Source organism: Pseudomonas sp. BJa3 (assembly GCF_026343815.1).
GTDB lineage: Bacteria > Pseudomonadota > Gammaproteobacteria > Pseudomonadales > Pseudomonadaceae > Aquipseudomonas > Aquipseudomonas soli.
Genome location: NZ_JAOXMC010000017.1, coordinates 1 through 57,671 on the forward strand (window position 1 = coordinate 1; position 57,671 = coordinate 57,671).

At 63.6% G+C, this 57,671-nt stretch carries 47 protein-coding genes; 24 read left to right on the forward strand and 23 right to left on the reverse strand.

All coding sequences use genetic code 11. The features are described 5' to 3' along the window. Nucleotides 1-308: 308 nt before the first annotated feature. Both rhtA and OH705_RS20310 read left to right on the forward strand, forming a co-directional pair. Nucleotides 309-1,196, forward strand: a complete 888-nt coding sequence (rhtA, locus tag OH705_RS20305; RefSeq protein ID WP_267302844.1) for a threonine/homoserine exporter RhtA — start codon at nt 309-311, stop codon at nt 1,194-1,196. A 186-nt stretch (nt 1,197-1,382) separates the two neighbouring features. Further along, nucleotides 1,383-1,664 carry a hypothetical protein gene (locus OH705_RS20310; RefSeq protein WP_023631461.1) on the forward strand — a complete coding sequence of 94 codons (282 nt, stop codon included), beginning with the start codon at nt 1,383-1,385 and terminating at the stop codon, nt 1,662-1,664. Nucleotides 1,665-1,704: 40 nt separating this feature from the next. Here OH705_RS20310 and OH705_RS20315 read toward each other — a convergent pair whose 3' ends face one another. Next, complete coding sequence (locus OH705_RS20315) at nt 1,705-3,507, reverse strand: aminopeptidase P family protein (RefSeq protein ID WP_094012100.1); 1,803 nt, start codon at nt 3,505-3,507, stop codon at nt 1,705-1,707. Between the two features lie 195 nt (nt 3,508-3,702). Between OH705_RS20315 and OH705_RS20320 the strand changes: the two genes are divergently transcribed. Together OH705_RS20320 and OH705_RS20325 are read left to right on the forward strand one after the other, a co-directional pair. Further along, nucleotides 3,703-4,815: a DUF3182 family protein gene (locus OH705_RS20320; protein WP_416383586.1), complete on the forward strand. Its 1,113-nt coding sequence runs from the start codon at nt 3,703-3,705 to the stop codon at nt 4,813-4,815. Then, a complete protein-coding gene (locus OH705_RS20325; RefSeq protein ID WP_267302845.1) occupies nt 4,799-5,569 on the forward strand; it encodes an alpha/beta hydrolase family protein in 771 nt (256 codons plus the stop codon). The genes OH705_RS20320 and OH705_RS20325 overlap by 17 nt, the downstream gene beginning before the upstream one ends. On the opposite strand, the gene OH705_RS20330 is transcribed toward OH705_RS20325, so the two are convergent. After that, nucleotides 5,548-5,928 (reverse strand): antibiotic biosynthesis monooxygenase, encoded by a 381-nt coding sequence (locus tag OH705_RS20330; RefSeq protein ID WP_023631465.1) that lies wholly within the window; start codon nt 5,926-5,928, stop codon nt 5,548-5,550. The two genes, OH705_RS20325 and OH705_RS20330, sit on opposite strands and share 22 nt — an antisense overlap. An 87-nt stretch (nt 5,929-6,015) precedes the next feature. Between OH705_RS20330 and soxR the strand changes: the two genes are divergently transcribed. Beyond that, on the forward strand, nt 6,016-6,471 hold the full coding sequence (soxR, locus tag OH705_RS20335) for a redox-sensitive transcriptional activator SoxR (RefSeq protein WP_046854849.1): 456 nt from the start codon (nt 6,016-6,018) through the stop codon (nt 6,469-6,471). Between the two features lie 3 nt (nt 6,472-6,474). Here the strand turns inward: soxR and OH705_RS20340 are convergent, their stop codons facing one another. Beyond that, nucleotides 6,475-7,038, reverse strand: a complete 564-nt coding sequence (locus tag OH705_RS20340; RefSeq protein ID WP_046854848.1) for a helix-turn-helix domain-containing protein — start codon at nt 7,036-7,038, stop codon at nt 6,475-6,477. A gap of 84 nt (nt 7,039-7,122) precedes the next feature. Here OH705_RS20340 and OH705_RS20345 point away from each other — a divergent pair, with 84 nt between their 5' ends. The 7 genes from OH705_RS20345 to OH705_RS20375 all read left to right on the forward strand — a co-directional run bounded on the left by OH705_RS20345 (nt 7,123) and on the right by OH705_RS20375 (nt 14,448). Continuing rightward, nucleotides 7,123-8,067, forward strand: coding sequence for a DMT family transporter (locus tag OH705_RS20345; protein ID WP_038706465.1), 945 nt, complete (start codon nt 7,123-7,125; stop codon nt 8,065-8,067). Between the two features lie 332 nt (nt 8,068-8,399). Beyond that, entirely contained in the window at nt 8,400-11,306 is a 2,907-nt protein-coding gene (locus OH705_RS20350) for a monovalent cation/H+ antiporter subunit A (RefSeq protein WP_267302846.1), read from the forward strand. Further along, entirely contained in the window at nt 11,306-11,650 is a 345-nt protein-coding gene (locus OH705_RS20355; protein ID WP_023632557.1) for a Na+/H+ antiporter subunit C, read from the forward strand. The genes OH705_RS20350 and OH705_RS20355 overlap by 1 nt, the downstream gene beginning before the upstream one ends. Then, entirely contained in the window at nt 11,647-13,326 is a 1,680-nt protein-coding gene (locus tag OH705_RS20360) for a monovalent cation/H+ antiporter subunit D (RefSeq protein WP_038706467.1), read from the forward strand. The genes OH705_RS20355 and OH705_RS20360 overlap by 4 nt, the downstream gene beginning before the upstream one ends. Continuing rightward, complete coding sequence (locus tag OH705_RS20365) at nt 13,323-13,811, forward strand: Na+/H+ antiporter subunit E (protein WP_094012095.1); 489 nt, start codon at nt 13,323-13,325, stop codon at nt 13,809-13,811. Before OH705_RS20360 ends, OH705_RS20365 begins: the two co-directional genes overlap by 4 nt. Beyond that, complete coding sequence (locus OH705_RS20370; protein WP_023632581.1) at nt 13,808-14,086, forward strand: K+/H+ antiporter subunit F; 279 nt, start codon at nt 13,808-13,810, stop codon at nt 14,084-14,086. The genes OH705_RS20365 and OH705_RS20370 overlap by 4 nt, the downstream gene beginning before the upstream one ends. After that, complete coding sequence (locus OH705_RS20375; RefSeq protein WP_023632580.1) at nt 14,083-14,448, forward strand: Na+/H+ antiporter subunit G; 366 nt, start codon at nt 14,083-14,085, stop codon at nt 14,446-14,448. The genes OH705_RS20370 and OH705_RS20375 overlap by 4 nt, the downstream gene beginning before the upstream one ends. A 3-nt stretch (nt 14,449-14,451) precedes the next feature. Here the strand turns inward: OH705_RS20375 and OH705_RS20380 are convergent, their stop codons facing one another. Both OH705_RS20380 and OH705_RS20385 read right to left on the reverse strand, forming a co-directional pair. Further along, the gene (locus tag OH705_RS20380; RefSeq protein ID WP_094012094.1) at nt 14,452-14,661 is read right to left on the reverse strand and encodes a hypothetical protein; all 210 of its coding nucleotides are present in this window, start codon (nt 14,659-14,661) and stop codon (nt 14,452-14,454) included. Further along, nucleotides 14,658-15,128, reverse strand: a complete 471-nt coding sequence (locus tag OH705_RS20385; RefSeq protein WP_038706469.1) for a hypothetical protein — start codon at nt 15,126-15,128, stop codon at nt 14,658-14,660. The genes OH705_RS20380 and OH705_RS20385 overlap by 4 nt, the downstream gene beginning before the upstream one ends. Nucleotides 15,129-15,338: 210 nt before the next feature. On the opposite strand from OH705_RS20385, the gene OH705_RS20390 reads away from it, so the two are divergent. After that, nucleotides 15,339-15,626 (forward strand): hypothetical protein, encoded by a 288-nt coding sequence (locus OH705_RS20390; protein WP_123902486.1) that lies wholly within the window; start codon nt 15,339-15,341, stop codon nt 15,624-15,626. A 5-nt stretch (nt 15,627-15,631) separates the two neighbouring features. On the opposite strand, the gene OH705_RS20395 is transcribed toward OH705_RS20390, so the two are convergent. From OH705_RS20395 to OH705_RS20405, 3 genes are all read right to left on the reverse strand, one after another. Next, the gene (locus tag OH705_RS20395) at nt 15,632-15,826 is read right to left on the reverse strand and encodes a hypothetical protein (RefSeq protein WP_094012104.1); all 195 of its coding nucleotides are present in this window, start codon (nt 15,824-15,826) and stop codon (nt 15,632-15,634) included. A 115-nt stretch (nt 15,827-15,941) separates the two neighbouring features. Next, on the reverse strand, nt 15,942-17,537 hold the full coding sequence (locus OH705_RS20400) for a methyl-accepting chemotaxis protein (protein ID WP_267302847.1): 1,596 nt from the start codon (nt 17,535-17,537) through the stop codon (nt 15,942-15,944). 161 nt (nt 17,538-17,698) lie between these two features. After that, nucleotides 17,699-18,103 carry a TraR/DksA family transcriptional regulator gene (locus OH705_RS20405; RefSeq protein WP_023629711.1) on the reverse strand — a complete coding sequence of 135 codons (405 nt, stop codon included), beginning with the start codon at nt 18,101-18,103 and terminating at the stop codon, nt 17,699-17,701. A gap of 356 nt (nt 18,104-18,459) precedes the next feature. Between OH705_RS20405 and OH705_RS20410 the strand changes: the two genes are divergently transcribed. Further along, nucleotides 18,460-23,007: a hypothetical protein gene (locus OH705_RS20410; RefSeq protein ID WP_267302848.1), complete on the forward strand. Its 4,548-nt coding sequence runs from the start codon at nt 18,460-18,462 to the stop codon at nt 23,005-23,007. A gap of 29 nt (nt 23,008-23,036) precedes the next feature. On the opposite strand, the gene OH705_RS20415 is transcribed toward OH705_RS20410, so the two are convergent. The 10 genes from OH705_RS20415 to OH705_RS20460 all read right to left on the reverse strand — a co-directional run bounded on the left by OH705_RS20415 (nt 23,037) and on the right by OH705_RS20460 (nt 39,931). Beyond that, on the reverse strand, nt 23,037-23,810 hold the full coding sequence (locus OH705_RS20415) for an enoyl-CoA hydratase (protein ID WP_038706471.1): 774 nt from the start codon (nt 23,808-23,810) through the stop codon (nt 23,037-23,039). A 13-nt stretch (nt 23,811-23,823) separates the two neighbouring features. Beyond that, nucleotides 23,824-24,951 (reverse strand): acyl-CoA dehydrogenase, encoded by a 1,128-nt coding sequence (locus OH705_RS20420; protein WP_267302849.1) that lies wholly within the window; start codon nt 24,949-24,951, stop codon nt 23,824-23,826. An 8-nt stretch (nt 24,952-24,959) separates the two neighbouring features. Then, nucleotides 24,960-26,153, reverse strand: coding sequence for an acetyl-CoA C-acyltransferase (locus OH705_RS20425; RefSeq protein WP_038706473.1), 1,194 nt, complete (start codon nt 26,151-26,153; stop codon nt 24,960-24,962). Nucleotides 26,154-26,164: 11 nt separating this feature from the next. Further along, complete coding sequence (locus tag OH705_RS20430) at nt 26,165-26,932, reverse strand: SDR family NAD(P)-dependent oxidoreductase (protein WP_023629454.1); 768 nt, start codon at nt 26,930-26,932, stop codon at nt 26,165-26,167. Between the two features lie 14 nt (nt 26,933-26,946). Beyond that, nucleotides 26,947-28,593, reverse strand: coding sequence for an AMP-binding protein (locus OH705_RS20435; protein ID WP_023629453.1), 1,647 nt, complete (start codon nt 28,591-28,593; stop codon nt 26,947-26,949). A gap of 123 nt (nt 28,594-28,716) precedes the next feature. Continuing rightward, nucleotides 28,717-33,168, reverse strand: a complete 4,452-nt coding sequence (locus OH705_RS20440; protein ID WP_267302850.1) for an NEL-type E3 ubiquitin ligase domain-containing protein — start codon at nt 33,166-33,168, stop codon at nt 28,717-28,719. Nucleotides 33,169-33,420: 252 nt separating this feature from the next. Beyond that, complete coding sequence (locus tag OH705_RS20445; RefSeq protein ID WP_267302851.1) at nt 33,421-34,248, reverse strand: NEL-type E3 ubiquitin ligase domain-containing protein; 828 nt, start codon at nt 34,246-34,248, stop codon at nt 33,421-33,423. Next, nucleotides 34,249-37,887 (reverse strand): dermonecrotic toxin domain-containing protein, encoded by a 3,639-nt coding sequence (locus OH705_RS20450; protein ID WP_267302852.1) that lies wholly within the window; start codon nt 37,885-37,887, stop codon nt 34,249-34,251. A 66-nt stretch (nt 37,888-37,953) separates the two neighbouring features. Continuing rightward, nucleotides 37,954-38,976: an AraC family transcriptional regulator gene (locus OH705_RS20455; protein ID WP_094012087.1), complete on the reverse strand. Its 1,023-nt coding sequence runs from the start codon at nt 38,974-38,976 to the stop codon at nt 37,954-37,956. A 97-nt stretch (nt 38,977-39,073) separates the two neighbouring features. Next, a complete protein-coding gene (locus OH705_RS20460; protein ID WP_023629449.1) occupies nt 39,074-39,931 on the reverse strand; it encodes a LysR substrate-binding domain-containing protein in 858 nt (285 codons plus the stop codon). Between the two features lie 112 nt (nt 39,932-40,043). On the opposite strand from OH705_RS20460, the gene OH705_RS20465 reads away from it, so the two are divergent. Beyond that, a complete protein-coding gene (locus OH705_RS20465) occupies nt 40,044-41,150 on the forward strand; it encodes a 2-aminoethylphosphonate--pyruvate transaminase (RefSeq protein ID WP_023629448.1) in 1,107 nt (368 codons plus the stop codon). 34 nt (nt 41,151-41,184) lie between these two features. Beyond that, nucleotides 41,185-42,012 (forward strand): phosphonoacetaldehyde hydrolase, encoded by an 828-nt coding sequence (gene phnX / locus OH705_RS20470; protein WP_023629447.1) that lies wholly within the window; start codon nt 41,185-41,187, stop codon nt 42,010-42,012. A gap of 70 nt (nt 42,013-42,082) precedes the next feature. On the opposite strand, the gene OH705_RS20475 is transcribed toward phnX, so the two are convergent. After that, on the reverse strand, nt 42,083-42,643 hold the full coding sequence (locus tag OH705_RS20475) for an NADPH-dependent FMN reductase (RefSeq protein ID WP_023629446.1): 561 nt from the start codon (nt 42,641-42,643) through the stop codon (nt 42,083-42,085). A gap of 158 nt (nt 42,644-42,801) precedes the next feature. Here OH705_RS20475 and OH705_RS20480 point away from each other — a divergent pair, with 158 nt between their 5' ends. Beyond that, entirely contained in the window at nt 42,802-43,020 is a 219-nt protein-coding gene (locus OH705_RS20480; RefSeq protein WP_038706474.1) for a hypothetical protein, read from the forward strand. Here the strand turns inward: OH705_RS20480 and OH705_RS20485 are convergent. The 4 genes from OH705_RS20485 to OH705_RS20500 form a co-directional block, all read right to left on the reverse strand. Next, a complete protein-coding gene (locus OH705_RS20485) occupies nt 43,004-45,247 on the reverse strand; it encodes an Orn/Lys/Arg decarboxylase N-terminal domain-containing protein (RefSeq protein WP_104445110.1) in 2,244 nt (747 codons plus the stop codon). The two genes, OH705_RS20480 and OH705_RS20485, sit on opposite strands and share 17 nt — an antisense overlap. Nucleotides 45,248-45,389: 142 nt before the next feature. Then, nucleotides 45,390-46,145 carry a DNA polymerase III subunit epsilon gene (dnaQ, locus tag OH705_RS20490; RefSeq protein ID WP_023629444.1) on the reverse strand — a complete coding sequence of 252 codons (756 nt, stop codon included), beginning with the start codon at nt 46,143-46,145 and terminating at the stop codon, nt 45,390-45,392. Nucleotides 46,146-46,310: 165 nt separating this feature from the next. Further along, nucleotides 46,311-46,757: a ribonuclease HI gene (rnhA, locus tag OH705_RS20495; RefSeq protein WP_267302853.1), complete on the reverse strand. Its 447-nt coding sequence runs from the start codon at nt 46,755-46,757 to the stop codon at nt 46,311-46,313. Between the two features lie 13 nt (nt 46,758-46,770). After that, a complete protein-coding gene (locus OH705_RS20500; protein WP_038706475.1) occupies nt 46,771-47,544 on the reverse strand; it encodes a methyltransferase domain-containing protein in 774 nt (257 codons plus the stop codon). A gap of 84 nt (nt 47,545-47,628) precedes the next feature. Here OH705_RS20500 and gloB point away from each other — a divergent pair, with 84 nt between their 5' ends. The 7 genes from gloB to OH705_RS20535 all read left to right on the forward strand — a co-directional run bounded on the left by gloB (nt 47,629) and on the right by OH705_RS20535 (nt 57,487). Then, entirely contained in the window at nt 47,629-48,408 is a 780-nt protein-coding gene (gene gloB, locus OH705_RS20505) for a hydroxyacylglutathione hydrolase (RefSeq protein WP_267302854.1), read from the forward strand. A 100-nt stretch (nt 48,409-48,508) separates the two neighbouring features. Beyond that, nucleotides 48,509-49,939: a lytic transglycosylase domain-containing protein gene (locus tag OH705_RS20510; RefSeq protein ID WP_038706477.1), complete on the forward strand. Its 1,431-nt coding sequence runs from the start codon at nt 48,509-48,511 to the stop codon at nt 49,937-49,939. Nucleotides 49,940-50,174: 235 nt separating this feature from the next. Then, the gene (locus OH705_RS20515; RefSeq protein ID WP_094012103.1) at nt 50,175-51,950 is read left to right on the forward strand and encodes an extracellular solute-binding protein; all 1,776 of its coding nucleotides are present in this window, start codon (nt 50,175-50,177) and stop codon (nt 51,948-51,950) included. Further along, nucleotides 51,947-53,779 carry an extracellular solute-binding protein gene (locus OH705_RS20520; protein WP_267302855.1) on the forward strand — a complete coding sequence of 611 codons (1,833 nt, stop codon included), beginning with the start codon at nt 51,947-51,949 and terminating at the stop codon, nt 53,777-53,779. The genes OH705_RS20515 and OH705_RS20520 overlap by 4 nt, the downstream gene beginning before the upstream one ends. A 1-nt stretch (nt 53,780) precedes the next feature. Next, on the forward strand, nt 53,781-54,854 hold the full coding sequence (locus tag OH705_RS20525; protein ID WP_038706480.1) for a microcin C ABC transporter permease YejB: 1,074 nt from the start codon (nt 53,781-53,783) through the stop codon (nt 54,852-54,854). Nucleotide 54,855: 1 nt separating this feature from the next. Beyond that, nucleotides 54,856-55,875, forward strand: a complete 1,020-nt coding sequence (locus OH705_RS20530) for an ABC transporter permease (RefSeq protein ID WP_023630279.1) — start codon at nt 54,856-54,858, stop codon at nt 55,873-55,875. A gap of 1 nt (nt 55,876) precedes the next feature. Further along, nucleotides 55,877-57,487 carry an ABC transporter ATP-binding protein gene (locus tag OH705_RS20535; protein WP_267302856.1) on the forward strand — a complete coding sequence of 537 codons (1,611 nt, stop codon included), beginning with the start codon at nt 55,877-55,879 and terminating at the stop codon, nt 57,485-57,487. The last annotated feature ends 184 nt before the right edge of the window (nt 57,488-57,671 follow it).

The window sequence follows — 57,671 nt, forward strand, 5'->3', positions numbered from 1 at the left end:
GGCGAATCATACAGCGTTACAACCTGCTGTCAACTGCCTTTTTCACCGCTGCCGATCTGGTGATCGAAGCACCTCCGATACTACCTGAAACACTCAACTTATTGATTAACAAGAGGTTTTGCGTTTCGACTACGTCGGAAGTGGGGCGCATTATAAGGGGATCTGGAAGCCCGTCAACCTTTTATTTCAGGAATATGAAAAGAACCGTGTCAGGGCTATCAGATGCTATTCGCATCCCGACCTTGCCAATACACATCCCGCTGCGCACTATATTGCGCACCCTTGCGCTTACAACAACGGAACCCAACATGAATTCCCCCCAACGCAGCCTGGCCACCACGCTGTTCCCCATCGGCTTGCTGCTGATCGCCATGGCTTCCATCCAGTCCGGAGCCTCGCTGGCCAAGAGCATGTTCCCAGTTGTTGGCGCCCAAGGCACCACAGCGCTGCGCCTCATCTTCGCCAGTATCATCATGCTGCTTATATTGAGGCCCTGGCGCGCGCGCCTGGACGCCAGCACCCTGCGCAGCGTGATCATCTACGGCATGGCCCTGGGCGGCATGAACTTCCTCTTCTATATGTCCCTGCGTAGCGTGCCTCTCGGTATCGCTGTGGCGCTCGAATTCACCGGACCACTCGCGGTGGCGCTGTGGGCCTCGCGCCGAGCGCTGGATTTCCTGTGGATCGCCCTGGCAGTCGCCGGGCTGTTGCTGCTGATCCCCGTAGGCCAGACCGGCGCCAGCCTCGACCCGATCGGCGCCGCCTACGCCCTGGGCGCCGGTGTGTGCTGGGCGCTGTATATCCTCTATGGGCAGAAAGCCGGTGCCGAGAACGGCATCCAGACTGCCGCCCTGGGCGTAGTGATCGCCGCGCTGTTCGTCGCCCCCATCGGTATCGCCCATGCCGGCGCCGCATTGCTCACCCCTGCCCTGCTGCCGGTTGCCCTGGGCGTGGCGATCTTGTCCACCGCGCTACCCTACAGCCTGGAAATGGTCGCCCTGACCCGCATGCCCGCACGCACCTTCGGCACACTGATGAGCATCGAACCGGCCTTTGGCGCATTGTCCGGGCTGCTGTTCCTGGGCGAGCAACTCACACTCTGGCAATGGCTGGCCATTCTCGCCATCATCACCGCCTCGGTGGGCGCTACCCTTTCCATGAATCGGGACGCGGCGCCACCCGTGGCTGCCGATTGACTTGAGAAATATATTCATTTAGGCATCCAGCAGCCTTGTACCACCCGGCGTGGCTGATTAAGCTGTCACCAGATCATAATCTTGACGCTATCTTCTGAGCGGCACATGGACGCCAGAGACCATCAGGGAAGAGGCAAAGCGCAAACTTCAGGCCCATTAATGTAGTCGGGCCGTATAAGGACAGGAATGAAACGTATTTTGCTCATCCTGGGCATCCTAGCCATCGCTGGATGTGCCGCGACAGCCAATACCGAGGTGAAACGAGGGAAAAAAGGCCTGCATATCAATTGCTCGGGACTCTCCTCGTCGTGGGAGAGGTGCTACAGCAAGGCCGCCAGCTCCTGCAGCAGCAAGGGCTATAAGGTCATCGCCCGCTCCGGTGACACCGACGAAGAGCCTGGCGATTACGTATTCGGCATAAACCCTGCCGGCTACACCAGCCGCAGCATGATCGTGATTTGCAAGTAACAGATGCATGAAGGGCAGCCAATGGCTGCCCTTTTCACATTCAGAGAGGTGCGGTCCGCCGTTCCAGCCAGGCCAGCGCTTCACCTTCCAGCAAAGGAGCAAGCCGCTCCCGTACTGTCTGGTGATAGCCATTCAACCAGGCGATATCCTCGCTGCCCAGCGCCTCGACCAACAGGCAGCGCGTGTCGATCGGGCACAGGGTCAAGGTTTCGAACGCCAGGAACTCGCCAAACTCGCTGGTGCCGACCTCGCGATTGACCACCAGGTTCTCGATACGCACCCCCCACTGCCCCGGCCGGTAGGTCCCAGGCTCGATCGAGCTGATCATCCCCGGCTGCATGGCTGTCTGCGGCGTGGCGGCCGCCTGGTAGGCGATCACCTGCGGGCCTTCGTGCACATTCATGAAGTAGCCGACACCGTGGCCGGTGCCATGCCCGTAATCGACCTGGTCGGCCCAGATCGGCGCGCGGGCGATGGCATCGAGCAGCGGCGAGAGGATCCCACGCGGGAACCTGGCCCTGGACAGCGCGATCATACCCTTGAGCACCCGCGAGCAATCCGCCTTCTGTTCGCGGCTCGGTTCACCAATCGGCACCATTCGCGTGATATCGGTTGTCCCGCCCAGGTACTGGCCACCCGAATCGATCAACAGCAAGCCATTGCCCTCGATCACGGCATGTGACTGCTCGGTGGCGCGGTAGTGCGGCATGGCGCCATTGCCGTTGTAGGCCGCGATGGTGGAAAAACTCAGCGACACGAAACCCGGACGGCGGGCACGGGCCGCGCTGAGCTGATCGTCGATGGTCAGCTCGGTAATGCGTTGCGTCCCCAGGTTCGTTTCAAGCCAGGCGAAGAACTCGCACAGCGCCGCGCCGTCCTGCTCCATGGCCTGACGGATATGGGCGAGATCCCCTTCACCCTTGCGCGACTTGCTCAAGGTCGTCGGATTGATGCCCTCGACCAGCCGCACCTGCTCATGCAGGTTATCCAGCAGCCCACGGGTGACCCGTGCCGGATCCACCAGCAGGCTGGCCGTGGCCGGAATCGCCGACAACGCGTCGCCGACCGCTTCATAGTCACGAACCTCGATACCATCGGCCGCCAACACTTGGCGCAGGTGCCCATCAACCTTGTCACGCCCGACGAACAGGTACGCCTTGTCCTGGCTGAGCAACGCGAAAGAGACGAACACGGGGTTGTAGGAAACGTCGCTGCCACGCAGATTGAACAGCCAGGCGATATCGTCGAGCGTGGCAATAAAATGCCAGTCGGCGCCTTTTTCCTGCAGGGTGCCCCGCAGCTCGGCAAGCTTTTGCGCACGATTGACGGTCGCATGGGGCGGCAGGTGCTGGTAGACCGGATTGCCCGGCAGCGATGGCCGGTCGCTCCAGACCTCGGTCAGCAGATCGAGATCCGTACGCAGCTTTGCGCCCCGCGCTTGCAGACGCTCGCTTAACTGGCGGGCAGCGGCCACTGCCATGACCGCACCATCCACAGCCACGGTACCGTCGACCTCCGCCCCCAACCACTCCAACGCGCCTGGCTGCCCAGGCCGCAGCTTCATCAGTTCGATGCCACTGCCGGCCAGCTCCTTGTTCGCTTGCTCCCAATAGCGACTGTCAGCCCAGAGCCCAGCAAAATCCGCCGTGACCACCAGCGTACCCACCGACCCCTCGAAACCGGACAACCATTGCCGCCCCTGCCAATAGCCAGGCAGGTACTCGGACAGATGCGGGTCGGCCGAGGGCACCAGCAGGGCAGCAACGCCCTCCCGGGCCATGGCCTCGCGCACGCGGGCAAGGCGCGCCGGTACGGATTCGTGAAGCGGGGACTGACTGTTCATGCGCACTCCTGCGGATAGGTGTCGACGGGTCCAGGCCATCGATAATGAAACAGCTGGCGGGCGCCCGCAATCACCACGACCGTAACAAGGCATGCAGTGCCCCAAGTGTCCTGCCGACCGTCGATCCTTGCTCCTGAACTAAACAGCCTGCGCGCCTTCCCACCTCTTACACCCCCTGCGAACGCGAGGCTGGCCATGCCCCACTCCCGCGAACCGAAAAGCGCTGTCGTACTGCTCGATACCCGCGAGCACACACCCGAACACGAGCGGGCGACCCAACTGAGGATCGCCGAGTACCTGGCACGCCTGTTGGGCATCGAGCGCGTCGAGCCAACGCCTCTACCCGACGCCGAAGCATGCTGTTACTACGTGCCGAGCGAAACCCTGGTCGATCCGGCGCGTCAGACGATGCTCGGCATCCAGGACGAGAACGACCTTTTCGGCGGAGCCGTCAGTCATCCGCACCTCGCTACCAAGGCTATCTCCCACCCGGTGCCTGCCGACGCCAGCTTCCCGCCCGGCTGGACCGATGCATTTGCACGGCAAGCCTGCGATGCCCTGCTCCGTGGCTATACGGTGTTTTGCAAAGACGACGCCCGCCGGGCGGCCGAGCTGCTGCTGCGCGAGGGGCCGGTACGCATCAAGCCGGTGCTGGCCTGCGCCGGTCGGGGCCAGCAGGTCATCACCGACGCCCAGGCCCTGGAACCGTTGCTGGTGGGCATGGACGAACAGATGTTGGCACTGTGGGGGCTGGTCCTGGAAGAAGACCTCGACGAGGTCGAGACTTTCAGCGTCGGCCAGGTCCGCGTGGCAGGGCTGACCCTCAGCTACCACGGCATCCAGCACCTGACCCGCGACCACGCTGGCACCGAGGTGTACGGCGGCTCCGATCTGGTGCTCGTGCGTGGCGACTACCAGAAATTGCTGCAATTGCCGCTTGCGGATCACCTGCGCCTGGCCATCACCCAGGCCATGGCCTACGAACAGGCCGCCGAACGTTACTTCCCCGGTTTTATCGCTTCACGCCGAAACTATGACATCGCCCGCGGCCGTGATAGCCACGGCCACCTGCGCAGTGGCGTGCTCGAACAATCCTGGCGCCTGGGTGGCGCCAGCCCGGCCGAGGTTCTGGCACTGACGGCCTTCGCCGAGGATCCGGCGCTGCAGCGGTTATGCGCATCGACCCACGAGGTGTTCGGCCGGGCGCGACTGCCCGCCGACGCCACACTGTTCTTTCAGGGGCACGACAGTGAACTTGGACAACTCAGCAAATATGCACGGATACGCGACCATGACCATCGAGAGTGAGATCGTGGAACTGCACGTCGAAGGGGAAAGCATCGCCGGCACGCTGGTCAGCCCCGGCAGCCGCATGCCAGGGGTTCTTTTCGTCCATGGCTGGGGCGGCAGCCAACAGCGCGACCTGGCCCGCGCCCGGCAGATAACCGGGTTGGGCTGCGTGTGCATGACCTTCGACCTGCGCGGCCACGAAAAGACCGAGAGCCAGCGCCTGACCGTCACCCGCGAACAGAACCTGGCCGACCTGCTCGCCGCCTACGACCGGCTGGCGAGTCACCCGTCAGTCGATCCCGGCGCCATTGCCGTGATCGGCAGCAGCTACGGCGGCTACCTGGCTACCCTGCTCACCCCGCTGCGCCCCGTGAAGTGGCTGGCGTTGAGGGTGCCGGCCCTTTACTGGGACGATGAATGGGACGCGCCCAAGCAAGCACTGGATCGCCAGCGCCTGAACGCCTACCGCCTGCGCCCCCTCGGACCGGCCGACAACCGCGCCCTGGCAGCCTGCGCCGAGTTTGCCGGCGATGTGCTGCTAGTGGAGTCCGAACAGGATGACTACGTTCCCCACAGCACGCTGATGAGCTACCGCTCGGCGTTCGTCAGCGCCCATTCGATGACCCATCGCCTGGTCGATGGTGCCGACCATGCGTTGTCCAGCGAGGAAAGCCAGAAGGCCTACAGCGCGATGCTCACGGCCTGGATCAGCGAGATGGTCATCGGCGCGCGCCTGGACCGCTATCCGCACTATGCGCCCTGGTACGCCTGAGTACTGCCCAGCTGGCAATGCAGGCCACCATCGGTGCCGCGCACAAGACTACGCAAGGTCTGGTAGGCGGCGAAATTCACCCCGCGCGCCTGGTGTTCGCCCAGCAGGTCGAGGAACGGTTCCTCGATGAAGCTTCCCGCGGCTGCCGCCCATGCCTGGCGTGATTGCCAGCGCAGGAGCTGGAGCACCCGGCGACCGTCGTCACTGACCTGGATGCTGACGCTCAGCAAGCCGTCGCAGCGTTGCGCCAGGTGTTCGCTGCGCACCACCAGCGCCTCGGCCAGGGCATCCTGGCGCAGTGGTGGGACGTCGTACTCGATCATCTGGGTGAACCACAGGGAATGGGTGTTGGCCGCCATGTTGCTTCTCCTCGTTTGGGCTCTTGCAGCAGATGATCGTGGAGGGTAAAACCTCTAGCTAACTCAAGGTCAAGGATTTTATTGCCGATGAAGCCCCCTTCCTCCCAGGAACGCCTGCTCAGCGTCGGCCAGCTGGCCGCCCGTAGCGGCGTGGCCGTGACCGCCCTGCACTTCTACGAGACCAAGGGCCTGATCCACAGCACCCGCAATGCCGGCAACCAGCGGCGTTATCCGCGGGCCGTGCTGCGCCGGGTGGCGGTAATCAAGATGGCCCAGCGCCTGGGCATTCCCCTGGCCGACATCGCCGGCGCCCTGGATACCCTGCCCTGTGACCACACGCCCACCGCCGACGACTGGCAGCGCCTCTCGGCGCGCTGGCGCGACGACCTGAGCCGGCGTATCGACGAGTTGGTGATGTTGCGCGACCAGCTCGATGGCTGCATCGGCTGTGGCTGCATGTCGTTGAAGGAGTGCCCGCTGCGCAACCACCACGACCGGCTGGCCGATGAAGGGCCTGGCCCTCACCCACCCAGCCAGGATTGAGCCTCAGATCACCACATTGCGCACGAAACGCACCGCCTCCTCGCCATCATTGCGATAGGCGTAGCGGCAATCGCTGGGGAAGACGAAGAACTCGCCCTTGCCCAACTGCTGCTCGCCGCCTTCGATGACCAGCGTCAGGCGGCCTTCGGTCACATAGATCTGTTCGCTCCAGCCGGCGGCGTCTGCCTCGCTGGCGTAGCACTCGCCAGGGGCGAGGGTCCACTCCCACAGCTCGACCTCGCGCCGGGCCGGGCTGCTGCCCAGCAGCACGGCCCGGCTGGCAGGGTGCACGCCGGCCCAGGCCAACTCATCAATACGGCTGGGGTCGCGGCGGTCGGGAGCCTGGATCAGGGTGCTGAACGCTACCCCGAGCGCTTCGGCGATCAGGTCCAGTGTGGTAAGGCTGACATTCTTCTCGCCGGCCTCGATGGCCACCAGCATGCGCCGGCTGACCCCGGAGCGTTCGGCCAGGGCAGCCTGGCTCAGGCCGGCGTCACCGCGCAGGCGGCGAACATTCTGGCTGACATGCTGCAGCACCGAAGCCCGGTGCTCGGAATCTTTGTGCACTATATTGCTCACTGGTAGGGGGTGCGCAGTATACTGCCCACTTTGCGGCGAATTGTGCGCCGCCCCTTCCGAGTGCGCAAGACCATGAGCCAGGCCTCCCCCAGCAAGCCCGCCGTCACCTTCCGCCTGAGCAAGGCCGAACTGGTGCTGGTGTTCATCACCATGCTCTGGGGCGGTACCTTCCTGATCGTGCACAACGTCATGACCGTCAGTGGCCCGATGTTCTTCGTCGGCCTGCGCTTCGCTGCCGCCGCGCTATTCGTCGGCCTGGTGTCGGCCCGCTCGCTGGCAGGGCTGACCGCCACCGAACTCAAGGCCGGGGTGCTGATCGGCGTGTCGATCATGCTCGGCTACGGCTTGCAGACCATGGGCCTGCAGACCATCAGCAGCAGCCAGTCGGCATTCATCACCGCGCTCTATGTGCCCTTCGTGCCCTTGCTGCAATGGCTGGTGCTGGGCCGCCGCCCGGGCCTGATGCCGAGCCTGGGCATCGGCCTGGCCTTCGCCGGGCTGATGCTGCTGGCCGGCCCCGAGGGCGGCGCGCTGCACTTCAGCGAAGGCGAGCTGGTGACGCTGGTCAGCGCCGTGGCAATCGCCGGCGAGATCATCCTGATCAGCCGCTACGCGGGCAAGGTGGATGTGCGTCGGGTCACCGTGGTGCAGTTGGCCACCGCCTCGGCGCTATCGTTCCTGATGATCGTGCCGACCCAGGAGCCGCTCCCCGACTTCTCCTGGCTGCTGCTGGCCAGCGCGGTGGGCCTGGGCGCCATGAGCGCGGTGATCCAGGTGGCGATGAACTGGGCGCAGAAGTCGGTCTCGCCAACCCGCGCCACGCTGATCTATGCCGGCGAACCGGTGTGGGCAGGCATTGTCGGGCGGATTGCCGGCGAGCGTTTGCCTGGCGTAGCGTTGATCGGCGGGGTGCTGATAGTGCTGGCGGTGGTGGTGAGCGAGCTGAAGATTCGTCGCCAGGATGAGGCCGAGGCGTTGCCGGACGATGACGCGCGTCAGCGCGAGACGGGATTGTAGGGTCTGTATGAAAAGTCTTGAGACGAAGGTCAGGCAAGGCGAAAACAGCCGAGGAAGCGGAGTTTACGGGTTGTAAATGAGCATTCCGAGGCTGTTTTCAACGCAGCATCACCGAGTATCAAGGCTTTTCATACAGAGCCTAGCCCTCCTGCACATCCTCGGGGCTGCAAAGCAGCCCCACGGCTACGCGCTCACCCGCTATGCTTTGTAAAAAACTGTTATAAAAAAACAGCTTGTCACAGCACATTTGTACGATCCTGCAACTGCTTGCGTGTTGGTGATCATCCCCCCGGCACGTATGATCCTTGGCAAACTTCTCAGAACAGAACGCTATGTCATTGATTGTGCTATTGCTTCTGCCCTTCGTGGGCAGTTGCCTGGCGGCTGTCCTGCCGCACAACGCACGCAACGCCGAGTCCATTCTCGCCGGGCTCGTGGCCCTGGTCGGCACCGTCCAGGTGGCGTTGCTGTATCCTCAGGTGGCCGATGGCGGGGTGATTCGCGAGGAATTCCTGTGGCTGCCCAGCCTGGGCCTGAACCTGGTCCTGCGCATGGACGGATTCGCCTGGCTGTTCAGCCTGCTGGTGCTGGGTATCGGCAGCCTGGTGGCGTTGTATGCGCGCTACTACATGTCGCCGCAGGACCCGGTGCCGCGCTTCTTCGCCTTCTTCCTGGCGTTCATGGGCGCCATGCTCGGCCTGGTGATCTCCGGCAACCTGCTCCAGCTGGTGTTCTTCTGGGAGTTGACCAGCCTGTTCTCGTTCCTGCTGATCGGCTACTGGCACCACCGCGCCGACGCCCGCCGCGGTGCCTACATGGCGTTGATGGTCACGGGGGCCGGCGGCTTGTGCCTGCTGGTCGGGGCACTGCTGCTCGGCCATGTGGTCGGCAGCTATGACCTGGACAAGGTCCTGGCTGCCGGCAACATCATCCGCCAGCATGCGCTGTACCCGGTGCTGCTGCCCCTCATCCTGATCGGCGCCCTGACCAAGAGCGCGCAATTCCCCTTCCAGTTCTGGCTGCCCCATGCCATGGCGGCGCCCACACCCGTCTCGGCTTACCTCCACTCGGCAACCATGGTCAAGGCCGGGGTGTTCCTGCTCGCCCGGCTATGGCCTGTGCTGTCAGGCAGCGAGGAGTGGTTCTGGATTGTCGGCGGCGCCGGCGCCGCCACCCTGCTGCTCGGCGCCTTCGCCGCGATGTTCCAGAACGACCTCAAGGGCCTGCTGGCCTATTCGACCATCAGCCACCTCGGCCTGATCACCCTGCTGTTGGGCCTGAACAGTCCGCTGGCAGCTGTCGCCGCGGTGTTCCACATCCTTAACCACGCCACCTTCAAGGCCTCGCTGTTCATGGCCGCGGGGATCATCGACCACGAGAGCGGCACCCGCGACATCCGCCGTCTCAGTGGCCTGTTCCGCCTGGTGCCATTTACCGCCACCCTGGCCATGGTCGCCAGTGCCTCGATGGCAGGGGTGCCGCTGATGAACGGCTTCCTGTCCAAGGAGATGTTCTTCGCCGAGACCGTGTTCATCAGCTCAACCGCCTGGGTCGAAGCGGCCCTGCCGGTGATCGCCACCCTCGCCGGTACCTTCAGCGTGGCCTATGCGCTGCGCTTCACCGTCGACGTGTTCTTCGGCCCTACGGCCGACGACTTGCCGCACACGCCCCACGAGCCACCCCGCTGGATGCGCGCGCCAGTCGAACTGCTGGTACTCACCTGCCTGGTGGTCGGCATTTTCCCGGCACAATCGGTCGGCCCACTGCTGGCCGCCGCCGCGCTGCCGGTCGTAGGCGGCACCCTGCCGGAGTACAGCCTGGCCATCTGGCACGGCTGGAATGCGCCGTTGATCATGAGCCTGATCGCCATGAGCGGCGGCATCGTTCTCTACCTGCTGCTGCGCAAGCAGCTGCAGCGCGGTCGTTTCCCCCACCCGCCGTTGATCGAGCGCTTCAATGGCAAGCGCCTGTTCGAGCATGGCCTGGTCCGCTTGATGCTGCTGGCGCGGCATCTCGAGCGCTTGTTGACCACCCGCCGCCTGCAGACGCAGTTGTTCATGCTGGTGCTGGCAGCCTTCATCGCCGGCCTGACGCCACTGCTGTACAGCGGCCTGAGCTGGGGCGAGCGGCCGAAAATCCCCGGCTCCGGGGTCTTCGTCGCGCTGTGGCTGATCGCCATCGCCTGCGCCATCGGCGCCGCCTACCAGGCCAAGTACCACCGTCTCGCGGCGCTGATCATGGTCGGCGTCTGCGGCCTGATGACCTGCATCACCTTCGTCTGGTTCTCCGCGCCTGACCTGGCCCTGACCCAGCTGGCGGTCGAAGTGGTGACTACCGTGCTGATCCTTCTCGGGCTGCGCTGGCTGCCGCGACGAATCGAAGGTGTCTCGCCACTGCCGGGCAGCCAGGACCGTGCCCGCCTGCGCCGCTTGCGCGACCTGCTGCTGGCGGTGCTGGTCGGCGGCGGCATGGCCCTGCTGTCCTACGCCATGCTCACCCGCCCCACGCCCAACGACATTTCCTCATTCTTCCTCAGCCGCTCCCTGCCAGAGGGCGGGGGCACCAACGTGGTCAACGTGATGCTGGTTGACTTCCGTGGCTTCGACACCCTCGGTGAGGTCACCGTGCTGGTGGCCGTGGCGCTGACCGTGTTCGCCCTGCTGCGCCGTTTCCGCCCGCCCAAGGAGAGCATGCAGCTGCCGGCACAGCAGCGCCAGCTGGCACCGGACGTGGTCACCGACCTGGTCAACCCGCGCCATGCCACAGACACCGCGCTGGGCTTCATGATGGTGCCGGCCGCCCTGGTGCGCCTGCTGCTGCCGATCGCCCTGCTGGTGTCGATGTACCTGTTCATGCGCGGCCACAACCAGCCCGGCGGCGGTTTCGTCGCGGGCCTGGTGATGTCGGTGGCGTTCATCCTGCAGTACATGGTCGCCGGCACTCAGTGGGTCGAGGCGCAGATGAGCCTGCGCCCACTGCGCTGGATGGGCACCGGCCTGCTCTGCGCCACCCTAACCGGTGCCGGGGCGATGCTGCTCGGCTACCCGTTCCTCACCACCCACACCGCCCACCTGCACCTGCCGCTGCTGGGTGACGTGCATGTGGCCACCGCGCTGTTCTTCGACATCGGCGTGTACACAGTGGTGGTCGGCTCGACCCTGCTGATCCTCACCGCGTTGGCCCACCAGTCGGTGCGTGCCTACCGCCCCGCCAAGTCCAGCCAAGCAGGAGCCGCCTGATGGAAGAAGTCATTGCAGTCGCCATCGGTGTGCTCGCCGCCTCGGGGGTCTGGCTGATCCTGCGCCCGCGTACCTATCAGGTGATCATGGGCCTGTGCCTGCTGTCCTACGGCGTCAACCTGTTCATCTTCAGCATGGGCAGCCTGTTCATCGGCAAGGAGCCGATCATCAAGGACGGCGTGCCCCACGACCTGCTGCACTACACCGACCCGCTGCCCCAGGCGCTGGTGCTGACCGCCATCGTCATCAGCTTCGCCATGACCGCGTTGTTCCTTGTAGTGTTGCTGGCTTCCCGTGGGCTGACCGGTACCGACCACGTCGATGGGCGGGAGCGTGACGAATGAGCGGGATGAATCAACTGATCATTGCGCCGATCCTGCTGCCGCTGCTCACCGCGGCGCTGATGCTGCTGATCGGCGAAAAGCACCGCTGGCTGAAGGCGCGCCTGAACCTGCTGTCCACCGGCCTTGGCCTGGGCATCGCCGTCACCCTGCTGATGTGGGTACGCACCCAGGGCCAGGCCGAATCCATCGGCGTGTATCTGCCGGGCAACTGGCCGGCACCGTTCGGCATCGCCCTGGTGGTCGACCACCTGTCGGCGCTGCTGCTGACGCTGACCGGCATCATCGGCCTGAGCGCTCTGCTGTTCGCCCGGGCCCGCTGGGACGGTGCTGGCGCCAGCTTCCACGCGTTGTTCCAGATCCAGCTGATGGGCCTGTACGGCGCCTTCCTCACCGCCGACCTGTTCAACCTGTTCGTGTTCTTCGAGGTGCTGCTGGCGGCCTCCTACGGCCTGCTGCTGCATGGCTCGGGGCGGGCACGGGTCAAGGCCGGGCTGCACTACATCGCCATCAACCTGTTCGCCTCGTCGCTGTTCCTGGTGGGCGCGGCCATGCTTTACGGCGTGACCGGCACCCTGAACATGGCCGATCTGGCACTGAAAGTACCGCTGGTACCTGAAGCCGATCGTGGCCTGCTGCATGCCGGCGCGGCGATCCTGGCCATCGCCTTCCTGGCCAAGGCCGGGGTCTGGCCGTTGAACTTCTGGCTGGTACCGGCCTATTCATCGGCCAGCGCGCCGGTCGCAGCCCTGTTCGCGATCATGACCAAGGTCGGGTTGTACGCCATCCTGCGCCTGTGGACGCTGCTGTTTTCCGGCCAGGCCGGCGCCTCGGCATTTTTCGGTGGTGAGTGGCTGGTCTATGGTGGCCTGGCGACCCTGGCCGTGGCGGCCATGTCGATCCTCGCGGCGCAGCGTCTGGAGCGCCTGGCGGCGCTGAGCATCCTGGTGTCCGCGGGCACGCTGCTGGCCGCCGTCGGTTTCGGCCAGCCGATCCTCACCGGCGCCGCGCTGTTCTACCTGGCCAGTTCCACCTTGGCCCTGTGCGCGCTGTTCCTGCTGGCCGAGCTGGTGGAGCGTTCGCGCTCGGCCAACGAGGCGCCGCTGGAAGATGAAGAAGGCGCAATGCCTTCGCCGCTGGAGTCGCTGCACCCACCCAAAGGCATCAACCTGGACGACGAGCAGCAGGTGGTGATCGGCCAGATCATTCCCTGGACCATGGCCTTCCTCGGCCTTGCCTTCATCGCCTGCGCCCTGCTGATCATCGGCATGCCGCCCCTGTCGGGGTTCATCGGCAAGCTCAACCTGATCAGCGCGTTGTTCAACCCGCAAGGCATGGGCGTCAGCCCAGAGCAGCCGCTGGGCGTCGCGGGCTGGACCCTGGTCACCCTGTTGGTGCTGTCGGGCATGGCCTCGCTGATCGCCTTCGGCCGGGTGGGCATCCAGCGCTTCTGGAAGCCCGAGGAGCGCCCCTCGCCGGTGCTGCGTCGCTATGAATGCGTGCCTATCGTCATTCTCCTGGGCCTGTGCATCTTCCTCAGCCTCAAGGCTGAGCCGCTGCTGCGCTACACCCAGGACACCGCCGCGAGCCTGAGCACGCCGGAGGCCTACGTCAAGGCGGTGATGGCCACCCGGCCACTGCCCGGCCCGACCACCCTCAGCGCGGAGGCGCAGCCATGAGCCGACTGTTCCCTGCGCCGCTGCTGTCCGTCGCACTGTTCGTACTATGGTTGCTGCTCAACCTCTCGGTCAGCCCGGGCAACCTGCTGCTGGGTGCCGTGCTGGGCATCCTTGCGCCAATCCTGATGGCCCCGCTGCGCCCGCAGCACGCCCACGTGCGCCGCCCCTGGGCAATCGCCAAGCTGATTGGCCGGGTAGGCCTCGACGTGATCCATTCCAACCTGCTGGTGGCTCGTGGCGTCCTGCGCGCGGGCAGCACTCCACCGCGCTCGGCGTTCGTGCACATTCCGCTGGATCTGCGCGATGCCCATGGCCTGGCAGCGTTGTCGATGATCACTACGGTGGTGCCCGGCACCGTCTGGTCTGAACTGGCACTGGATCGCAGCGTACTGCTGCTGCACGTGTTCGACCTTGAAGACGAAAAGGCCTTCATCGAACACTTCAAGCACACCTATGAACGTCCGCTGAGGGAGATCTTCGAATGAGCGGCCTGCTTGCTTATGCCGTCCTCGCCAGCCTGTTCATCTTCGCCATCGCCATGGGCCTGGCACTGATCCGGGTGTTCCGCGGGCCGTCCGCCCAAGACCGCGTGCTGGCACTGGACTACCTGTACATCCTGGGCATGCTGATGATGCTGGTACTGGGTATTCGCTACGCCAGTGACACCTACTTCGAGGGCGCGCTGCTGATCGCCCTGTTCGGCTTCGTCGGCTCGTTCGCCCTGGCCAAATTCCTGCTGCGTGGCGAGGTGATCGAATGAACGAAGCTATCGTACTGCCGTTCTGGCTGGAACTGCTGGTATCCACGCTGCTGCTGCTGGGCAGCCTGTTCGCCCTGATCGGCGCCATCGGGCTGGTTCGTCTGAAAGACTTCTTCCAGCGCATGCACCCGCCCGCGCTGGCTTCGACCATCGGGGCGTGGTGCGTGGCGGCGGCCTCGATCCTGTACTTCTCGGTGCTCAAGCAGAGCCCGGTGCTGCATGCGTGGCTGATCCCGATCCTGCTGTCGATCACCGTGCCGGTGACCACGCTGCTTCTGGCCAGGGCCGCGCTGTTTCGCAAACGCACCTCGGGTGAACACGTACCCGAGGAAGTCAGCAGCGGGCGTGACCGCGGCAACTGAGGCTCATGCCTGGCTCAGGCGCTGCAACTCGCGGCGTACCATAGAGGCAAACGGCGGCGGGCTCATCTGGTAGAGCTCGCCTGCGACCCAGGCCAGCCAGGCGCCTTGCAGCACCTCCCGGCGCGCCAGCAGGCGCTCGGCCTCCTCCACCGCACGCGCCTGGTGCTCGCGGTGAAAGTCTGCCCGCGAGCCCGCGCTGGGCTCGCCGCTCATTCACTGGCCTTGAAAGTGGTCAACTCGCCCTTGCGCCATTTGGCGACCTTGCCAGTCACGGCCTTGAGCAACTTGCCCAGGCCTTCCTGCACCTGTTGCTGGGCAGCGAACACCAGCATCACGCCATGCCCGTCGCGGAACACGATACCTTCGCCTTCCGGTACCGAGACGAAGGCGTAGTCGCCCTGGCCATAGACGTTCAGCTTGATCTCGCGAAAACGCAACTCCAGCTTGCCACCTTCGCGGCTGGGCAGCACCGCGGCACGGAAGTGGTCGCCTACTTTCAGTTCCAGGCGCTGCTTGTCATCGACCACCATGGCGTCTTCGGTGTCGATTTCGGCCATGTACAGGCCTTCCGGATTCTGCTCGGTGACATAGATGAAACGCCCGTGGAACAGTTTGACCAGTTGGGCGCGCAAGTCGCCCAAGGCGAACAACGCATGGGTATCCAGTGTACTGACTGCCAATGAAAGGCTCCTCACATCGATTGCAACGGCCACGCCACGGACACCGCAGGCGTCAGGTGGCAGGCACTGTTTAGTCATGGTCCGCAGGACCGTGAAACAAGCATCAAAGCGTCCTCGCGCAACGGCGCAGGCGCAACCAGGAAGTGATTCACCCAGCCACCGCCCGGCGACGCGAAGTAAGCTTCGGCTTGATTCCGCAAAGGAAACGTAATGTCCGACAGCAAAAATGCCGGAAAAGATGCGACAAACAACGCCAGTTCTTTGGCCAGAAAGGAATGCTGGTCTTCAGTCGCGCATTACAGGAGAGCAAATATGCACGAAAACACCGAAACCCGTCGAGAGGCACGTAATATTTCTGATCGGGAAATGCCTCGCTATATCGTCATCCCCGCAGGCAACGCGTTCTACCACATTGCCGAGCGCGATACCGGGCGCGTAAGGGGATTTCGCCAGTGCCACAAACAGGCCTGCGCACTGGCCCGGCATTTCGAGCGCTGAATCTTTCAGGCGGCGCTGCACCGCTGCAACTGGGCCAGCCAGGCAGCCCGGCATTCCAGTGCTTCGGCGCGGCTGGCGAACGCCGTGCCACGGCGCTCGCCATCGACCAACACCACCCAGCATACCCGTTTACCTACGGCCTGCATTGATCGCGGCACACCGGTGCCGATCATGGCGGCTACATCGACTTGGCTATTCACCATTCCCTCCGGAATTTAATTAGCAACCTAACGATGTGCGCATGATACGACCAGCCCTGCCGGGGAAAAAGCGTCGCCTGGTACAGCTGTATTGCAGTAATGGCAACAAATCCGCTCAACCCAGCCCCGGATCTGGCCGGTAGCCCAGGCGCAGCCCACCCCAGTGCCGACCTTGGACGAAGATCGGCACGGACAGGTCGTGCATCAGTTCCCCTGTATCGCGGGTGTAGGTCTGCAACAAGACTCGCTGCTGATGACTGCCACAGCGACTGCCGGTACGATCGTCGAAAATGCGTTTGCTGCGACTGTACGCAGTGTCATGTGCTGGGTCGCCGGTCAAGGGTTGGTTGAAGACGTTATTGTGGGTGGGCACATAACCCTGCTGCGTACACGCGATGGCGTAAACCAGCCCGTCGTGCTGCACCAGCGGCTCCTGGATCTGTGGCAGCACGCTATCGGTGTAAGGGTCGAAGCGCGTAGTGAAGCGCTGTGGCTGCACGCCAGGGATCGGTCGGTAATGGCGATCGAACAGATCGTCCAGGCTGATCCGCCCCTTCTCGACATCTGCCTCGAACTGCTCACTGATCTGCCGAGCACCGGCCTGGGCAAGTTCGAAGACACGCTGGTGGTAGGCATCCAGCCCCACCTCGGCCAGGCGCTCGCTAATGTTCTCGACCTGTCCCTCCATCTGCACGGCCGCCTCGGCCAGGTGTCGAGTCTGCTGGTCACTCACCAACAAATCACCGCGCACCTGGGCCACGGCCTGGAACAGGTTGTCGAGTTGGGCCTGGTTGGTCTGCGTGCCCTGGGCAATCTCGCTGACCTGGCCTTCGACACTGGCCGCCAGCTCGGCGATCTGCGCCAGCTGCCCACCAGTATGCTCGACCTGCTTGACCCCGGCGCCCAGCTCATCGGCCAACCCTCGGATCTGTTCCACCACTTGGGCAGTGCGCGCTTGGATGTCGGCCACCATCTGCCCGACCTCCTCGGTGGCACTGGCGGTGCGCCCAGCCAGGCCACGCACCTCATCGGCGACGACCGCAAAGCCACGACCGTGTTCGCCAGCGCGCGCCGCCTCGATGGCGGCATTGAGCGCCAGCAGATTGGTCTGGCTGGCAATCGCCTGGATCACCAGGGTGACCCGGGCGATATCCTCGCTACGCTGGTGCAGCGCCTCGATCAGCTCGCGGCTGGCACTGGCCCGCTCGCTCAGGTCACGCATGCGTTGTATCGACTCGCCCAGCACGGCGCTGCCCGCGACGCTGCTGTCATGGGCCGCACGTGCGGCGGTCAGGGCCTGCTGGCTGAGCTGGGCGGTGGCCTGCTCGGTGGTGATCATGATCTCGGCGCTGCCGACGATCTCCTGGGCCGCGCCCAGTTGCGACTGTACCCGCGCCGCCAGCTGCTGCACCGAATGGGCCACTGCGGCGGCGGACAGGGCATTGTGGCTGGTGCCGCGCGCGAGCTCTTGCAGCAGGCCATCGTCCTGCGCGGTGGGCGTAACCGCAGGCACTGGCGCACGCCGTCCACGCGGCAGCCACAGCACCAGCAGCGCCAGGGGCACGACCAGGTACAACGCCAACCCGGCATAGGCCATGGCGGCCAGCAGCGCGCACAGGGCAACACCCTGCAACAGGGCAACGCCAGCACCCGTTTGGCAAGGCTCAGGTCGAGGTGTTTCAACGGCTGACAGAGATCCTTCTCGCATCATCTTCGTGGTCCATCCGCGTGTCGTTATTGTGACGTCATTAAACGCCACTATAACGCCATTATCCATGCCTCCAGAGGGGCAAGACGGTCGCAGTTGATGCAGGGCAAGAAAGCAAGAAGGCCCCAGGGATCGCTCCATGGGGCCTTGCGCAAGGCGTTGGATCAGATCTGCCGCTGGTGGCGGTCGAGCTGTTCGTGACGCTCCTGGGCTTCGATGCAGTACTTGGTAGTCGGGCTGATCAACAGGCGCTTCAGGCCAATCGGCTCACCACTGTCGTCGCACCAGCCAAAGCTTTCGTCGGTGATGCGGTCCAAGGCCATCTCCAGTTGCGGCAGCAGGCGCTGGTCGCGGTCGATGGCATTGACCAGCCAGGTGCGCTCTTCCTCGACCGATGCCACGTCAGCGGGATCCGACGGGGTATCCAGGCTTTCGATAGCAGTGCGGCTCAGTTCGATGCGCTCGTGGGTTTCGACTTTCATCGCCTGCAGCAACGCGGTGAAATATGCGAGCTGCTCGGCATTCATGTAGTCATCGGCCGACATGGCCAGCAACTGTTCCTTGGTCATCGATTTCTCTATGAAAAATGTGCATATGGGCGATTCGGGTGCCAGCGACGCGACGGCGTCGACGGCGAAATTCTTCAAGCGCCAACCGGCACTCTTTTTACAGGGGGCGGAAGTCTAAGGTGCCAGGCGGCAGCGGGCAACATAAATGACGGAGGATTTGTCCGAAACAGCCAGGAATCCGCCTACTGGTGCGTTGCCTGCGCTTCACGACGAGGCACAGAAAAATATGTAGTAATAAATATTGGCTGCAACCACCCCCGCTCGCAAGCGTCGCAACGTCAGGAGGTATCGGGTTAATGACCAGAGCCGAGCGCAAACGCGCTTGATACAGCCTCGATCAGATAGGAGGCCTGGCCATGAATGACACAACAACTCGACGCTTTGTCCGCTCCAGCACGCTTCAATGCAAAGTTGCCCGACGCTTCGCCGATCGTCCGGAATTGCTCGATGCTGCGGAGCATATCCTGGCAGCACAATGGCTCCATTATCTGCCAGACGATACCCATGATCCAACGGGGCTCTATCTCGCCAGCCGGCAATCAAGCTCCAACAGCCTGTGGGTTCGCCCCTTGTCGCATGTGCTCACCGAGCGCTATTGCCTGGGCCGGACCCTCAACCTGACGATTGACGAAGATACCCTCACTACGCATGTCGATGCTGATCCCGCCTGGCAGGTGGACATCCCCTTGCATCAAGTGGAATTGCTGATCAATGACACTGCACCGTTTCTGCTCGATGTGTACCAACAATCCTTGGCGACCCATTGGAGCCGCTTCGACACCAGGGGTGAGACCCCGTGGCAATGGTATGCCGAAGACCTTCGCAACCGCTTTCTGGCAGCCATCGACGCCCATCAGAACGCCTGCAGCCTGTCTGATTTCGCCTTGGTCATCGCCAGGCTGGTGCATAGCCAACCTGATTCCGGGTACCGAAATTGGCAGAACACACGTGGCTTGAGCGTCTCGCAGCTTGCCGTGGATTTCTCCGAGGTCGGGATGCTGGACAACGAACTGGCGAGCGCACTGTTGATCGAGCACCACGATGCCGATCCCGAGCGCAAAGTGACCCTTCTCTACAGCCTGACAGGCAAGCTCCTGGCTTTCCCCTCCCGCCAGGACCTGTTGCAGGCCATCGCTCGATACTGGCCCGCAAGATCCCGAACCGCGTGCCGGAAAGTCAGCATCGGCCCGCCCGCGCAAGGCGACTTCGAAAGCATGGCGCTGGGCGTTCTGGAACAGCAACTGCGCATCATCGACAGTCGTGCCGCAAGCTATCGGAGCAAGCTTGACGCCATCAATATGAACCTGGAACTGGACAGGCTCACCTCCATGCTGGACCTGTGCAGCAATACCGAATCCAGAGCGCGTAATACGTTGTCGGCCCAACTGCCCGACTGGCTGCGCGACGCGGGGAGCCAGCCCTTGTTGCGCTACAGCACGCTGCTGTTCGACGTCGCCCAGGCTCTCCATACCTCCAAGGGGCAGTTCTGGCTCGATGGGGTCGACAACGCCGTGGAGTTCGCCAACCGGAAACTTGCCGCACGCTTCGCTGCGGATCACCCGGGCGATCCGCTCGAACCTGAGCAGATCAGGATCATCAACTACCAGGTGATTGCCGCCGCTGCCGGGCTTCCTGGACTTGGCAGCACAGGCGAGGTGACCCCCGTCACCTTCTCTCTCGCCCGACTGGCCATCGCCAATGTCGGCTTGCTCAAACCGGGTCGGGTGGAGCTGCACTCCAATGATGCCGCGCCCTTGCCTGCCTGGCTGACTGAAAGCTACCTGCGCGAAGTGGTCGAAGACCTGGATATCGCCAGCGCCTACCCAGCCATGCTGCGCAGCAAGTTGTTGGATGACAGCGGCCAGCGCGAGTGGCGCCAGCGCCAACTCTTGGCGCAACTCGGCAGCCAACTACCGGCGCTGGCGCAAGAGCTGTATCTACGGGGGAAATTGCCGGACCCGGAGGTCGTCAGTCACATCAGCCAGTTGTTCTGCGACGCTGACGAGAATGATCCGAAGCGCTGGGTGATCAGACCGCTGGGTCTACTCAAGGCACCTGACTCGACAGTGGATCACCCACGCAACACCTGGCTCATAGAGCCCTATTCACCCAACGCCAACAGTTGCCTGCTGTACCGCCCCCTGCACCAGGACAGCCTGCTGCACTTCACCGATCGGCTGGCGCTGTTCGTGGCCATCAGCACCCCTGGCGCTGTGCAGGACGACCTGCTGCACCGTCTTCCGGCCGAGGACCGCAGATTCTATGCCCACGGTGGCTTCCTCGAGCCACATCTGTTCGTACCACTGGATGACACCAGTGCAGTCCCGTTCGGCACGCCCGCGCCGGTGGAACTGACATTCGAAGCACCTTCCAAAGACCTTGGCGCAGATCTCTACCTGGCTTGCGTCAACGAATCGATCCATGAGTTCGAAGAGCATGCCTGGACGAGCGCGCAGACCCGCTGGGCACGCTGGAAAGAGCTGGGAGGACTACTGTTCAACACCTTGCTTCCCCTCGCAGGAGGCGCACTGGGCAAAGTGGCCTGGCTGGCGCAGATGGAAGTGGCACTGGCCGATTTCATCGAAACGGATGCCGGGCAGGATTCCTCAAGATACTGGCAGGCAGGGGTCAACCTGCTGCTCAATATCGTCATGCTGCTGGCTACACATGCTGATACTCGCCTGAGAGAGGAAAATGGTGAGGAACGCTCACTGGGGGTGTCGGTCACGCCACCCATCGATACAGCGCCGGAACCAGCCGCGCCCGCCGTGGTAGAAGGTGTCTCTGCGATACATCTCGACTTCAGCTGGGGGCGCCCCACCCGCACTTTGACTGTTGCGCAAAGCACTAGACTGCACGCCTTGCAGGCGGATATCGATACCACCGTACTCGGGGAACCGTTGCCCAGCAGCAACCTGCGCGGCCTGTACCTGCATGAATCAAGGCTCTACACGGTGCTGCAGGGCAAGGTGTACCAGGTCATGCTCGACCTGCCTCGCAATCAACTGCGCATCGTTGGCCCTGACGAAACCCCAGGCCCCTGGCTACGGCGCGACGAAGTAGACCGCTGGCAACTGGATCTGAGCCTCACTCTGAAGGGTGGCATGCCACTGTCCGCACAGGTCCGAAAGCTGCAGCTGCAAAAGGCGAGCGCCCTGCGTACTGCCAACGAACTGATCAAGGCCGACAAGGACACCATCGACGCCAGGATTCTGGAACAGACCACACTGGAGAAGCTGGTCGCCAGCCCTCTCGACGATGCCCGCCTGCACACCTGCCAGGACAAGCTCGATACCCTCTCGGAGTTCTGGGCGACACACATCGAGCATCTGAAACAGCGCAACACATTGCAACCAGTGAAGGACTTCAAAAAAGTCCACGCCTTCGCACTGTATCATGAGAGTTTCTGCCAGCGCCTGTTGCGCAAAGTGCTGCACCTGCGCTATCGCCCTGATCGAGACCAATTGCTCAACGCTGCCAGCCTCCAGCAGGCCGGCGAGGTCCTCACCCCCGGGGACGTCAGTATCATCGCCGCCCGCCTGGACAGAATGGCCCCCCTGATAGACCGGATGATCGACAACAATCGACGCTTGCGTCACTGCCAGGATGAACTGAGCAAGCTGGCAAGCCCCCACCAGCCCGAGATCCGGCGATGGCGGGACTTCGCCGTCAGCATGCCGGCAACGCCGGAGCAGGAACTGATCCTGCGCTTCCTGCGGCTTGAAGGACTGCTCAACCGCATGACCCTGGTACACGGCCTGAGCGAGGAAGCGTGCTACTGGAGAGACCGCTTCTGGGGCAACTTCGAATTGGGTATCGCTCAGCGAGCCAAACTGTTCAAGCTGTCAAGCACCGATGACGAAATCACCACCAGACTACTGCGCAGCATTATCGGCCACCTCACGGCCGCATCCCGACAACTGCAAATCTTCACGGCACTGGTCAAGGACAGCGCGGCGTTACAGACCGCGCGGCAGATGAATGAACAAATCGACTGGCTGCTGGAACGAAACCGCGAGGAGCTGAAAGAACTGCCCGACTATCCGCCGGTCAGCAGCCTGGGGCAACTGCGCAAGAAGGTACCCGGGCTGATCGAGACCAACGAACATGGGCTTCTGCTGGCCGATCCACGCAGCGACGATGCCAACACCGTCGATATTCCCGGCCCAGACGACAAGACACCCACGCGTACCTACCACCTCAAGCATGGCGACTGGGTGGAGCTCAAGCCCTCCCAGCCCGCCTCCCGCTCAACACAGTCGAGTCTCAAACGCCTTCTCAAGGACAGCGACGCATTGATTGCGCAGGCCCACGACGAGGTGGCGAGCCTGCAAGCGCAGTCAAGTCGCTATCTGCCAGTAGAGCTCCAGGAGAGCGTGCTCTATCAACGCACCCGCCTGCTCGAACGCGTCGATGCCATCGAGGCACGGCTGACCGAGATCAACGAAACCGACGACGCTCATGGCGGCAAGGATGCCGAGCTGGTCGCCGGATCCCTGCGGCGGCTGGCCGATGAGTTGGAAGGAACGGCTACACGCTTGCGCGTGTCAGCCGCACTCACGCAGAAACCGCGCATGGTTGAGCTCATGTATCTGGTGGATAACGGGCTCGTGCAGTTGCGGGCCGAAGGGGTACGTAGTCGACTGGCCAGGGCCAAGGGGCGGCCAGCCGATTTTCTCGACGAATACAGCATCAGCCACGAAGGCAAGGTGCTGTGGTACGCACACTTCCACTACCCATCGACGACCTCCGCCAAGACAGACTTCACCGCTGGCCACCTGAAGACAGCGGCGCAACGGCATATGCCAGGCCAGCGCTACAGCGATGGCAGCGGTAACATCGTGGATGTATACCGTGCCCCGATTACCAGCGCGGCCGCCGCCAAGTACTTCTTCAGCCTTTAGACCAAAGGGGCGGCTGCGGCCGCCCCCCGTCAACAGTCCTTGAATTGCGCCTCGCGCTTGGCGATGAAGGCGGCCATGCCTTCCTTCTGGTCCTCGGTAGCGAAGGCGGCATGGAACACCCGGCGCTCGAAGCGGACCCCCTCGCTCAGGGTGACTTCAAACGCCCGGTTGACGCTTTCCTTGACCATCATGCTCACTGGGATGGACTTGGCAGCAATGGTCGCTGCCACTTTCAGTGCCTCCTCCAACAGCTCGGCCTGCGGCACGATGCGCGCTACCAGGCCCGCGCGTTCGGCTTCCTCTGCCCCCATCAAGCGGCCGGTCAGGCACAGTTCCATAGCCTTGGCCTTGCCCACCGCGCGAGTCAGGCGCTGGGTGCCGCCCATGCCCGGCAGCACGCCAAGATTGATTTCCGGCTGGCCGAACTTGGCATTGTCGGCGGCGAGGATGAAATCGCACATCATCGCCAGTTCGCAGCCCCCACCCAAGGCAAAGCCGGACACCGCGGCGATAATCGGCTTACGCCGGTTAGCGATGCGGTCGGCGTCACTGAACAGGTCGTCGACGTATATCTGCGGGTATTGCAGCTCGGCCATTTCCTTGATGTCGGCGCCGGCAGCGAAAGCCTTGGCAGAGCCGGTCAACACCACGCAGCCGATGTCTGGATCACGCTCGAGCTGGTCCAGGGCCTGGTTGATTTCACCAACGATCTGCGCATTCAGCGCATTGAGCGCCTGCGGACGGTTTAGGGTGATCAGGCCGACCTTGCCGTGGATGTCCAACAGGATGGTTTCGAATGCCATGCAGACTGCTCCTTCAAAGATTGCGCGCAATGACCATGCGCTGAATGTCGCTGGTACCTTCGTAAATCTGGCAAACCCGCACGTCGCGGTAGATGCGCTCGAGCGGGAAGTCGCTCAGATAGCCATAACCACCCAAGGTCTGCAAGGCGTCCGAACAGACCTTTTCGGCCATTTCCGAGGCGAAAAGCTTGGCCATCGAGGCTTCCACCAACGCCGGGCGCCCGGCGTCGCGCAGGGCGGCGGCGTGCAGCACCATCTGCCGGGCCACGGCGATCCTGGTGGCCATGTCGGCCAAGCGGAAGGCCACGGCCTGGTGCTCGATCAGCGGCTTGCCGAAGCTTTGCCGTTCGTTGGCGTAGTCGCGCGCCACCTCGAAGGCGGCGCGGGCCATGCCCACCGACTGCGAGGCGATGCCGATGCGCCCGCCTTCGAGGTTGGCCAGGGCTATCTTGTAACCCTGCCCTTCTTCTCCGAGGCGATTGGCCACCGGCACATGCACATTGTCGAAAACGATCTGGCAGGTGTCGGAGGCATGTTGACCAAGCTTGTCCTCGACGCGTGTCACCTGGTATCCCGGTGAGTCGGTGGGCACGATGAAGGCCGTGATGCCACGCTTGCCAGCGTCCGGATCGGTGACAGCGAAGACGATTACCACTCCGGCGTTTTGCCCGGAGGTGATGAACTGCTTGCTGCCGTTGAGCACGTAGTGGCCACCCTCCAGACGGGCGCGAGTCTTCAGGCTGCTGGCATCGGAACCCGCCTGGGGCTCGGTCAGGGCGAATGCGCCGAGCATCGCGCCACTGGCCAGCGGCGCGAGGAACTGCTGCTTCTGCGCCTCGCTGCCGAACTTGAGGACCGGCACGCATCCCACCGAGTTGTGCACGCTCATGATGGTCGAGCAGGCACCGTCACCGGCGGCGATTTCTTCAAGGGCCATGGCATAAGCCACGTAACCTGTGTCACTGCCTCCGTACTGCTCCGGCACCAGCATGCCGAACAGTCCCAACCCGGCCATTTCCTCGATGGCTTCTTTCGGGAAGCGATGCTCCTTGTCCCATTGCTCGGCGAACGGCTTCAACCGTTCCTGGGCGAACGCACGCACGGCGTCGGCGATCTGTTGTTGCTCGTCAGTTACCAACATGGTTCACCTCAGTACAGGCATTCGACGGCCATGGCCGTCGCTTCGCCACCGCCGATGCAAATGGCCGCCACGCCACGGCGCAGGTTGTTCTGGCGCAGCGCCGACAGCAAGGTCACCAGGATCCGCGCACCCGAAGCGCCGATTGGGTGGCCCAGGGCGCAAGCGCCACCATGGATGTTGACCTTGTCGTGGGGCAGGTCGAGATGCTTCATCGCCGCCAGGGTGACCACCGCGAACGCTTCGTTGATCTCGAACAGGTCCACCTCGGCCAGGTTCCAGCCAGTGCGTTCGAGCAGCTTGTCAATGGCGCCGATCGGCGCGGTGGGGAACAGCGCCGGGGTATCGGCGAAGGCAGCGTGGCCATGGATCAGCGCCAGCGGCTTGAGGCCGCGCTTTTCGGCCTCGGAGCGCCGCATCAAGACCAGCGCCGCGGCCCCATCGGAGATGGAGCTGGAGTTGGCGGCAGTGACAGTGCCGCCCTCACGGAAGGCAGGCTTCAACTGCGGGATCTTGTCCAGGCGAGCCTTGGGCGGCTGCTCGTCGTCCTTGATGACCCGCTTGTCCTTGCCCTCGGTGACCTCCACCGCAACGATCTCGGGCGCAAACCGACCGCTCTTGATTGCATCCTGGGCACGGGTCAGCGAAGCGATGGCGAAAGCATCCTGGGCTTCGCGGCTGAAAGCGCCCTTCTGCGCGCAGTCTTCGGCAAAGGTGCCCATCAGACGGCCTTTGTCGTACGCGTCCTCCAGCCCGTCCATGAACATATGGTCGATGATCTTGCCGTGGCCCATGCGGTAGCCGCCACGGGCCTTGTCCAGCAGGTAGGGGGCGTTGGTCATGCTCTCCATGCCGCCGGCGACGATCACGTCGGCGCTGCCGGCGAGCAACTGGTCATGGGCCAGGATAGCGGCCTGCATGCCCGAGCCGCACATCTTGTTCAGCGTGGTGCATGTGGTGTGCTTGTCCAGACCGGCACCGAGCGCTGCCTGGCGCGCAGGAGCCTGGCCCTGGCCAGCCGGCAGCACGCAGCCGAACAGTACCTCCTGGACGCTGGCAGCATCGATACCGGCGCGCTCGACGGCGGCTCGGATCGCCGCACTGCCCAGTTGCGCCGCGGTCAGGCTCTTGAGGTCGCCCTGCAGGCCGCCCATCGGCGTGCGCACGGCGCTGACGATAACAATCGGATCGTTGGCGAGGGTCATGTTCAATCTCCTTACTTGGCAGCCATGCGCAGCGCTCCGTCGAGGCGGATCACCTCACCGTTGAGCATGCTGTTTTCGATGATATGGCGGACCAGTGCAGCGTATTCCTGAGGGCGGCCCAGGCGAGGCGGGAACGGCACGCCAGCGGCCAGCGAAGCACGTACTTCCTCGGTCATGCCGGCCATCATCGGCGTTTCAAAAATGCCCGGGGCGATCGTCATCACGCGGATACCGAAACGTGCCAGCTCACGGGCAGCGGGTAAGGTCAAGCTGGCGATGGCGCCCTTGGAAGCGGCATAGGCCGCCTGGCCGATCTGCCCATCGTAGGCGGCGATGGAGGCGGTGTTGATGATCACGCCACGCTCCCCTTCCTCGTCCGCAGCCCCTTCGGCCATGGCCGCAGCAGCCAGCCGCAGCAGGTTGAAACTGCCGATCAGGTTGACGTTGATGACCTTGGCGAAGCTCCCCAGGGCGTGCGGGCCATTCTTGCCCAGGACCTTTTCGGCACCGACGATGCCTGCGCAGTTGACCACCCCGTGCAGGCTGCCAAAGGCACCAACGGCGGCGTCGATTGCGGCTTGTACGGCCTGTTCGTCGCTGATGTCGGCCACCGCGAAGCGGGCATGGTCACCCAGCTCGCGCGCCTTCGTTTCGACGGCCTGGGCATTGAGGTCGACCAGCATGACCTTGGCACCAGCCTCGACCAGCATGGACGCAGTAGCGGCACCCAGCCCAGAGGCGGCGCCGCTGACGATGAAGTGCTTGTTCAGTAGTTGCATGATCGGCTTTCCTTTCAGGCGCTGACAGGGGTGATCTGTTGCGCTTGTTGTTTGGCGACTTCCTGGTTACGTAGGATGAAGCGTTGCAGCTTGCCGCTTGGGGTCTTGGGCAGCTCGCTGACGAATTCGATTTCACGGGGGTAGGCATGTGCGTACAAGCGCTGGCGCACATGCTGACGCAGGTCCTCTTCCAGCTCGGCGCTGCCTTGATAGCCGGCGGCCAAGACCACGAAGGCTTTGATCAGCTCAGTGCGCTGCGGATCCGGTTTACCGATCACCGCCGCCTCGATCACTGCGGGGTGCTCGATCAACGCGCTCTCTACATCGAACGGGCCTACTCGGTAGCCGGAGGTGGTGATCACATCGTCACTGCGCCCGACGAAGCTGACGCTGCCTTCCGGGTTCAACTCGACGGTGTCGCCGCTGAGGTAGTACTTGCCGACAAAGGCCTTGGTCGGTAGACCGTGGTAGCCAGCGAACCAGCACAACGGCGATTGCTCGCGATCGACAGCGAGGATGCCCGGCTGTCCGGCTGGCAGTTCCTGCCCCTGCTCGTCCAGTACCACGATGCGATGGCCGGGGATGGCGAAACCGGCCGCCCCCATGTGCACCGCATGTCGCAAACCATGGTGGTTGCACAACACCATGCCCAGCTCGGTCTGGCCGTAATGGTCGTGGATGGTGACCCCCAGTTCTTCGGCGAACCAGCGGATCACCTCTGGGTTGAGCGGCTCACCGGCACTGCTGACCACCCGCAGGCGCCCGTTGACAGGTGCCGAGAACTGCTCGCCGGCGGCAATCAGCAGGCGAAATGCGGTGGGAGAGCCGGCCAGGTTAGTGATACCCAGCTTGTCGATCACCCGGGCGCAGCTGTCGACGCTGAAGGGGCCATCGTAGAACGTGGTGGCATGGCCCAGCGACAAGGGACCGGTCACGGCGTAGTACAAGCCATAGGCCCATCCTGGGTCGGCCAGATTCCAGAAGTTGTCTTCTGGGCGCAGGTCGATGGCATCGCGCATGTAGCCCTGGAAGGCGACGATGGCGCGCAACGGCACTTCCAGCGGTTTGGCAGGGCCGGTGGTGCCGGAGGTGAACATCAGCAGGAACGGGTCGCTGCCCGAGCGCATGACCGGCTCGCAAACCTGCGATGCGCTGTCCATGCATTGCTGAAAGTCCAGTTCGCCACTGCGGGCGTTTACCGTGATGATGGTCGGGCAGCCGTGCACATCGTCCAGTTTGCAACGGTTAAGGCTGTCGGTCACAACGACGCGGGCGCGGGATTGCGCCAGACGGTGCTCGATGGCCTTGGGACCGAAAGCAGTGAACAACGGTTGATACACTGCCCCGAGGCGCCATGTGGCAAGCACCGTGACCAACAGCTCGGCCGTGCGCGGCATGAGCCCTGCTACCCGGTCCCCGGCACCCACTCCTTGAGCCTTGAGTACATTGGCGAAGCGGACCGCAAGGGATTGCAACTGATCGAAGCTGTAACGGCTGCTGTTGCCATCGCGGTCCTCGTGCAGCAGCGCCAGCCTGCCGCTGCCGACATGTCGGTCACAGCATTCGACACAGGCATTGAGTGCTTCGAGGTTGCCATGCAGCGCTGTCGCAACAGCTTCGCCATACTCGAACACACGAACAGCCTCGGCGTAATCACGCATCGTCGGACTCCTGGTTTGTTTTTTTTGGAGTTAACCATCGGTCCGACGATGTTCGCGCCGCTCGTCATCAGCGGCAATGGCCAAAGCTGTCAATCTGGATGACCGGTTTGGCCGCTGACGGGCTCACCCCAGGCCCCGCTCCCATCCTCGTATGAACTGCAAGCTCAGCTCGACCCTCAAGGCTTGGGTCTCCTCTGCCCGCTGCTCATCCAGCACCCCCTGCTCATCCTGGAACTGCGCGGTATCGAGCGTCCCACGGCGTGCCTGCAAAACCTGCTGGCGCTCGTTAACCCGTTGCTCCAAAGCCTCGAAGGCTGGGCGATAACGCCGTGAGAGAAAGCCTTGCCAGAATGGTCGCTGGCTCAGGTAGCTTGCCAATGCCCCCGGCGTTTCCAGGGCGCGCACCGTTCGCCGCGCCGCGAGCAGTTGATCTGCGCTCACACGATTGAGATCGGTGATACGCAGGGCGTGCGGCTGGCCCGGCAAGCGCAGCCATTGACGCAGGCCAACCCGATACCCCAGGCGAATGCCAGGGGCATCATGGACCTCGCGCTGAAGGCTGCGCCGCGCTGTATCCTGCCGGGCAATGCGCTGCACCTGTTCCAGGCGGAACAAGCTACGCCCCAGCGCATACAGCTCGGCGCCGGAGGTGGCGACCTGCGCCTGAGCAACCTGGTTGCGCAGGCGGCTCACCCACATCTGGCTGAAGCAGTCCATCACTGCGTTGTCGTTTACCGGCCGCTGCGCTGCGAGACGATACACCGTCGCCTGCAAGTCAGCGTCGGTGTCGATGGCCATCAGCAAGAGCCAGGCGTTTTCCAGGAGCTCTGCGCGAGGCCAGGCATAATCGGCAAGGGGTATCAGCCGTTGCAACAGGCCGATCAGCTCACCCCCTTCGGCTGTTGCCTGCAGGCGCTGCCAGCGCCGGTCTCGTGCCGGCTGGGCCGCCGCATCGCCGTCGACCCACCAGGCCCGGACGAGCACCGGATCGTCCACTGGGGAGCTCAATAGCTCATTTTCCTCGACGATGGCATCCAACGCCTGCAATCGCAAAAGGTCCAGGGAGCTCAAACGGTTGCCGTCTACCAACAAGGAGCGGCGAAACTCGTACGGCATCGCCAATACCTCGCCCGGCACGCCAACCAGTTGGTTGCTCCTCAAGTCCACCTGCTCAAGGAAGCCACAAAGCCCGATATCTCTCGGCCACTGCTCGAGGCGACAGTTTTGCAGGCGCAGTTGTACGAGATGCGGTAGCCGGCTAAAACTCATGGTCGTTTCCCCGAGGGGATTGTGGCTGAGATCGAGGTGGGTCAGCCGGCCCAGGCTCTGCAACCGTGTGAGGGAGGCTAAATCCGGACGTATGTCATTGTGGCGCAAGTGCAATTCCCGCAGCGCGCTGAGGTAACCGATACCCTCTGGAAGGCGCAACAACCGATTGTTGTTCATGTTCAATACCCGCAGTGCAATCAGCCCCTGCATGAACTGCGCAGGCACGTGAGTGATCGCGGTTTCATTGATGGCCAGCACTGTCAGGTGAGCGAACTCCAACGTGGCTGGGAGCTCGGGAAGACTGCTGATACGCGGGCCCAGAAGGTGCAGGCGCTGGCCAATCACTGCGCCTTGAGCATCCCGCACCAGCTCACCTTGCGCTCTCCAGGCTCGGCGCAAGTCAGCGGCAACGCGCATGCGCGATCGGCGCACGGCGTCGCTCAACGCCGCCGAAACCCAGCGATTGAGCGCCTGGTCCAAAGCCTCATGGTCATCCTGGAGGTCGGCCAGTATTTGGTACGCAGTGCCCCTGCCCCGGAGCAGGCGTTCTATTTCGGCATCCAGCTGAGCATCCTGCAAGCCGGGGAAATACCGTTGCAGGCCGCGCCGTAGCACCTCCCGCGCACTCCCTCGCCCCGGTTCGCGGCCGCTGAGCAGATACCCCACACGGCCATCCTCCAGCCGCCTGCCGGGGTTGAACCAGCGTGGTTGTGCTGGCCAGCCCAGCAAACGCGAAATACCGTCACCCGTTGCAGGCACTTGACCGACGATCTGAGCACGCAGTTGCACTGCCCGGTCGCCACTGTCCACACCCAACTCGGCTAATTGCCGGGCGGTGAGCGTCTCGCATATGACAGAAAAGATATCTGCTGACCTGTCATGCGCCAGCGCCAATGGTCGACCATCGCTGCCGTAAACCAGGAAACGTCCCTGGCTGCGCACCATCACCTTGCAGGCCACCGCATCATCAGCGGCGACGATGCTGCCAATCAGACGCCCGTTCACCGTCCCCTCACGCAACTCCAGGCTCACCGAGATGGGATCACCCTGAGCCAGTAACGCCATCACCAACGCACCGGTTTCATCACTGTAGGCGCAGGTCAGGTACAGGCCTTCCAGGGCACGGCTCAGGCGCACCACACGCAGCAACGCAGCGGCTCGGCTGGCAAGTTCCAGGTGCAGCCTGCCGGTGGCAAGCGATTGGCTGCGCTGTGTCGCATCTGCCTCTGCCGCCAACTCACGGGCATAAGCCACCGGCAGGCCAGGAAAGTCCCGCACGAGCACGCGTACCAACTCATCGTCGCTGGCAGGCCACGCTGTCAGGTGCTCCAGCAAGGGGCCACGCAGGGCATGTTCATGGGCAAGCACGTTGCTCATTCCGCTACCGACCTGCTCTTGCGCTTCGCACCAGCGGAGCAAGGGAATATCCCCTTGCGGCAGTTGGCCGCTGCGAACGTGGGCAAAGAACCGGTCAACGCGCGAATCCTGCTCGAAACGCCGCAGGGTCTCCCTGAGGTTCACCGGCACGACACGGTTTTCGACCAGGATACCGCGCAGTTCATCCTGGTCGACGCCCGCCACCTGCAGGATCTGCCGGGCCCTGGCCGAGTCAATGGCAGGATGTTGCGGCCAGAGGGTATCAAGCATGCGGGCGCTGTCCTGCCAGTCCAGTGGTTGCTCGCACATCAGTTGCCAGCAGCGCTCACCGTTATGCAGCACTATCGGGCCATAGGCATCAGCACGCAGAGGGTGACGCAGACGATAAAAGCCATTTGGCTCCTGCCGGTGCACCTCGAAGTAACGCGTCCCTGAGCGCATCCAGCGTTGCGTGCCTTGACGATATAGGCCATCCGCGCCCAGGCTCGCGCCTTCTGGGCGGGACTGGTAGGGATCGAGGTCCCCAGACCATAGGCGCTGTCCCCTCGCGCCGAGGCTCACCGGTTGCAGGGTATCGAGCAGGCCACCTTGCAACAGTGCAACCCCTGCCACCACGGCGCTGCCCACCGCCACCGTTTCAAGCACATTGAACAGGTGCTCCAAGGCTTCATGCTGGTGCCCTTCGCTCAAGTCGGCAACGCCTTCGTAGATGTCGGACAGCGTCTGGACCAACAATTGCCCCAGCAAGATCGCGCCGACCACCGGGATGAATAACCCGGCCAGATTGACCAGGCTCATGCCGGCCGACGTCCACTGTTCAAAGCGCTCGCGTGCGGCCTGGGCATCGGCTTGCGCCGTTGGCACGAGCAACAGGCGTGCATCATCTTTCACCCGTAGCACCTGCTCTGCGGCCATCCTGGCAAACACGCTCCCTTGAACAGTCCTCGCCTGCACCCGCAGGTCGGGAACCTGATCCTGCAGCCGCAGTTCAAGCGTACGCAGGAAACCTGCCCTGTGCCGCAAGCTGATCAACTGGCTGAAATGCTGCCGGTAAGCCGGCGCTTGCAGCAACATGGCAAGGGCCTGCTCCAGCACGGCCGCGTCGCGAAAATAGCGCAGGGCCTTCACCGGATCTGTCGGCAGATAAAGCACGATCCCCTGAGGCTGACCGTGCTGATCTTTCAATTCGATCAGCATGCCGTCAGCAACAGGCTGCTCCAGCACCTGCAACAAACCTGGGTAAGCCCTCAGCCCGATGTGCAGCAGACCTATTTCCTCATCGAGTACCCCACGCAAGGCGCTTTCGCCGAAAGCGTCTATTTCGCCTTGCAACACAGCGATCTTGGTGGCAAGCCGCAAACCTGAACGTTTGTGATCGGCCAGCAGCTCCTCGGTCGCGGGCGAAAAAACCTGCGCCAGCAAGTCCTGATAGCGGCTACCTGCATCCAGCTCCCGACAGCCTGCGACCAGTTCGCCGGACTCGCCCGAAAGGACAGCGTCCGTGCCTGCAAGCACCAGGCCTGTACCTTTGTAATAAGTGCTGTGCGCCGGGAAGTTGCTCATCAGTTGCTGCAGCCCGTTACGCCGGCTCTCGCTATAGCCGTAACTGGGTAACGCCTGGCCTGCAAGCGTGTCGAAGCGGGGCGTCACGACCCGCCATTCAAGTTCGGCAAAGGTCGTACCTTCGGGCAATGGTTGCCTGAGCAACCCGCTGAAGTGCCGTTCGGCGAACACCTGCAGCGATTGCAATTGGGCAGTAACAGCCCGCAGCCGCGCCTGGCTTGCCCGATGTTCCTTGAAGCGCGCCCGTAGATCTCTGATCTGGGCCAGCGAAGCCCGGCTCAGCCAGTCGGGTAGCCTGGCGCGTATGAAGTCATGCGTAGCACTGGTGATTTTCTGTTCAGTCGTACGTTCCGCGGTTGTGGTCATGGAGTCTCCTTGGTTGACGGTAGCGACCCGTCAATGCTCCCCGACCGCCGACGCTAAACGCAGAAGGAACTGCACCTCTTTTTGCTTCACGGCACGCGAACGGCGCCGAGCTGCCCCATCATGCGACGGGGCGAGGAGCGCCAGTCACCCTGCGCTCCTGACGCAGGGTGTAAAACGCCCCCTCGCCACGCGTCCCAGGTTACCGCCCACGGTATCGCGGCACGCCTTCATAAGCAGCGTCGATATCCGCGCTCATGTCACTCCCATTGCTTCCTGGGTCAGCCGCAACACGAGCGCCTCGATCGCGGCCCTGCGCTCGGCCGTCAGCCTGTCGACCTCGACCAGATAAGCGCCTTCGCCACCAGCGGCGAGTCCGCTCAATGCTTCCAGACGTTCCGAGAATGGTTCCTCAACTGCGCTGAATGTCGCCGGCTGCTCGCGTTGCAGATACTCTCGCCAAAAATCGCGCTGGGTCACGAAACGCACCAATTGGTCACTGCCTTCCGCTTCACGTACCGCAGCAGCGGCCACGGCCAATTGCTGCTGGCTGACATCTGCAATGGTGCTGAACTGCATCGTCCTTGGCTGGCCTGGAAGCTCCAGTTCGACAGCCAAACCAGTCCGGTAGGCCAGGCTGACCTCGATTTCGTCGACAGTCTGCCCTTGCGCCACGCGAGCCTGCACATCCTCCCGGGCCAAACGCTCAACCTGTTCAAGACGGAACAACTGCCTGGCTACGCGCAAGCGAGTCAGCCGTGCGGCCACAGGCTCATCCTGTTGAAGCGCCTGGCGCAGGTACAATCGTACCTCCAGGGCACTGAAACAGGCCGCCACACTATCGGCACAGGTTCGCGAGTCAGCAGCCAGGTTGAACAGTTCTTCACGTAACACCGTATCGCTGTGCATCGCCTCCAGCATGGTCCAGACACGCCGCCCCAGATCAGCAGGAATGAGTTGATAATCACGGGTGCTGGTCAGCTCCTTCAGCAACCCGAAAAACTCGTCGCTGCCCCCCTCGCCCTGAAGGCCATCCCAATGTGCTTCGCTGATACCACGCCGCGGCGCCTCGACCAACGCCAATCATCGCTCACGTGCTGTGGCCACCGCCGGCAGTTGCGCGTCCACGGCGGCCCCCACTGCGCCCGCAGCCAGCATGCGCTGCCTGACAGCATTGGATAACGGATTGCCGGACAACCTGACGGCCATTCGCAAAGCCTCGGGGGCTTCGAGCAGCATCTCGGGTAGTGCGCCAATATGGTTGTCACGCAAGTCGACAAGCTCCAGCAAACGGCAACGGTGCAGCTGCGCAGGCACCGTCTGCAAATTCGCGCCTCGCATGTGCAGTTCGCGCAACCGGCCCAGCGCATCCAACTGCAGAGCAATTGCTCCCAAGGGGTTGTGGTTCAGATCGAGGATGCGCAAGCGTGTGAGATTGCCAAGGGCGGCAACCCCCGCTGCGGTCATGCGGATCTGGTTGCCAGCCAGCCGGAGGTTGGTCAGATGAGACAGATGCATCAATTCGGCAGGCACCTCGGTCAGGCGATTGTCACTCAGGTTCAACCAGCGCAGCTGAGAAAAACAGCGCAAGAAGGTGGCGGGAACATGTTCCAACGCCAGGTCACTGAGTACCAGTTCAGCCACGTGGGCGAAGTCGGTGTCGACCGGAAGCTCGGGAAGACTGCGTAAAGGTACGCCTGTCAGGCTCAGGCGCATGCCCTGAGATGCTCCGTGCTGGTCGACGATATGCTCGCCGATCAGGCGCCAGCTGCGTCGCAGCTCGTCTGCGACCAACAGGCGGGCAGACTGGCTGGCAGTGGTGCGCGTGCCTTCCACCCAACGCGTCAATGCTTCACTGAACCTGTGATACTGCTGTTCCTGCCGCAAAAGATTGCCCAACGCCGATCCCGGCTGCTCCAGCAAGATGCCCAGAAACGTTTGCACTTCCTGGTCATTGAAGCCTGGATACAGGCTTCGAATGCGTGCACGCATCAGCTGCTGGCCGGCATTGCCCCCTGCGCCCCTGCCGCTGAGCAAGTAGCCAACGCGGCCATCGGGCAGGCGCCGAATGGGGTTTTGAGGCGCGCCAACGTCACGGGCACCCAACAATTCAAGCAAGGCCTCACGCCCTTGCGGCAGCCAGCGCTGCAGCGTCAGGCGTATTTGAGTCAACGCCTCGTCGCCATGCCAACCGAGGCGTCGTCGGTCCGCGACTGGCAGGCAGGCCAGCAACGCTTCGTCTAGCTCAAGTGGCCCTGGCGCCCTCGCTTGCGACTCGGTGCCGGTCACGTCATACAGGCGGTAGCGACCGTTGTGCCGGACCATCACCACATTCACGCCAGCCTGTTCCGGTTCAGGCAAACACGCCAGCCGGCGACCGTCAGTTGAGCCCTCGCGCAGTTCCACTTTTGTTGCAGCCGGCCAACCAGCGTGCTCGCGCAAGAGGCAGAAGACCAACTCATCCAGACCTGGGTGATGGCTGCCAGCCAGGTACAGCCCTTCACGCATGCGGGTCAGCCTGGCCACCTGCAGCAGCTGGCGCGCATGCTGTGCCACCGCCAACGGCAGCCGCGCCTGAGTGCGCAGGGCGACACGTTGCCCAGCCGTAATGTGTTGTAGAACATGCAATGCATACGCATCAGGCAAACCCGGGAAATCGCGCTGGATAAGCCAGCCAAGGGAGTCTGACTTCAGATAGCGACCAGCCAGGTATTCGAGCAACCGGGGCCGCAGGCTGGCGGCACGCTCGGCAACCTGCTCCACCTGCTCATCTCGCGACAGGGTTTGCAGCCCCAGATCGTCCAGGCACCATTGCCACAACTCACTGTCAGGCCTGCCGAGATGGGCAAAGAATCGCTCTATCCGATCATCTGCGCTAAAGCGCTCCAAGGTGTCGCGTAACGCCACTGGCAACGGGCGCTTCTCCACCAGCAAGCCGCGTAAATGCTCCTGGCTCACGTCCGCCACCTTGAGCACCTGGGCGACTCGCTCGCTCCCTAACGCCGAGGAGGCTGGCCAGAGGCGTTGCAGCAGCATCTGGGCCCCCTGCCACTCAAGCGGCCGCTCGCTAAACAATTGCCAGGAAACTTCAGTGTTACGCTCCAGAGAAGGACCAAACGCGGTCTCGTCCGTGGGGTCCTGCAAGCGCCAGGGGCCATGCTCACCCAGGGCACGCACCCGCCAGTACTTACCACCGTGGAGCCACCAATGCCGCACGCCATCGGTGTGCAAACCATTGTCCAGTTCGTAAAGCGTCGCGCTCGGCCGCTCGCCCTGATAACGCGACAGGTCATTTGACCAAAGCCGTTGACGGCCCGCGACGTTGGTGATGGGCTCCAGCCCATCGACGAAGGTGCTCCGGACAAAGCCACGCGCCACCAGCGCTCCCCCCGCGGCCACCGCGGCAGTTACCGCCAGGTTCTCGGCAACCCCTAGCAGATGCTCGAGGGCTTCATGCTGATGGCCCAAGGTCCAGTGCCTGACTCCTTCGTAAACTTCCGACAGTGTGTGCGTCACCATGTCCGCCAACAGCAACGCGCCAATCGCCGGCACGAACAACCCGGCCAGGTTGAGCAGGGCCAACCCTGCCGACGCCAGAGATTGCTCACGTTCCAGCGCTTGCCTGGAGTCTGCATCAGCTGTCGGCACAGCCAGGAAGCGCGCATCTTCGCGTATCCGCTCCAACTGCTGTAAAGCCAGGCCCTCGAACTGCCCCTGCGGCAGGTTGGCGAACGTCGGCTCAAGATCAGGGTCCTCATCGGCCAGCCGCTTAGCCAGCGTGGTGAGAAATCCGGCCCGCTCGCGCAGCGAGATCCGTTGTACAAGCGCCGCACACCGAGCAGGATCCTTGAACATTTCAACCAGCTGGAAGTTGATCACACGCCAGGAAACCAGATGTCGGAGGGCAGCGTGGGCATCGTCCGACAGCACCAGCAGCACGCTGCCTGCATGCCGCTGGTCGTCGCTACCGAGCTCCACAACCAGCGCCGCATGCAAAGTGCAACCCAATACTTGCAACGGGCCACACCGCACCATCCGGCCGTTCTGAAGCGTGCCTGCCCGCCCCGCCACCACATCGCGCACAATCTGGGCTTCGGCTGGCGGCAAAAGGCCCCGGGTGGCGGCTATCTCGAGCTGCAGGGCAAGGGCTTGGCGAAGGCTGTTGGCCAGGGATTGCTGGAATGCAGGAGTGAACAACTGGGCCAGATGCTCCTGGTAACGTGCGCCCACATCAGTCCTGCGGCAGACACTGACAATCTGTGCAGCGTCACCGAGGGCAATCCGTTCCGGCACGTCGGTGCCCGGAATTGGCGGATAAACCAGTGCCGTTTCCATGTAGAAAGATTCACCGCTTGCAAAATTCTGCATCAACCTCTGCAAAGCGGGCACCTTCACGAAGTACGACTCATCCGTGGGGAGTTTTCCCGTTTCCACCTTGAACCTGCGACGCTGCTCCCGCCAGTTCGCGCTGTCGAGGTCCAAGAGCACAGATTGCTCCTGGTAGAACGCCTCCGCCAGCAAGCGCCGGGCAAACGTATCCACGGGTTCCAACCGCCTGAATACAGCCGACACTTCAGCCTGGCTTCTGAGGTGGGCCTTATAGGCATCGCGCAACGCCATCACTTGGGCGGCACTGGCCCGCCTCAACCAGTCCGGCAATACCTCACTGAGAAAGTCATCAGTCGGGTGTTCGAGCTTTGGGTGCAGTGGCGCCTGTTGCATGAGGGTCGGTCCTGTGGCTGGAAACCCTCAACGCTGAAGTATCTGCCCGCTCCACTGCAGACGGAATCAATTGCCAGCGTGGCGCGCCTGGATCACAGCGCGGTACTGCCCCGGGTTGCACCCGAACCACTTGCGAAAGGCCTTGTAGAACGAGCTGGCATCGGCAAACCCCAAACGTTCGGCGATCTCGCCCATCGCCGGTTCCGCGCCCACCAGCCAGGTAGTGGCGAGCTCACGCCGCACACTGTCCTTCAGCCTTTGGTAGGTCTGCCCCTCTTCGGCAAGACGCCTGCGCAGGGTCGAAGCAGACAGGCACAGGCTTTGCGCCAGGCTATCCAACGCCGGCCACTGCGCGGGGGCCTGGCGCAGCAGGTCGGTGCGAATACGCCGTGCCAAGCTGGTCGGGTCGCGATAACGCACCAGGATATTACCCGGTGCTTGAGCGAGAAAGCGCTGCAACTCCTGCTCGCTGCGCCGCAACGGCAGGCCGAGACAATCTGCTGGGATGATCATGCGTGTCCGCGGACGGTCGAACTGCAGGTTCTCGGAGAACATGACCCGGTAATCATCACAAAACGGCGGTTCGGCGCAGCGCAATTCGATGCCCAGGATAGGGATGCGCCGCCCGGCCAGCCAGCAGGCCACGCCGTGCACGATCATCCAGAAGGTGAAATAGGTGAAGGCTCGACGCGGCTCGGCGCGCGGTTCATCAATGACCAGTTGCGCCAACCCCTGTTGCCGCACCAGGCACGGCTGCAGATCTTCGAGCATCAGTGCAAGAAACTTCAGCGCCATCTCGAGACCGTCGCCCAGAGTTTGCTGCGCCATGCTCGCACGGCACATGAACGCCAGGCTGCCGGTACGCAGCCCGCGAGCATCCATGGCGAAAAACTCGTCGTCGCAACGGCGGGCCAGCAAGCGCCAGAGGCGCGCATAGGATTGCGCGGCAACACGCGCCTCGGGCAGGTACAGGGCGCCAGCATCGATACCGGCACGTGCCAGCAAAGCAGCATCCGCTTCGTCGCCACGGCAGGTCTGCAACAGGGCCTCGCGCACCAGTTGCATGGAAATCGTGTCTTTCGTGCTCATCGGTTGATCCGGGGCGATCCAACGGCCATCTTAGGCCGCTGGACCGAAAATGCCAGCCTCAGGCCCTCGCACCAGGTACGACCAGCGCAACACACGATCATGCCGCCAGCCCTAGGAAAGCCTGGATCAGGCGCAATTCGCGGCGCCGCTCAAGGCAGCCGATCATGTGCCGGTTGAGCAGCCCCTCGCCAGCCAGGGGCCTGGCCACTACCCGCGGATCATGCGCCAACTCCACCGACGATACGATACCGATGCCCAACCGTGCCGCCACCGCTTCGGTCACGGCCTCCCGACTGTCGAGCTCCAGCAGCACACGCGGCTGCACCTGCACCAGGGCGCAGGCCTGGTCGAAGGTGCGGCGGGTAATCGAATTCGGTTCACGCAGCACCATAATCTGTCGGTCCAGCGCGTCGATGGCCAAGTCGTCTGCGGCCCCAGCCAAAGGATGGTCAACCGGCAGCAAGGCACACAGGCGCGAGTCTCCCAGGCTTTGCAGGTAGAGCCCCTTGCGCGGCTCAACCTCGGTCAGTAGCGCCACGTCGGCGTGCTCGGACAACAACGCTGCCAGGGTTTCCTGAGCATTGCCCAAACGCAGGTTGACGGTAATGCCTGGGAAGCGGGCACGCAGCTGGGCCAGCATTGGCATCACCCGGTGCGGCCCGTCAGCGGCCACCTCCAAGCGCCCGGTGAGCAGTTGGCGATTGGCTTCGAGCATGGCCTGCGCCTCTTCAGCCATGCCGAACATGGCACGGGTGATCGCGGCCAGGCGGGTACCCTCCTCGGTCAGTTCCACCCGCCGTGCAGTACGCCGCAGCAAGGTGATCTGGTAGTGCTCCTCCAGCGCCTTGACGTGCCCCGTCACCGCCGGCTGGCTGATGAACAGACGCGCAGCGGCACGGGTGAAACTGCCTTCACGGGCGACAGCATCGAAGGCACGTAGCTGGAACAGGTTCATTAGTATCGGCCTTAGTTATAGCTCGGATAACAACAAACAATTTGATTGATGAAAGCCCGAATTGCAACCTAAGCCCCGTAGTTCCAGACCACCGCTTGTGAGGAATAACGGAATGAGCAACGCCCCGATCCTGCTGACCCCCGGCCCCCTGACGACCTCGTCCCGCACCCGCCAAGCCATGCTGGTGGACTGGGGCTCCTGGGACCGCGACTTCAACCAGCTGACCGCCAGTGTGTGCGAGCAACTGCTGGCAATCATCAATGGCAGCGCCAGCCACCACTGCGTGCCCCTCCAAGGCAGCGGGACCTTCGCCGTGGAAGCGGCCATCGGCACCCTGGTCCCGCGTGACGGCAAAGTGCTGGTCCTGATCAACGGTGCCTATGGCCAGCGCCTGGCGAAGATCTGCAAAGTGCTGGGCCGTCCCTACAGCACCTTCGAAACCGCCGAAGACCAACCAACCACCGCCGCCGATGTCGACCAGTTGCTGGCCGCCGACCCTGCCGTCACCCACGTGGCACTGATTCACTGCGAGACCAGCACCGGCATTCTCAACCCACTGGCTGAGATTGCCCAGGTTGTCCAGCGCCACGGCAAGCGCCTGATCATCGATGCCATGAGTTCGTTCGGCGCGCTGCCGATCGACGCCAGCCAGGTGCCTTTCGAAGCGCTGATCGCCGCCTCGGGCAAGTGCCTGGAAGGCGTGCCTGGCATGGGCTTCGTCTTTGCCGAGAAAGCCGCCCTGGCCGCTGCCGAGGGCAACGCCCATTCGCTGGCCATGGACCTGCACGACCAGCACGTTTACATGGCCAAGACCGGCCAGTGGCGCTTCACCCCACCGACCCATGTGGTAGCCGCCCTGCACGAAGCCCTGCAGCAGTACAACGAGGAAGGTGGCCTGCCAGCGCGCCACCAGCGTTACGCCGACAACTGCAAGACCCTGCTCGACGGTATGGCCGCCATAGGCCTGCGCAGCTTCCTGCCGGCCGCAATCCAGGCGCCGATCATCGTCACCTTCCACGCGCCGAACGATGCCCGCTACCAGTTCAAGGCATTCTACGAACGGGTCAAGGCCAAGGGCTTCATCCTCTATCCGGGCAAATTGACCCAGGTCGAGACCTTCCGCGTCGGCTGCATCGGCGTGGTCGGCGCCGATGGCATGCAGGCCGCCGTCAATGCCGTGGCCGAGGTGCTGCGGGAAATGGAAGTGCTGGACATCTGACACTTTGCCCATCGAACTCAAGGAAAACGCGCACATGAACTACAGCAATCCCACCCAGCTGCAAGCCGCCATCCTCGACTGGGCCGGTACCGTGGTCGACTTCGGCTCCTTCGCCCCTACGCAGATTTTCGTCGAGGCCTTCGCCGAATTCGACGTGCAAGTGTCCATCGAGGAAGCCCGAGGCCCCATGGGCATGGGCAAGTGGGACCATATCCGCACCCTGTGCGATGTGCCCGAGATCGCCGAGCGCTACCGCAAGGCGTTCGGCCGCACACCGACCGATGATGACGTGACCGCCATCTACGAACGCTTCATGCCGCTGCAGATCGAGAAGATCGCTGTGCACTCGGCGCTGATCCCGGGTGCGCTGGACACCCTCACTGGCCTGCGCAAGGGCGGCCTGAAGATCGGCTCCTGCTCGGGCTACCCGAAAGTGGTGATGGACAAGGTGGTCGAGCTGGCCGCGCAGAACGGCTACGTGGCCGACCATGTGGTGGCCACCGACGAGACCCCGAACGGCCGCCCCTGGCCAGCTCAGGCCCTGGCCAACGTGATCGCGCTGGGGATCGACGATGTGGCGGCCTGTGTGAAAGTCGACGACACCGTGCCGGGTATCCTCGAAGGCCGCCGCGCCGGAATGTGGACTGTCGCGCTGGTGTGCTCGGGCAATGCCCTGGGTCTGACCTGGGAAGGTTACCAGGCCTTGAGCGCGGAAAAACTGGAGAGCGAGCGCAAGCGTATTCACGCGATGTTTGCAGGGTCGCGCCCGCACTACCTGATCGACACCATCAACGAGCTGCCCGAGGTGATCGCCGATATCAACCGGCGGTTGGCCAAGGGGGAGATGCCGCAGGCTTGCTGATCGTCCGCGTGATGGCCATCGCCGGCAAGCCGGCTCCCACAGGAGCCGGCTTGCCGGCGATGAGGCATCTTCAGACCGCCCGGTTCAGCTTCACCCACGAGGCAAACTTGTCGATGAACCCCTGCAGGAACGGCCGAGTCTTGTCACTCAACTTGCCACTGTCATCGAACAACGTTGCAGCACCGCCGATGTAGGCCTCGGGCATTTGCATGCACGGCATGTCGAGGAACACCAGCGACTGACGCACGGCATGATTGGCACCAAACCCGCCGATCGCCCCGGGCGACACACTGGCCACCGCCGCCGGTTTGCCACCCCATACGCTCTGCCCGTAAGGCCGCGATCCGACGTCGATGGCGTTCTTCAACCCGCCCGGCACCGAACGGTTGTACTCCGGGGTGACGAACAACACCGCGTCACTGCGACGGATCTCGTCGCGAAAATGCTTCCACGCCTCGGGAGCGCCCTCGGCCTCGACGTCCTCGTTGTACAACGGCAAATCGCCGATCTCGACGATCCTCAGGGCAAGGCTGGACGGCGCCAGCTCAGAGAGCGCGCGGGCCACCTTGCGGTTGAAGGAGTCCTTGCGCAAGCTGCCGACGACAACCGCTACCGAATAAACCTGGCTCATGGCGTTTTGCAACCTCTGCTCTGGGAATGGGACCAGTTAGTTATAGATGACCGTTCCTCGGCTTCACGGTTTTTTTCCATTCGGCTGAAAACTTCCCAAGCATTTCACTGGTCTATGCCTACAGACATTTCCTACACGATTCAGAGGTTTCCACCTAAATGGCAGCAGTAATGGTCGGCCAGTTCCACGCCCGTGACGCCGAAGGCCGCATCTACCCCGTCCACGAGTTCCAGGAGTCCACCCTCCAGGCCGACGGCAGTATCCTCGGGGCCCCGGTCACCAGCTATCGCCTGGCCATCGGCGATCGCGTCAACCATCTGGGCGACGACCGTTTCGAACTGGCCCAGACTGGCGTCGAGATCATTCGTATTCCTTGACGCAGTCGACGGTGTACAGCGTTCCCTCGCGCTGCAGGCCATGCACATCGGCGACGAAGCCAGGGAAACCCTGGTCAAAGGCTCGGGCGCAGTCCAGGTAGACCAGGATCGAGCGGGTCACCTCAGTGAAGCGCTCGCCGGGCATGATCAACGGGATCCCGGGTGGATAGGGCACCAACATCACCGCCGCCACCCGACCTAGCAGTTGCTCGATCGGCACTGCCTCGACTGACCCACGCACCATCCGGTCATAGGCATCGGCGGGTGTCATCGCCACCTCTGGCAAACGGGTGAACAGCAGCTTGAGCTGTTTTGAAGTGGCATTGCCACGATAGAAACCATGCAGTTGCTGGCACAAATCGCGCAGCCCTAACCCCAGGTACCGTGATGGTTGCTCCACCACCACACTTGGCAGGCAGTCGGCCAGCGCGGTATTGGCGTCGTAGTGGCGTTTGAACTCCAGCAGCTCGGTGAGCAGTGTGCTCCACTTGCCCTTGGTGATCCCCATCGAGAACAGCACCAAAAAGCTGTACAAACCAGTCTTCTCCACTACCAGCCCGCGCTCCCAGAGAAACTTGCCCACCACCGCCGCAGGAATCCCATGGCCATCCGTCGCCCCAGCAGCGCCTGGCATCACCAGGGTGACCTTGAGCGGGTCGAGCAATACATAGTTCTCGCCAAGCCCGCCGAAACCGTGCCACTCGGCGCCCGGCTGAAGCAGCCAGTCCACCGCCGCCTGACCCTCGTCGACGTGCGTCGCTGGCGGCTGCCAGATACTGAACCACCAGTCATCGACGGCGAGGTGCTCGCGCAGATTGGCCAGCGCCCGGCGAAAGCTCAGGGCCTCGTCGAACATCTCCTGCAACAGCGAACGCCCCGCCGGGCCTTCCATCATCGCCGAGGCCACGTCCAGCGAGGCGAGGATGCTGTACTGCGGCGAGGTGGAGATATGCATCATGAACGCTTCGTTGAAGCGGTCGCGGTCCAACTGGCGGCTGGCACCGTCCTGCACATGGATCATCGAGGCCTGGCTGAAGGCCGCCAGTAGCTTGTGGGTGGAATGGGTGCTGAACAGCAGCGGCCCGTCGTCGCCACGTGGCGTACCCATGGCATAGCGGTCGACGAAGAATTCATGGAAGGCGGCATAGGCGAACCAGGCCTCGTCGAAGTGCAGCACCTCGACACTGGCACCCAGGGCCTGCTTGATCATCCCGGCGTGGTAGCACAGGCCGTCATAGGTGGAGTTGGTGACCACGGCGAGCTTGATCTTCGCAGGCTTTCCCTGGGCCAGCGGATGGGCCTGGACCTTCGCTTGGATAGACGCCGGGCTGAACTCGCTGAGCGGGATCGGCCCGATGATGCCCAGCTCATTGCGCTCCGGGCACAGGTAGATGGGGATGGCGCCGGTCATGATGATCGCGTGCACCACCGACTTGTGGCAGTTGCGGTCCACCAGCACCAGGTCCCCGCGCCCGACCATGGCATGCCAGACGATCTTGTTGGCGGTTGAGGTGCCATTGATGACGAAGAAGGTATGGTCGGCACCGAAGTTGCGTGCCGCCCGTGCCTCGGCGGCGGCCAGCGGGCCAGTGTGGTCGAGCAGCGAGCCCAGCTCCGGCACCGAGACCGACAGGTCCGAGCGCAGGGTGTTTTCACCGAAGAACTGATGGAAGGCCTGCCCCACCGGGCTCTTGCGGTAGGCGACGCCACCGCCGTGGCCCGGCGTGTGCCAGGAGTAGTTAGATTGCGCGGTGTGCTGTACCAAGGCCTTGAAGAACGGTGGCAGCAGGCCATCGAGGTAATTGTGCGCGGCCCGCGCCACCTGGCGGGCGAGAAACGGCACTGTGTCTTCGAATAGATAGAGAATGCCGCGCAACTGATTCAGCTCGCCCATGGCCTCGGCGGGTGCATTCTCCAGAGTGACCTGCTCGCCCAAGGCAAAAATCGGCAGGTTGGGTGCCCGCAGCCGGGCCAGGCGGATCAGTTCCGCCATATTCTGCAACAGGCGGCTGTCGTCGCCGACACCCTCGGCGGCAATCAGCATGCAGGCCAGGCCGTGATGGGTGGCGGCCACCAGCCGTGCTTCGGCCTGATCGGCGACGGCGAGGATGGCGAAGCCGTCACGGGCCAGTTCATCGGCGATGCCGCGCACTCGCTCGCCGGCGACGGTGTCGGCCTTGATGGCCCGGTGGACGATGAGGATCGGGAACTGCAGGTCCTTGTACATCGGGCGGCTACCTCTGCGGGTAATTTCCCTCAGGGTAGTCGAGTGTGATGCTGTCATCGCCAGGCCGGCTCACAAGGTGCAGCGCTGGATGCGGTCCCTGTGGGAGCTGGCTTGCCAGCGATGGGCCGGGCCTGCCTTCGAGTCAGCTGGCGGCTGGCTCGGTCAATGCCTGCCACATCGACGGCCCACCCGCCGACTTGGCAATGGCCGCCAAGCGTTCGGCATGGGCCTCGAGTTCTTCCTCGCTGGCCAGGATCACCCGCCCCGGCGCACGCCCGACAATACGGCGAATCTCGCTACCGGTTGCCCCTTGCCCATCCTCGTCACCCGCCCCTTCGCCCGCCAGCGACAGGCTGGTCTGGCCACCGGTCATCGCCAGGTAGACGTCGGCCAGCAGTTCCGAGTCGAGCAGTGCGCCGTGCAGCTCACGGCCGGAGTTGTCGATGCCGTAGCGTTTGCACAGGGCATCGAGGCTGTTGCGCTGCCCCGGGTGGCGCGAGCGCGCCATCATCAGGGTGTCGAGGATCGGGCAATGCTGCGAAATATCGGCACGATCCTGCTGGCCGATCAGGGCGAACTCGTTGTTGATGAAGCCAACGTCAAACGCGGCGTTGTGGATGACCAGGGTGGCGCCCTGGATGAACTCGAAAAACTCCTCGGCCACATCGCCGAAACGCGGTTTGCCGACCAGGAAGGCGTCGGTGATGCCGTGGACGTTGATCGCGCCCTCGTCACTCTCACGGTCGGGCTGCAGGTAAACGTGGAAATGCCGCCCGGTAAGGCGCCGGCCCACGACCTCGACACAACCGATCTCGATGATGCGGTGGCCTTCGGCCACTGGCATGCCGGTGGTCTCGGTGTCGAGGATGACGAACCGTTTGTCTTGCTGCTGCTCCACGCGGGGACTCCAACTGGCGGTGCTTGAATTCGGGGTGGGAGTATAACGAAATCGGGGCCGTTTTGCGGTCATCGCGGGGCAAGCCCGCCCCCACGCAGCCAGCAGTCATCTCGTGGGAGCGGCGATGCGGCGACCCGACTTGCCCCGCGATGGCCCGCAACACGATCAACGTTGCGCGCGAACCTCATCAACCCCACGATTGGCCAACTGGTCGGCACGCTCGTTGCCCGGATGGCCGATATGCCCACGGACCCACTTCCAGGTCACCTTGTGCCGGTTGACCTGTTCATCGAGCTGCGCCCACAGGTCGGCGTTCTTCACCGGTTCTTTCGCGGCGGTCTTCCACCCGCGTTTCTTCCAGTTGACCATCCACTCGTTGATGCCCTTCATGACGTACTGCGAGTCGGTGGTCAGCAGCACCTCACACTCGCGCTTGAGCGCCTTGAGGCCCTCGATCGCCGCCATCAGTTCCATGCGGTTGTTGGTGGTCTCGCGCTCGCCGCCCCACAGCTCCTTCTCGACGCCCTTGTAGACAATCAGCACGCCCCAGCCGCCCGGGCCAGGGTTGCCCTTGCAGGCACCATCGGTGTAGATCTCGACGCTATCGCTCATGTACCACTCATGTTCAGTGCTTTTCAGATTCGGGATGGGTGGCGCTGCGGTTGACCTTGGCCAGCGGCAGCGGCAGCAGCTTGCCCATCGGCTCACGGCGCTCCAGGCGCAGCGGCCGCAGGCCCACCACCATCTTGCGTGCCACCAGCAGGTAGACACCGCCACCGGCAGTCTGCCAGCCACCGGCCACGCGCTCCCAGCCAGCCAGGCGCTGCTGCCAGGCCGGCGAGGCAAGCGGCGGACGATAACACCCGAAGCGGCGTTTCTCCAGCGCGAAGCCCAGCAGGTTGAGCCAGTCGCCGACCCGCGACGGCGAGATGCAACGGGCCTTGCGCAAGGCCCCGTGGCTAAAGAAATGGCGCACGCCCCAACTGCTCCAGGGGTTGATCCCGATGATCAGCAGGTGGCCCCCCGGGCGCACGGAACTGGCCGCCTCGCGCAGCAGCCCGTGAGGGGACAGGCTGAAGTCCAGGCCATGCTGCAGCACCACCACGTCGGCGGCGTGCTCCGACAACGGCCAGGCCTGCTCCTCGCAGACGATTTCCACCCCCGGCAGCGGCGCGCCCAGGCGCACGTTGCGCTGCACCTGCGGGGCGTTGGGCGGAGGTTCGGCGCAGGGGCCGTAGTGCACAAGGTAGCCACCGAAGAAGCGCCGCAGCTCTTCTTCGAGCAACTTTTCCTCCTCCTTGAGCATCAACTGCCCAAGAGGCCCATCGAACCAGTCGCGGGCCAGGCGGATCAGCTCGACCCAGTCGGGGTCGGCCTGGGCGAAGGCTTGGTCGGTCATTGCGTTCTCCCTCGAAGGTTCTCCGCTCGCGCCATCGCGGCTAAGATGCCCTCAATGTCCAGGCTTGGCGATACGGATCCGCACATGATACAGATCGATGCCCTACCCGCTTTCAACGACAACTACATCTGGTTGTTACAGGATACTGCCAATCGCCGCTGCGCAGTGGTCGACCCCGGTGACGCCGCGCCGGTGCGCGCGTGGCTGGAGCAGCACCCGGACTGGGCATTGGAGGCAATCCTCGTCACCCACCACCACCATGACCACGTCGGCGGCGTCGAAGCCTTGAAAGAGACCACCGGCGCCCAGGTGTACGGCCCGGCCAGCGAACGTATCCCGGGCCGCGATATCGCCCTGGCAGACGGCGCCCGCATCGAGGTGCTGGGCCTTGCCTTCGACGTCCTGGCCATGCCCGGCCACACCCTGGGGCATATCGCCTATTACACTGCGCAATCGCCCACACCGCTACTGTTCAGTGGCGACACCCTGTTCGCCGCCGGCTGCGGCCGCTTGTTCGAAGGCACGCCCGAGCAAATGCACCATTCGCTGCAACGCCTGGCGGCGCTGCCCGCCGAAACCGAAGTGTACTGCGCCCACGAATACACCCTGAGCAACCTGCGCTTCGCCCGTGCCGTGGAACCCGACAACGAACACGTTCGCCAACGGTTAGAGGACGTTACCCGGTTGCGCGCGGACAATCGCATCACCTTGCCCTCGAGCATCGGCCTCGAGTGCCTGACTAATCCGTTTTTACGTACCGCTGAAACATCCGTTAAACAAAAAGCAGACGAATGGAAGGGACATTCCAACCCTAGCCAAGCCACTGTTTTTGCTGCCTTGAGGTCTTGGAAGGACGTGTTCTGATAACCCGAAGATATATCGCATCGTAGGCTCTATGGTTGACCCGGCCGGGAGCGGTTTCTAGAATCGCCCAACTTTTTTGCCCGGATAACCGTCCCAGCCGATGTCTTCCCGTAGCCGCAGAACCTCTCATTCGGTCGCCCTGACGCGACTGGCCCAGATCAGTGCACTGGCGCTGGCCGCCACCCTGGTCGGCTGCCAGAGCACCCGTCAGCTCGACGAAGCCGACAGCGTTCGCGCGCACAATTACCAGGCGCGGATCAAGCACAAACCGGCGCCGCTGGTGGTCAAGCCCAAGGAACAGGCACCGCCACAGGACGTCTGGGAGCGCATGCGCCAGGGCTTCGCCCTGCAGGACGGCATGGACGTCAACCCGCGCATCGAACAGCAGCGCCTGTGGTTCGCCAGCAACCCGTCGTTCCTCGAGAACGCCGGCGAGCGAGGCAGCCTCTACCTGCACTACATCGTCGAGCGCCTCGAAGAGCGCGACATGCCGCTGGAGCTGGCCCTGCTGCCGGCCATCGAGAGCGCCTACAACCCGATGGCCTACTCCCGGGCGCACGCCGCCGGCATGTGGCAGTTCATCCCGTCCACCGGGCGCCACTTCAACCTGCGCCAGACCAACTTCTACGATGGTCGGCGCGACGTCACCGCCTCGACCAACGCCGCGCTGGACTACCTGAACCGCCTGCACGACATGTTCAACGGCGACTGGCTGCTGGCCCTGGCGGCCTATAACGCCGGTGAGGGCACGGTCAGCCGCGCCATCGAGCGCAACGAGCGCCTGGGCCTGCCGACCGACTACTGGAACCTGCCGCTGCCGCAGGAAACCCGCGACTACGTGCCCAAGCTGCTGGCCCTGTCGCAGGTGGTCAACACCCCGGCCGCCTACGGGGTCAACCTGAACCCGATTGCAAACGAGCCGTACTTCGAAGCTATCGCCATCAACGACCGCCTCGATCTGTCCCGCGTGGCCGCCTTCGCCGACATCGACGAAGACGAACTGATCCAGCTCAACCCCGCCTTCAAGAAGCGCATGACCGTGGACGGTCCGCAGCAACTGCTGGTGCCGACTGCCAAGGCGCAACTGCTCAGCGACCGCATGTCCAACCTCAAGCCCGAGGAACTGGTCAGCCTGCAACCGAACAAGGCCGTGTTCCAGGCCGCCCTGGCCGAGGCCAAGGCCCCCGCGGCGCGCAGCTACCGGGTCAAGCGTGGCGACAACCTGGGCAGCATCGCCAAGGCCAACCGGGTGTCGGTCAAGCAGCTGCAAAGCTGGAACCGCATCCGTGGCAACAACCTCAAGGTCGGCCAGGTCCTGGCCCTGCGTGGCGGCAGCGCGCCGAGCGCGGCAGCCAACCGCGTGGCCGACTCCAAGCAGCGCTCCACCCAGTACAAGGTGCGCAAGGGCGATTCGTACTACCTGGTGGCCAAGCGTTTCAACGTCGAGATGAAGCACCTCAAGCGCTGGAACCCACGCACCGGGCACGCGCTCAAGCCGGGCCAGACCCTGACCGTCTACCTGGCACGCTGATATCTCGCTCGCGGGGCCTGTCCTCCTCCCACGCCAGTCGCGATCGGCGTGGGAGCGGGCTGGCCCCGCGATGCTTTGAAGGCTGAAGCAAAGCCCCGCGCCCTACCCTTTTTCCATTCCAGACAAGCTGTTACTGTATCCCGAACCAAGCCCAACGCCCTCTGGATCGGATGCCGACTTGATACGTCCCCTCCTGCTGTCACTCAGCCTGGCCTTGAGCTTCCCCGCCGTCGCGATGGTGAGCGAAAGCCACGGATACGCGCAGTTCGGCACGCTCAAGTACCCGGCCAGTTTCACCCACTTCGACTGGGTCAACCCGCAAGCCCCTAAAGGCGGCACGTTGCGGGCCATGGCCTTCGGCACCTTCGACACGCTCAACCCCTACACCTTCAAGGGCTCGAGCCCGGTCACCACGCCCAACTTCCTGCAGTACGGCATCAACGAGCTCAACGAGCCGCTGATGGTCGGCACCGGCATGTACGACCCGTCCGGCGACGAACCCACCTCCAGCTACGGCCTGATCGCCCGCTCGGTCGAGTACAGCGAGGACCGCAGCTGGGTGGTGTTCAATCTGCGCCCCGAGGCGCGCTTCCACGATGGCGTGCCGATCACCGCGCAGGACGTGGCGTTTTCCTACCGCACCCTGCTCAAGGACGGCCACCCGATCTACCGCACCAACCTGCAGGAAGTGGCCCGGGTCGATATCCTCGGGCCGCTGCGCATCCGCTTCGTATTCAAGCGCGCCGGCAACCCGCTGCTGATCCTGCGCCTGGGCGAAATGCCGGTGCTGCCCAAGCACTACTGGGCCAAACGCGACTTCAAGGCCACCACCTTCGAGCCGCCGCTGGGCAGCGGCCCCTACCGCATCAGCGAAGTGCAACCCGGTCGCCGGCTGGTGTTCGAACGGGTGAAGGACTACTGGGGCAAGGACCTGGCGGTCAACCGCGGCAAGTACAATTTCAAGCGCGTCGAGTACGAGTTCTACCGCGACGCCACCGTGGCCTTCGAGGCGTTCAAGGCCGGTGAATTCGATATCTACATCGAGCACCAGGCGAAGAACTGGGCCAACGGCTACAACTTCCCTGCCGTGCGCCGTGGCGAGGTGATCAAGGCGCAGATCCCGCACAAGATCCCCACGCAAACCCAAGGCCTGTTCATGAACAGCCGCCGCGCCGCGTTCAGCGACCCTCGGGTGCGCCAGGCGCTGGGCCTGATGCTCGACTTCGAGTGGACCAACCGCGCCCTGTTCAGCAGCGCCTACCGCCGCTCGACCAGCTACTACCCTAACAGCGACTTCACCGCCAGCGGCCTGCCCACCGGCAAGGAATGGCTGCTGCTCAAGCCATTCCGCGACCAGCTGCCGGACAAGCTGTTCACCGAGCCCTACCAGGTCAGCCACACCGACGGCAGCGGCATCAGCCGCCCCGCCCTGCGCCAGGCCCTGGGCCTATTCGCCCAGGCCGGCTGGAAGCTCAGCGGCCAGCGCCTGGTCGACGGCAAAGGCCAGCCGTTCAGGCTGGAGTTGCTGCTGGTGAACCCCAACCTCGAACGCATCCTGCAACCTTATGTCGAAAATCTGGCCAGCATCGGCATCGATGCGCGCTTGCGCACCGTGGACCGCGCCCAGTACAAACAACGGCTCGACCAGTTCGATTTCGACATGATCCTGATGACCCTGAACCAGACCCTGAGCCCGGGCCTCGAGCAGTGGCTGTATTTCCACTCAAGCCAGGCCGCCACCAAGGGCAGCAAGAACTATGCTGGCGTGAAGGACCCGGTGGTCGACCACCTGCTCGACACCTTGCTCGCCGCCCGCAGCCGCGATGACCAGATCGCCGCCGCGCGCGCCCTGGACCGCGTGCTCTCATGGCAGTACTACATGATCCCCAACTGGTACCTCGACAATCACCGCCTGGCCTACCGCAACCGGTTCGCCTTCGTCACCACACCGCCCTACACCCTCGGGCTGAACAGCTGGTGGATCAAGAAGACTTCGGAGAAAGCCAAATGACGCCGACCCTGCGCCGCCTGGCCGCTAGCCTGCTGCTGACCTGCCTCACGCTCCCGGCCGTGGCCGCCCCGCAACACGCCCTGACCCTGTACGGCGAGGCGCCGAAATACCCGGCCAACTTCAAGCACTTCGAGTACGTCAATCCTGACGCACCGAAGGGCGGCACCTTCCGCCAGTCCAGCTTCGGCGGCTTCGACAGCCTCAACCCGTTCATCAACAAGGGCGTGCCCGCCGACAACGTCGGCGCCATCTACGACACCCTGATGCGCCAGAGCCTGGACGAACCCTTCACCGAGTACGGCCTGGTGGCCGGCAAGATCGAAAAGGCCCCCGACAACAGCTGGGTGCGCTTCTACCTGCGCCCCGAAGCACGCTTCCACGACGGCCACCCGATGCGCGCCGAGGACGTGGTGTTCACCTTCAACGCCCTGATCAAGGACGGCGCGCCGCTGTACCGCCAGTACTACGGCGACGTCGCTGAAGTGGTCGCCGAAGACCCGCTCAAGGTGCTGTTCAAGTTCAAGCACAACAACAACCGCGAGCTGCCGCTGATCCTCGGCCAACTGCCGGTGCTGCCCAAGCACTGGTACCAAGGCCGCGACTTCGACCGCGGCAACCTGGAGATCCCGCTCGGCAGCGGCCCATACAAGGTCGCCGAGGTGAAGGCCGGCCGCTCGATCCGCTACGAGCGGGTCAAGGACTACTGGGCCAAGGACCTGCCGATCAACCGCGGCTTCTACAATTTCGACGTGATGACCTTCGACTCCTACCGCGACAACACCGTCGCCCTCGAAGCGCTCAAGGCCGGCCAGTTCGACTACGGCCTGGAGGTGAGCGCAAAGAACTGGGCCACCGCCTACGACGTGCCCGCCGTGCGCGACGGCCGGCTGATCAAGGAAGAACTGCCCAACGGCAACCCCGTCGGCATGCAGGGCTTCATCTTCAACCTGCGCAAGCCGATGTTCCAGGACATCCGCGTGCGCCACGCCATCAGCCTGCTGCTGGACTTCGAGTGGACCAACAAGCAGCTGTTCAACGGCGCCTACACCCGCACCGGCAGCTACTTCGAGAACTCCGAAATGGCCGCCAGCGGCCTGCCCAGCCCCGCCGAGCTGAAGATCCTCGAGCCGCTGCGCGGCAAGGTGCCGGACGAGGTGTTCAACGGCGCCTTCCACAACCCGGTCACCGACGGCAGCGGCATGATCCGCGACCAGCAGCGCCAGGCCTACAAGCTGCTGCAGGAGGCCGGCTGGAAGGTCGTCGACGACAAGATGGTCGATAAAGACGGCAAGCCGATGACCATCGAGTTCCTGCTGGCCCAGACCCAGTTCGAGCGCGTGCTGCTGCCATTCAAGCGCAACCTCGCGGACCTTGGCATCAACCTCGAGATCCGCCGCGTGGACGTTTCGCAGTACATCACCCGCCTGCGCTCGCGTGACTACGACATGATCGTCGGCGGCTTCGCGCAATCCAACTCGCCCGGTAACGAGCAACGCGAATACTGGAACAGCGCCGCCGCCGACAACCCCGGCAGTCGCAACTTCATCGGCCTGCGCGACCCTGGCATCGACCAGCTGGTGGAGCAGTTGATCAACGCCGACTCCCGGCAGAGCCTGATCGAGCACTGCCGCGCCCTGGACCGCGTGCTGCAATGGGGTTACTACGTGATCCCCAACTGGCACATCAAGACCTGGCGCGTGGCCTACTGGAACCATATCGGCCACCCCGCCGTATCGCCCAAGTACGACATCGGCATCGACACCTGGTGGATCAAGCCCGACGTCACGCCCGCGGTAAGCGAAGCCGCCGCAGCGGATGAGGCCAACTGAGATGCTGGCCTATATCCTGCGGCGCCTGCTGCTGATCATCCCCACCCTGTTCGGCATCCTCATCATCAACTTCATCATCGTCCAGGCCGCCCCCGGCGGCCCGGTTGAACAGATGATCGCCAAGCTCGAAGGCTTCGACGGCGCCACCAGCCGCATCGCCGGCGGCGGCGCCGAAGTCTCGGTGGCCGGCTCCAACTACCGTGGCGCGCAAGGCCTGGACCCGGCGCTGATCGCCGAGATCGAGCGCATGTACGGCTTCGACAAGTCGGCGCCCGAGCGGCTGTGGATCATGGTCAAGAACTATGCCCAGCTGGACTTCGGCAACAGCTTCTTCCGCGACGCCAAGGTCATCGACCTGATCGCCGAGAAGATGCCCGTGTCCATTTCCCTCGGGCTATGGAGCACGCTGATCATGTACCTGGTGTCGATCCCGCTGGGGATCGCCAAGGCCGTGCGCCACGGCAGCCACTTCGACGTGTGGACCAGCTCGGCGATCATCGTCGGCTACGCCATCCCGGCGTTCCTGTTCGCCATCCTGCTGATCGTGCTGTTCGCCGGCGGCAGCTACTTCGACTGGTTCCCGTTGCGCGGGCTCACCTCCAACAACTTCGACGAGCTGAGCACCACCGGCAAGGTCCTCGACTACTTCTGGCACCTGGTGCTGCCCATCACCGCCCTGGTGATCGGCAACTTCGCCACCATGACCCTGCTGACCAAGAACAGCTTCCTCGACGAGATCAACAAGCAGTACGTGGTCACCGCCAAGGCCAAGGGCCTGAGCCGCACCCGCGTGCTCTACGGCCATGTGTTCCGCAACGCCATGCTGCTGGTGATCGCCGGCTTCCCCTCGGCGTTCATCGGCATCTTCTTCACCGGCTCCCTGCTGATCGAGGTGATCTTCAGCCTCGACGGCCTGGGCCTGATGAGTTTCGAAGCGGCGATCAACCGCGACTACCCGGTGGTGTTCGGCACCTTGTTCATCTTCACCCTGCTTGGCTTGGTGGTGAAGCTGATCGGCGACCTCACCTACACCCTGGTCGATCCGCGCATCGACTTCGCCAGCCGGGAGCACTGACATGGCCCTCTCTCCCCTCAATCGCCGGCGCTTCGAGCGCTTCAAGGCCAACCGCCGCGGCTGGTGGTCGCTGTGGATCTTCCTGGTGCTGTTCGTGCTCAGCCTGGGCGCCGAGTTCATCGCCAACGACAAGCCGATTGCCGTGCGCTACGACGGCGAGTGGTACTTCCCCGCCTTCAAGCGCTACCCGGAGACCACCTTCGGCGGCGAGTTCCCGCTGGAGGCCAACTACAAGAGCCCGTATATCCGCGATTTGCTGGCCAAGAAGGACGCCTTCGTGCTGTGGGCGCCGATCCCCTACAGCTACCAGAGCATCAACTACGACCTGAAAGTACCCGCCCCCGCGCCGCCCTCCACCGACAACCTGCTGGGCACCGACGACCAGGGCCGCGATGTGCTGGCCCGGGTGATCTACGGCTTCCGCATCTCGGTGCTGTTCGCCCTGACGCTGACCATCGCCAGCTCCATCATCGGCGTGATCGCCGGCGCCTTGCAGGGCTTCTACGGCGGCTGGGTGGACCTGGCCGGCCAGCGCTTCCTGGAGATCTGGTCCGGCCTGCCGGTGCTGTACCTGCTGATCATCCTTGCCAGCTTCGTGCAGCCCAACTTCTGGTGGTTGCTGGGCATCATGCTGCTGTTCTCGTGGATGAGCCTGGTGGACGTGGTGCGCGCCGAGTTCCTGCGCGGGCGCAACCTGGAATACGTGCGCGCCGCCCGCGCCTTAGGGATGCGCAACGGCCCGATCATGTACCGGCATATCCTGCCCAACGCGATGATCTCGACCATGACCTTCATGCCGTTCATCCTCACCGGCGCCATCGGCACCCTCACCGCCCTGGACTTCCTCGGCTTCGGCCTGCCCGCCGGCTCCCCCTCGCTGGGCGAGCTGGTGGCCCAGGGCAAGTCCAACCTGCAAGCCCCGTGGCTGGGTATCAGCGCCTTCGCCGTGCTGGCGGTGATGCTGAGCCTGCTGGTATTCATCGGCGAATCCGCCCGCGACGCCTTCGACCCGAGGAAATGACATGAGCCAAGACACCCTGATCGAAGTCCGCGACCTGGCGGTGGAGTTCGTCACTGGCGAGCAGGTCAACCGCGTGGTCGACGGCATCAGCTTCGACATCCGCAAGGGCGAGACCCTGGCCCTGGTCGGCGAAAGCGGCTCGGGCAAGTCGGTGACCGCCCACTCGATCCTGCGCCTGCTGCCCTACCCGCTGGCGCGGCATCCTTCTGGCACCATCCATTATGAAGGCAAGGACCTGCTGCACCTGGGCGAAAAGCCCATGCAGCGCATTCGCGGCAACCGCATCGCGATGATCTTCCAGGAGCCGATGACCTCGCTGAACCCGCTGCACAGCATCGAGAAGCAGATCAACGAGATCCTCTTGTTGCACAAGGGCCTCACCGGCAAGGCCGCCACGGCGCGCACCCTGGAGCTGCTGGAACTGGTCGGCATTCCCGAGCCGCACAAGCGCCTGAAAGCCCTGCCCCACGAGCTCTCCGGTGGCCAGCGCCAGCGGGTGATGATCGCCATGGCCCTGGCCAACGAACCCGAACTGCTGATTGCCGACGAGCCCACCACGGCGCTCGACGTGACCGTGCAGTTGAAGATCCTCGACCTGCTCAAGTCGTTGCAGGCGCGCCTCGGCATGGCCCTGCTGCTGATCAGCCACGACCTCAACCTGGTACGCCGCATCGCCCACCGCGTGTGCGTGATGCAGTGCGGCAAGATCGTCGAGCAGGCCGAATGCGCCACGCTGTTCAGCAAGCCGCAGCATCCGTATACGCAGATGCTGATCAACGCCGAGCCCAGCGGCGCACCGGCTGCGAATGCCGAAGGCGCGCCATTGCTGGAGGTGAAGGACCTGAAAGTGTGGTTCCCGATCAAGAAGGGGCTGCTGCGCCGCACCGTGGACCATGTGAAGGCCGTGGACGGGGTCAATTTCAGCCTGCCCCAGGGGCAGACGCTGGGCATCGTTGGCGAGAGTGGCTCGGGCAAGTCCACCTTGGGGCTGGCCATCTTGCGGTTGATCTCCAGTCAGGGCGGGATTCGCTTCCATGGGCAGAATCTTGAGGGGCTGAACCAGAAGGAAGTGCGGCCGCTGCGGCGGGAGATGCAGGTGGTGTTCCAGGACCCCTTTGGCAGCTTGAGCCCGCGCATGTGCGTGGCGGATATCGTTGGCGAGGGGTTACGGATTCACAAGATCGGCACGCCGGCTGAGCAGGAAGCGGCGATTATTGCGGCGTTGGAGGAAGTGGGGCTGGATCCTCGGACGCGGCATCGGTATCCCCATGAGTTTTCCGGCGGGCAGCGGCAGCGGATTGCGATTGCTCGGGCGTTGGTATTGAAGCCGGCGTTGATTCTGCTGGATGAGCCGACCTCGGCGTTGGACCGGACGGTGCAGCGGCAGGTGGTTGAGCTGCTGCGGAATTTGCAGGTCAAATACAACCTGACTTATCTGTTTATCAGCCATGACCTGGCGGTGGTCAAGGCGTTGAGTCATCAGTTGATGGTGATCAAGCATGGGCAGGTGGTGGAGCAAGGGGATGCGGGGGCTATATTTCATGAGCCGAAGCATGGGTATACGAGGCAATTGTTGGAGGCGGCGTTTTTGGGGACGACGTCGACCGCCTGAAGCAGCGTAGCCAACTCAAATGTCATCGGACGCGTAACCGCTGTCCGCCTTGTTGGTATTACGCCGTAACGCGGTGGGCCGTCCAGAAAAATCAGATTAAAACCCTATGCTGTAGTCCATTTCCCAAACATACTTCTGCCGCCTTTTTTCCGTTGCGGTCTCCCTGGTGGGGCTCTAGTCTCGG

What these genes read in the sequence shown, in the direction of transcription:
- OH705_RS20515 (WP_094012103.1), top strand. Translation starts at nt 50,175, where the DNA reads ATGGTGAGCGAAAGCCACGGATACGCGCAGTTCGGCACGCTCAAGTAC.
- OH705_RS20480 (WP_038706474.1), top strand. Translation starts at nt 42,802, where the DNA reads ATGGCAGCAGTAATGGTCGGCCAGTTCCACGCCCGTGACGCCGAAGGC.
- OH705_RS20530 (WP_023630279.1), top strand. Translation starts at nt 54,856, where the DNA reads ATGGCCCTCTCTCCCCTCAATCGCCGGCGCTTCGAGCGCTTCAAGGCC.
- OH705_RS20425 (WP_038706473.1), bottom strand. Translation starts at nt 26,153, where the DNA reads ATGACCCTCGCCAACGATCCGATTGTTATCGTCAGCGCCGTGCGCACG.
- OH705_RS20450 (WP_267302852.1), bottom strand. Translation starts at nt 37,887, where the DNA reads ATGCAACAGGCGCCACTGCACCCAAAGCTCGAACACCCGACTGATGAC.
- rnhA (WP_267302853.1), bottom strand. Translation starts at nt 46,757, where the DNA reads ATGAGCGATAGCGTCGAGATCTACACCGATGGTGCCTGCAAGGGCAAC.
- OH705_RS20430 (WP_023629454.1), bottom strand. Translation starts at nt 26,932, where the DNA reads ATGCAACTACTGAACAAGCACTTCATCGTCAGCGGCGCCGCCTCTGGG.
- OH705_RS20390 (WP_123902486.1), top strand. Translation starts at nt 15,339, where the DNA reads ATGTCCGACAGCAAAAATGCCGGAAAAGATGCGACAAACAACGCCAGT.
- OH705_RS20400 (WP_267302847.1), bottom strand. Translation starts at nt 17,537, where the DNA reads ATGATGCGAGAAGGATCTCTGTCAGCCGTTGAAACACCTCGACCTGAG.
- OH705_RS20520 (WP_267302855.1), top strand. Translation starts at nt 51,947, where the DNA reads ATGACGCCGACCCTGCGCCGCCTGGCCGCTAGCCTGCTGCTGACCTGC.
- OH705_RS20535 (WP_267302856.1), top strand. Translation starts at nt 55,877, where the DNA reads ATGAGCCAAGACACCCTGATCGAAGTCCGCGACCTGGCGGTGGAGTTC.
- OH705_RS20405 (WP_023629711.1), bottom strand. Translation starts at nt 18,103, where the DNA reads ATGACCAAGGAACAGTTGCTGGCCATGTCGGCCGATGACTACATGAAT.
- phnX (WP_023629447.1), top strand. Translation starts at nt 41,185, where the DNA reads ATGAACTACAGCAATCCCACCCAGCTGCAAGCCGCCATCCTCGACTGG.
- OH705_RS20360 (WP_038706467.1), top strand. Translation starts at nt 11,647, where the DNA reads ATGAGCGGGATGAATCAACTGATCATTGCGCCGATCCTGCTGCCGCTG.
- OH705_RS20500 (WP_038706475.1), bottom strand. Translation starts at nt 47,544, where the DNA reads ATGACCGACCAAGCCTTCGCCCAGGCCGACCCCGACTGGGTCGAGCTG.
- OH705_RS20320 (WP_416383586.1), top strand. Translation starts at nt 3,703, where the DNA reads ATGCCCCACTCCCGCGAACCGAAAAGCGCTGTCGTACTGCTCGATACC.
- OH705_RS20370 (WP_023632581.1), top strand. Translation starts at nt 13,808, where the DNA reads ATGAGCGGCCTGCTTGCTTATGCCGTCCTCGCCAGCCTGTTCATCTTC.
- soxR (WP_046854849.1), top strand. Translation starts at nt 6,016, where the DNA reads ATGAAGCCCCCTTCCTCCCAGGAACGCCTGCTCAGCGTCGGCCAGCTG.
- OH705_RS20365 (WP_094012095.1), top strand. Translation starts at nt 13,323, where the DNA reads ATGAGCCGACTGTTCCCTGCGCCGCTGCTGTCCGTCGCACTGTTCGTA.
- OH705_RS20475 (WP_023629446.1), bottom strand. Translation starts at nt 42,643, where the DNA reads ATGAGCCAGGTTTATTCGGTAGCGGTTGTCGTCGGCAGCTTGCGCAAG.
- OH705_RS20380 (WP_094012094.1), bottom strand. Translation starts at nt 14,661, where the DNA reads ATGAGCGGCGAGCCCAGCGCGGGCTCGCGGGCAGACTTTCACCGCGAG.
- OH705_RS20345 (WP_038706465.1), top strand. Translation starts at nt 7,123, where the DNA reads ATGAGCCAGGCCTCCCCCAGCAAGCCCGCCGTCACCTTCCGCCTGAGC.
- OH705_RS20420 (WP_267302849.1), bottom strand. Translation starts at nt 24,951, where the DNA reads ATGTTGGTAACTGACGAGCAACAACAGATCGCCGACGCCGTGCGTGCG.
- OH705_RS20355 (WP_023632557.1), top strand. Translation starts at nt 11,306, where the DNA reads ATGGAAGAAGTCATTGCAGTCGCCATCGGTGTGCTCGCCGCCTCGGGG.
- OH705_RS20315 (WP_094012100.1), bottom strand. Translation starts at nt 3,507, where the DNA reads ATGAACAGTCAGTCCCCGCTTCACGAATCCGTACCGGCGCGCCTTGCC.
- OH705_RS20330 (WP_023631465.1), bottom strand. Translation starts at nt 5,928, where the DNA reads ATGGCGGCCAACACCCATTCCCTGTGGTTCACCCAGATGATCGAGTAC.
- OH705_RS20435 (WP_023629453.1), bottom strand. Translation starts at nt 28,593, where the DNA reads ATGCGTGATTACGCCGAGGCTGTTCGTGTGTTCGAGTATGGCGAAGCT.
- OH705_RS20375 (WP_023632580.1), top strand. Translation starts at nt 14,083, where the DNA reads ATGAACGAAGCTATCGTACTGCCGTTCTGGCTGGAACTGCTGGTATCC.
- gloB (WP_267302854.1), top strand. Translation starts at nt 47,629, where the DNA reads ATGATACAGATCGATGCCCTACCCGCTTTCAACGACAACTACATCTGG.
- OH705_RS20440 (WP_267302850.1), bottom strand. Translation starts at nt 33,168, where the DNA reads ATGACCACAACCGCGGAACGTACGACTGAACAGAAAATCACCAGTGCT.
- OH705_RS20525 (WP_038706480.1), top strand. Translation starts at nt 53,781, where the DNA reads ATGCTGGCCTATATCCTGCGGCGCCTGCTGCTGATCATCCCCACCCTG.
- OH705_RS20410 (WP_267302848.1), top strand. Translation starts at nt 18,460, where the DNA reads ATGAATGACACAACAACTCGACGCTTTGTCCGCTCCAGCACGCTTCAA.
- OH705_RS20510 (WP_038706477.1), top strand. Translation starts at nt 48,509, where the DNA reads ATGTCTTCCCGTAGCCGCAGAACCTCTCATTCGGTCGCCCTGACGCGA.
- OH705_RS20460 (WP_023629449.1), bottom strand. Translation starts at nt 39,931, where the DNA reads ATGAACCTGTTCCAGCTACGTGCCTTCGATGCTGTCGCCCGTGAAGGC.
- OH705_RS20325 (WP_267302845.1), top strand. Translation starts at nt 4,799, where the DNA reads ATGACCATCGAGAGTGAGATCGTGGAACTGCACGTCGAAGGGGAAAGC.
- OH705_RS20310 (WP_023631461.1), top strand. Translation starts at nt 1,383, where the DNA reads ATGAAACGTATTTTGCTCATCCTGGGCATCCTAGCCATCGCTGGATGT.
- OH705_RS20465 (WP_023629448.1), top strand. Translation starts at nt 40,044, where the DNA reads ATGAGCAACGCCCCGATCCTGCTGACCCCCGGCCCCCTGACGACCTCG.
- OH705_RS20455 (WP_094012087.1), bottom strand. Translation starts at nt 38,976, where the DNA reads ATGAGCACGAAAGACACGATTTCCATGCAACTGGTGCGCGAGGCCCTG.
- rhtA (WP_267302844.1), top strand. Translation starts at nt 309, where the DNA reads ATGAATTCCCCCCAACGCAGCCTGGCCACCACGCTGTTCCCCATCGGC.
- OH705_RS20350 (WP_267302846.1), top strand. Translation starts at nt 8,400, where the DNA reads ATGTCATTGATTGTGCTATTGCTTCTGCCCTTCGTGGGCAGTTGCCTG.
- OH705_RS20485 (WP_104445110.1), bottom strand. Translation starts at nt 45,247, where the DNA reads ATGTACAAGGACCTGCAGTTCCCGATCCTCATCGTCCACCGGGCCATC.
- OH705_RS20415 (WP_038706471.1), bottom strand. Translation starts at nt 23,810, where the DNA reads ATGGCATTCGAAACCATCCTGTTGGACATCCACGGCAAGGTCGGCCTG.